Source organism: Xanthomonas pisi DSM 18956 (assembly GCF_001010415.1).
In the GTDB taxonomy this organism is placed as follows: Bacteria; Pseudomonadota; Gammaproteobacteria; order Xanthomonadales; family Xanthomonadaceae; genus Xanthomonas; species Xanthomonas pisi.
In genome coordinates, this window is record NZ_JPLE01000009.1 from 1 (window position 1) to 49,871 (window position 49,871).

Here is a 49,871-nt window from a genome sequence, read left to right on the forward strand (position 1 = left end):
CCACCACCACCACCACCCTGCTGCTGACGCGGGGCTTGCGCGCGCTGCGGGCGATCGCCGCCCATGCCGCCACCGCCACCGCCTTCACCACGGCCGCCCAGCATCTGCATCTCGTTGGCGACGATGTCGGTGCTGTACTTTTCCACGCCGTCCTGACCGGTGTACTTGTCGTAGCGCAGTTCGCCTTCGACATACACCTGCGAGCCCTTGCGCAGGTACTCACCGGCGATTTCGCCCAGCTTTCCGAAGAACACCACGCGATGCCACTCGGTGCGCTCCTGGTTATTGCCTTCGCGATCCTTGCGCATGCTGGTGGTGGCCAGGCTGACGCGGGTGATCGCCATGCCGGCCTGGGTGTACTTGGTGTCGGGATCGTTGCCGAGGTTGCCGACGAGGATGACTTTGTTGATGCCGCGGGCCATAGGTGCTTCCGAAATGATGCGCTGGCGCCGGGGGCGCGCAGCGATGAATGTCTGTGCGGCAATGTTACCGCACCTGCCCACCGACGGTCGTGGCAGGTTGCCGCGCCCGGCTGCCGGGCAAGCGCCCGGTCCAGGGTCGGAAATCCAGCCCGCACGGGCCTTTGCAGCCGCGCGACGGCGAATATGAAGGCAGCGGTTGCGCCCGGCGGGACGGATCCGGCCCGTACACCTATAATCGGCGCTCATCACGAACGCCTGCGCATGACCATCGCCGAAGACCTCCCCACCGTCCTGGGCCTGCCCCAGATCCAGTCCCTCGCCGCGCCCGACATGGCCGCGGTCGATGCACTGATCCGCCGCCGTCTGGCCTCGGACGTCGTGCTGATCAACCAGATCGCCGATCACATCATCTCCGCCGGCGGCAAACGCCTGCGTCCGATGCTGGTGATGCTGGCCGGCCACGCGGCCGGCGGCTCCGGCCCGGAGCATCACCAGTTGGCGGCGATCATCGAGTTCATCCACACCTCCACGCTGTTGCACGACGACGTGGTGGACGAGTCGGATCTGCGCCGCGGGCGCAGTACCGCCAATGCGCTGTGGGGCAATGCGCCCAGCGTGCTGGTGGGCGACTTCCTGTATTCGCGCAGCTTCCAGTTGATGGTCGAGCTGGACCGCATGGAAGTCATGCAGATCCTGGCCGACACCACCAACCGCATCGCCGAAGGCGAGGTGCTGCAGCTGCTGCACGTGCATAACCCCGATACCGACGAAGCCGCCTACCTGCGCGTGATCGAGCGCAAGACCGCCGTGCTGTTCGCCGCCGGCACCCGCCTGGGTGCATTGGCCTCGGGCGCGGATGCCGATGTGCAGCAACGGCTTTACGACTACGGTATGCAGCTGGGCTTTGCGTTTCAGATCGCCGACGATGTGCTCGATTACGCCGCAGATGCCACCGACCTGGGCAAGAACCTGGGCGACGATCTGGCCGAAGGCAAGGCCACGCTGCCGCTGATCCATGCGATGGCGCATTCGGATGCGGCCACGCAGCAGCGCCTGCGGCAGATCGTCGAACAAGGCGATGCAGCCGCGATGCCGGAAGTATTGGCCGCCATCCATGCCACCGGCGGACTGGACTACAGCCGCCAGCGCGCCGCCGAATACGCTGCCGCTGCCGAACAGGCGCTGGACACCCTGCCCGCCAGCCCGGCGGTTGCCGCGCTACGCGGCCTGGCGCGCTACGCGGTCGAACGCACGCACTGATCCGGAGCGCCGGGCGCTCCGGACGGGATTTGGGATTGGAGATTGGGGATTCGCAAAAGCAGCTTTGCTCACGCCTTTACGACTCCCGGCATTCGACCGCCGAACGATTGGTCAGTGCAAATTGCTGGACAAGGACTCAGTAGGTTGATTGCTTGACGGCCGGGACCGGGCTTTTGCCAATCCCGAATCCCGAATCCCCAATCCCGGCTATTGACCAAATCGCTCATCGAAAAAGTCGCCCAGCATGCGGTACGCACGCTTGGCCGCGCGCGGGTTGTACAGGCAACCGGGCGGGCTGTTGGCATCGGCTTCGGCAAAGCAATGCACCGCGCCGCTGAAATTGACGAACTGCCAGTCGGCACCTGCGGCATTCATCTCGGTTTCGAAGGCGGCGATGTCCGCCTTGCTCACGCTCGTGTCGTCGGCGCCGTTGAGCACCAGCAGCGGTGTTCTGGCCGAGCCGGCAGCGGCCGGGCTAGGCGTGGCGATACCGCCGTGCAGGCTGACCACGCCGGCCAGCTGCGCACCGGCACGTACCAGCTCCAGCACCGTGGTGCCGCCGAAGCAGAACCCCACCGCACCGATGCGTGATGCATCCAGCGGCGCCTTGCCGGCCTGCGCCTTGAGCACATCCACCGCTTTCAGCGCGCGGGCGCGCAGCGTCGGCGGATCCTTCTTCAGGGCGCCGGCAAACTGCCCGGCCTCGCTGTCGTTGGCCGGACGCTTGCCCTTGCCGTACACATCGGCCACCAGCACCACATAGTCGTCGCCGGCCAGTTGCTTGGCCTTGGTCACTGCCGAGTCGTTGACGCCGCGCCAGTTCGGCACCATCACCAGGCCGGGGCGCTTGGCGTCGCCGGCATCGTCGTAGACCAGCACGCCGCTATAGGTGTCCTTGCCGACCTTCCATTCCAGCGGCGTGGCCTGCATCGCGGCCATCGCCGGAAATGCCAACGATGCCAACACGCCGACCAGACCCACACCGCTCCACGACCGTTGCTTGTGCATGCGCTTGCTCCCGGGATTTGCGCGCAGTGTAGGCCGAGCCGGCGTGCAGATGCGGTCGCGATGCGCCTCAACCCAAGAACCGGCAGCCAGACTGTCGGCCGGCCTTGAGCTACCGTGCACCTCCCCTCCAACGTCTGCAGGGCACGCGCCTCGCAAAGGCAGGGCGACCATCTCTTCCTGCTCCCTCTCCAGGATTCGCAGCGAAAGAAGCCGGCTTGAATCCTGTCAGTTGCGCTGAGCTTCTCTGGCACTCTCCACCAATGCCGGCGGCACTGGCCATCGCAGCAGCGAAGGCACTTCTGTCTATCGCGCGCGTGCCCGGAAGTCACATCGGCACCAGCCGGACCGAACGCAGCCAACTGCGCCAAGATCACCTCGCACTCCCAGCGTGCCGGCAGCACGATGACCACCGCGTTGGCGCAGGCAACTCTTGTTACTGCACGCCCAGCCCGGGAATCGCACTGATCGCCGCCGGGTCGAATCCGGCCAACTGGGCGAAATGCCGGCCGCGTGCGACGTAATCGCTGTACGCACCGAAGCTGGGGGCGCCCGGCGACAGCAGCACCACCCCGCCCTGCGCGCCCAGCGCGTCGCGTGCCAGCTGCATGGCGTGCTCCAGATCGGTGGCGGCATGCAGGCCGAAACGGCCGGCATCGGCCAACGGTTTCAGCAGCGCATGGATGCGCGGCCCGTTGGCGCCCATGGTGACGATTTCCAGCGGCGCCTGCTGCGCCATGTGCTCGGCAAAGTCCTGCCAATCCAGCCCGCGATCGTGTCCACCGACCAGCAAGGCGACGCGGCGTTGCGCAAAGCAGGCCAGCGCGGCCAGCGAGGCATGCGGTGTAGTGCTGATCGAGTCGTTGACGTAGCTGATGCCGTCGACGCTGCCGAGCAACTGCAGGCGATTGGGCAATGGACGGAAGCTCAGCGCGGCCGGTGCCAGCGCTGCCGCATCCAGGCCCAGCGCTTCGATCGCGGCCAGCACCGCGCACAGATTGCGGCGATTATGCTCGCCAGGCAGCGGCACGTTGGCGGTATCGAAGATGGCCTGCTCGCCGCGATACACCACATCGCCGCGCAGGTGCCAGCCGTCGGCATGGTTGAACCAGCGCACGTCGCTGTCGGGCAGCTGCAGCCCGCGCAACAACGGATCGGCGGCATTGAGCAGGGCGATCCGCGGCCGGCCGGCGGTCACCAGCGACAGTTTGTCGCGCACGTAGCGCGCCTCGTCGCCGTGCCAGTCCAGATGTTCGGGAAACAGGTTCAGGACCAGCGCCAGTTGCGGGCGCGCGCCACTGCGCCCGACCTCTCCGGTCTGGTAGCTGGACAACTCGATCGCCCAGTACGCAGGCGGCGGTTGCGGTGCCAGCACTTCCAGCAAGGGTTGGCCGATATTGCCGACCAGGGCGGTGCGATGTCCGGCGCAGCGCAACAGGTGCGCCAGCAACGCGGTGGTGGTGCTCTTGCCCTTGGTCCCGGTCACGCAGATCGCGCCGGATACGCTTCCGTCGGCCTGCGCGTGTTCGGCAAACCACAGCGCCGTGCCGCCGATGAACTGGGTGCCGTGCGCGGCAGTGGCGGTCAGCGCTTCGGCGCGATACGGACTGATGCCCGGCGACTTCACCACGATCTCGAAGCGGCCCAGCGCCTGCGCACTGGCGTCGGTTTCCACCTGCAACGCCGCATCGGCCAATGCATCCAGCTCGCGCGCTTCTTCGGCGTTGCAAAAGACGGTCAGCGGTTGCGTGGGCAATGCGCTGCGCAGCGCGCGATAGGCAGCGCGTCCCTCGCGCCCCCACCCCCACAATGCAACCGCCCTGCCCTCAAGCTGCGAAATTCGCACGCACGCGCTCCCACAGCGCCGCCGGGATACGGTGCTCGCCGTCGATGGCCATCAACGGCTCGACCTGCAGGTCCTGCGCATCCAGCTGCGGCTGGATCTCGCGGATGAAACGCTTCACCAGCGCGTCTTCCTTCCACTCGGCGCGCGTTGCCAGCACCGCCATCGCCGCACGCGATTCGCGGCCTTCGCCCACGCATTCGAACGGCTTGTGGTCCTGGAACTCCAGCAGCGCATCGTAGCCACCGGCCTGGCTGGCATCGTCGAGCAGATTGCGCCCGAAGATCTTGACCAGGCGCGTCTTGGGCATGAACGGTGCCAATGCCAGGAACACGAAATGGCACTTGGGGCAAACGCCGCACCAGCGATGCACCGGACGCTCGCCCATGATGTGGAAGTTGCGGTTGCAGCTGGAAAAATGTGCGTCGTAGTGATCGGTCTTGGCGAACTGCCTTGCCACCGCCAGCTCCGACAGCGGCCGCAGCAGCGAGTAGTAACGCAGATCGGCAGCCACGTGGCGCTGCACATGCGCACCAAACGCCTGCTCGAATGCCCAGCCCTTGGACCACTGGTGATTGACCTCGCCGGTGCCGGGAATCTGGCTGCCGTAGCTGGCCGAGCGTTCGTTGGAGAACACCACCTGGTCCACGCCATTGAGCAAGGCGGACAACACCAGAATGGCCGAATTCACCGCGGTGACCGGGATATGCCCGTTCCACGCACCCTGGCGATTGAGCTCGAACAACTCCGGCGCCAGCACGCGGCCGATGTTGAGTACCGGCAGGCCGGTACGCTCGGCACAGGCGCGGATCAGTTGCGAGCCGCCGATCCAGCTGACGGTCTGCTCGATGCCGGCATGTCGCAGCGCTTCGATACTGACCAGCGAATCCTTGCCGCCACCGATGGCCACCAAGGCATGCTCGCGCAGGCCCAACGCAGGCGCCTGCGCAGCTGCCTGCGCAGCCACCGGAAAGTGGATCTTGCCGTGCAGGTTCAAGCCATTGCGGTAGGCGAATTCGCCCAGGCCGTGCAGATAAACGCTTTCCACCAGCGCGGCGGTTTCGGCATCGATGCTGTAGCTGTCGATGGCGATGGTCGGCGGCACGGCGGCCTTGTAGTAACTCACGCCCGCGATGAGGTGCAGCAACTGCAAGGCCTGTTGCACGGCGGCGGCACGCGCGCCGTCCAGCACGAATGGCGCGCCGGGCACGGCAACGGTTTCCACCAGTTCCGGCCCCTGGTCGAAGGCATACACCAGCGTCGCCACGCCGGTCTGCGCGTCGAGTGCGCAGCGCACGAAACGGAAGGTGGATATCTGGTGTTTGTCGAAAGCGCTCATGGACTACCTGCAAGACCCCGTTGCCGACGCAGATAGCGTCGGCACAGGGCATATTCAATCATGGAAAACGGCACCGCAGCCCACAGCAGCGGCAGGCAGCCGATGACGAACAACAGCAACATCACTTGCGAGCCAATCACCTGCGCATCGCCGGTGGCCGCCAATGCAACCAGCAGATACAGCAGCAACGCCGGCAGATAGCTGAGCGCACTCAACACCACCGTGCGTACTGCCATGCCACCGGCATGCCCGGCGGACGCGGGCGCACGCGTATCGCGGCGACGCTGCCAGAGCGCGGCGCTGCATGCGCCAGCGCCCGCCGCCACCAGCGCCGGCAGCGCCCATTTCAGGCTATCGGCCCACGGCATCCGCTGGCCGGCCATGTCGATGACAGTGGAAAACACCATCGACACGCCACCGGCCAGGGTGCTGAGCAGGACGAATTCAGCCAGCGGGCGCATCGATCACCTCTTCGCGCGGCAGCTCGCGTTGGTTGTAGGTGCTGGCCATCGAATAGCCGTACGCGCCGGCATCGGCCACCAGCACCACATCGCCGGGCGCGGTGGCAGCCGGCAGACGGCGACGCTTGCCGAACACGTCCGACGATTCGCAGATCGGGCCGACGATGTCGAATGTGCCGTCGGCGGCGGCATCGAGCCGGCTGAGGTTTTCGATATCGTGCCAGGCGTCGTACAGCGCCGGGCGGATCAAGCTGTTCATGCCCGCATCCAGCCCGACGCGCTGCACGCCATCCTTCTCGATCACCTGGGTGACGCCGGCCAGCAACACGCCGGCCTCGGCCACCAGATAGCGGCCCGGCTCGATCGCCAGCCGATAGCCCGGATGCACGGCCTTGACCTCGGCCAGCCCCTTGGCCCACACGTCCAGATCGAACGGCTCGTCCTCGGCGCTGTACGGAATCGGCAGGCCGCCGCCGATATCGATGGTTTCCACCGTGCCGATACGGCGCGCGAACCCGGCCAGTTCGTCGTACATCATGCGCCAGTGCTCGCCGGTCTCCACGCCACTGCCCAGGTGTGCATGCACGCCGGTGATGGTGACCTCCAGCGTGCGCGCCACCTCGACGAACTCATCCACACGCGTGGACGACAGGCCGAACTTGGAGGCCTTGCCGCCGGTATTGACCTTTTCGTGATGCCCGTCGCCATGCCCCAGGTCGATGCGCAACCACACGTTGCGGCCGCGAAATACCTCCGGCCAACGCCGCAACGCTTCGACGTTGTCAACGGTGACGGTCACACCGAGGGCGAATCCGGCTTCGTATTCGGCCTTCGGCGCGAAACTCGGGGTGAACAGCACGCGCCGCGGCGACAGCTCCGGCAAGGTATCGAACACGCGACGCAGTTCGCCGTGCGAAACGCATTCCAGCCCGAAACCGGCCTGTTCCAGCGCCATCAGGATCGCCGGATGCGCATTGGCCTTGATCGCGTAATACCGCTGATCCACTGCGGCAATCTGCGCCAATGCATGCGCACGCGCACGCACCGTCGGCAGGTGATACGCGTAGCGCGGCGTGCCGGCCTTGGAGAGCGAGAGCAGATGCGCGCGCTCGGCATGCCACCACGGCGTGGGCCGCGGACGCACCGAGCCGATGATCTGCCGCCAGCGCGGCCCGAACACCTCGCCTTCGCTCACCGGCATCGCACCGCTGTCGATCAGTTCCGCATGCAGGATCGGCAGCAGGCCATCGGCATCGGCTTCGTCGATGACGAAGGTCAAATTCAGGTCATTGGACGACTGCGAGATCATGTGCACGCGCTCCTGCCCGAACGTGGCCCACACGTCGGAGAGCTTGTGCAGCAGCGAGCGCATGCCGCGCCCCACCAGGGTGATCGCCGCACACGGCACGATGATCTTGACCTTGCAGATCTGCGACAGATCGGCCGACAGCGCCGCCAGCACATCGGTGTTGACCAGGTTCTCGGACGGGTCCAGCGACACGGTGACATTGGTTTCGGCCGAGCCGATCAGGTCCACCGACAGACCGTGCTTCTTGAACAAGGTAAACACGTCGGCCAGAAAGCCGACCTGCTGCCACATGCCGATGCCTTCCATCGACACCAGCACGATGCCGTTGCGGCGGCTGATCGCCTTGACGCCCAATACCGGCTCGGCATTGCCATCGATGCTGGTGCCCGGCAGATCCGGACGCTCGGTATCCAGAATCGCCATCGGCACGCCGGAATCGCGGCACGGCTTGATCGAACGCGGATGCAGCACCTTGGCGCCGGTGGTGGCGATTTCCTGCGCTTCGTAATAGTCCAGGCGGGTCAGCAGGCGCGCGTCCGGCACTTCCTTCGGGTTGGCGCTGAACATGCCGGGCACGTCGGTCCAGATCTCGACGCGGCTGGCACCCAGCAATGCGCCGAAATACGCCGCCGAGGTGTCGGAACCGCCGCGTCCCAGAATCGCGGTGCCGCCATCGGCATGGCGCGAAATAAAGCCCTGCGTGATCAACAAGCGCGTGGACTGGGCATCGAAGCGCGCGCGCCAGTCTGCGTCGGACTGCCACTGGCACGACACCGACAAGCGCTTGGACCATTCACTTTGATTCGGCTGCGGCGGTAGCGCCGACAGCCACTGACGTGCATCCAGCCAGCCCATATCCAGGCCGCTGGCATGCAGATACGCCGCACCGATGGTGGAGGACAGCAATTCGCCCTGCCCCAGCACCTCGGCCTGCCAATCGAGCGTACGCGTGGCAGCGCGCGCATCGGCAAGCAGGGCGTGCAGTGCGGCCAGCCGCTCGCCGAGGACCGCATCGGCATCGAGCTCGAGCTCGGCCAGAAATTCGCGATGGCGTTGTTCCAGCGCTGCCACGCGCTGTGCGCTATCGGCAGCGCCATCGGCGATGGCGGTCAGTTCGTTGGTCACGCCCGAGAGCGCGGACACCACCACCAGCACGCGGCCGCCGGTTTCGTTCGCCCGTTTGCTCGCCAGTTTTCCAATCGTGTCCCAGCGATGACGACGCGACACCGAGGTGCCGCCGAACTTGAGGACGATCCAACGATCGGTAGTGTGGGGAGCTGACATGGAGTAGGCGTTTATGATGGGGGGAAAGAAGCCGGGATGCCGGGCGGAACCTGCGATTCTACTGCCAATGGCGCGCATCTGACCCCGCGTGCGGTCGCACTCCGCAGCGCCGCTCTGCATCGCGGCAACGGTTTGCGCTGCAACCATCCGCACCCTTCCCACCACCGAGATCGCATCGCGCATGAGCAAGCACCGCTACCTGCAACTGGATGTCTTCGCCAGCCGCACCGGCTCCGGCAATCCGCTGGGCGTGGTGTTCGACGCGGGCGCATTGTCGGCTGAGCAGATGCAGCAGATCGCCGCATGGCTGAATCTGTCGGAGACGATTTTCTTTGTGCCCGTCAGCGTGCCGGATGCCGACTATCACATCCGCATCTTCACTCCACGCGCAGAGCTGCCGTTTGCCGGCCACCCCAGCGTCGGCGCGGCGTGGGTCGCGGCCACCCATGGAGTGACCGGCTACAAGGCCGATGGCCGACTGCACCAGCAATGCGCAGCCGGCGTCTTGCCGGTGGACGTGTTCGACCGCCACGGCGCGTTGCAGGTGCGGCTGCGCGCGCCACGTGCACGCGTCATCGCAACCGGCGACACCCACACGGCGGCATTGCAGGCAGCCTGCGCCGGATTGCGGGTGGCAGCGCAGCCGGCAGCGCTCTGGAACAACGGCCCGAACTGGTGGCTGCTGGAGCTGGCCGATGCCGTGGCGGTGCGTCAGGCCGCGCCGGATCTTGCCGCGATCACCCGCCTGACCCAGGCCAGCGCCGCCACCGGGCTGGCCATTTACGCAGCCGTGCAGGATGCCGACGCAGATCTGGTGGTGCGCGCGTTCTGCCCCGGCGACGGCATTCCCGAAGATCCGGTCACCGGCAGCGCCAATGCCTGCATCGCCGCGCGCCTGCATGGCGAACACCGCCTGCCGGGCGAAGCGGCGCGTTATGTCGCCAGCCAGGGCCGCGAGGTCGGCCGCGATGGTCGCATCCACGTGGAAGTGGACGATGCAGGCGAAGTCTGGATTGGCGGAACGACGCTGCAGGTGATCGACGGCCGCATCGATTGGTAAGCTACCGCGCCCTGTTCGCGGATCCGCCACCATGACCACCCGCCGTTTCCTGCAACTGGATGTGTTCTCCGCCCGCCCCGGCAGCGGCAATCCGCTGGCAGTGGTCCTGGATGCGCAGGGTCTGGACGATGCGGCGATGCAGGCGATCGCCCGCTGGACCAAGTTGCCGGAGACCACCTTCGTCTTTCCTGCGGCCGATGCGCACAGCAGCTACCGGCTGCGGATGTTTTCGCCGCAAAAAGAGGTCCCGTTCGCCGGACACCCCAGCGTGGGCACGGCGCATGCGGTGCTCGACGCCGGGCTGGCCGCGCCGGACGATGGCCTGCTGGTGCAGGACGGCATTGCCGGGCAGTTGCCGCTGCGCGTGGAGCAGATCGATGGCCACCGCAGCATTGCCATCCGCACGCCGCGCGCACGCGTTGCCGAACAGGTGGACGTCGACGACCCGCGGCTGCGCGATGCGCTGCATGGCTGGCCGCTCGGCACCCTGCCGCCTGCGCTGATGGATGGGGGGCGCACCTGGTGGGTGGTGGAACTGGCCAGTGAAGCGGCATTGCGCGGCCTGCAGCCGACCTGGGACGCGATCGCCGCACTGGCCGAAGCCACCGGCAGCATGGGCGTATTCGCCTACGCACGTGCTGCTCAGGCCGGCAGCCACGATCTGGCGGTGCGTGCCTTTGTCGGCAACGGCCGGCGTTTCGAAGATGCGGCATCCGGTGCGGCCAATGCCGTGCTCGCGGCCTGGCTGGACAGCCGCCACGCGCTGCCAGGCAAGGACCGGCGTTACGTGGTCAGCCAGGGCCGCGAGATCGGCTTCGATGCCCTGCTGGAACTGCGTATCGACAGCAACGGCGACGTGTGGTCCGGCGGCCAGGTACAGACGGTGATTCGCGGGACCTTGGACTGGGGCTGAGTGCTGCGGGCGTGGCTGTATCCGCCAGACCCGATGCGGGTGGTTCACGGGCAAACCCGGCAAGCATTCTTCTGCGCCGGGAATGCGGCCCGATCACCATCCATCGCTTCACGCGCCTGCGTTCGGCAGTCGCACCCCGAAACGTTTGCAGCCTGTCGAATGCGACGGCCCGTCAAGCACGCTCCGCAAACGCTTGCCTGCCGCAGGTCTCGCAATAAAAAACGCTGCGGTCTGCCGCAGCGTTTTTATGAACAGCCCGGATGCACTCAATCAGTCGGGGCGTACATCCACGCGCACACGGATCCGGTCGCCCGGGTTGTAGTCGCTGTGCGTGTGGTAGGTGCGGCCGGCATATTCGTACGTCACGTCGTAGCCATCCACACGCTCGCGCGTGGTGCGGTACGAGACAGGCTCGCAGACGCTGACGTTGCCCTGGTAGGTGCGGTGATTGGCTTCGTAGATCGAGCGACCTGCCGCCACACCGGCCATGGTGCCGACCGCGGTCCCGACCAGACGTCCGTTGCCGCCGCCGACCTGGCTGCCGAGCACCGCACCGGCGATACCGCCGATCACGCTGGCGACGCCGCGGTTGGAGGCATTGGGCGTGCCATAGCCGCCGCCATCGCGGTAATAGCCATCGTTGCTGGTGTAGTACCCATCGGAGGGGCGGTTGTAGCAGCGCTCGCTGCTGCGTTCGTTGTAGGAGTCGGACACGATGATCGGGTCCACGCGTACGACGCGTGCGTATTCGTAACGACCGTCCTCGTAGCCGCCGCGATAGGTGTCGCGGTAGCCGCTGTCGTAGCGCTGCGCCGTTGCATTGCCCGCCACGGCCAGACCCATTACCAGAGCACCAAGCACAAGAGTTTTCATTGCGGCAGCTTCACAGGGAGGACACGCTGCCGATGCTCGGCCTGTTGCGGTGAAACCGCCCTGAACCGAACCGGCCGTACAAAGGCCTATTCAGGTTGCCGCCAGCTGTGCGCGCCGGCATGGTCCGCCGACGCGCGCAGCTTCAGGGCGGATCAGTTGGAAAATTCGCTTTCCAGGCTGATCGGCACCGCGCTCAGTGCCTTGGACACCGGGCAATTCTTCTTGGCGGCATCGGCCAGCTCGCGGAACTTGGCTTCGTCGATCCCCGGCACCACGGCCTTGAGCTTGAGACGGATCTGCGACAGCTGCGGGCCGCCTTCCATCGACAGGTCCACATCCGCGCGAGTGTCCAGCGAGGTCGGCGGGAAACCGGCTTCGGTCAGCTGCGCCGACAGCGCCATGGTGAAGCACCCCGCGTGCGCGGCAGCGATGAGTTCTTCCGGATTGGTGCCCTTCTCGTCGCCGAAGCGGCTGCTGAAGGCGTAGCGGGTGTTCTCCATCAAGCCGCTTTGCGGCGTGCTGAGTTGACCCTTGCCGGTCTTGAGGTCGCCTTCCCAGTGAGCGGTGGCGTGACGCGAAATACCCATTGCGATCTCCTGCGATTGAAAGGGATCGTCACCATAGGCGAGCGGGTGTTAGGGCTTGGTGCTTGTTGCCGGGAATCGGGAATCGGGAATCGCAGGAGCGTGCGCTGCTGCATGCCGTTGGTCACGCGGCCAACTGCAGATTGGCCGCGACTCAAGACACCAGACGCGCAGCGGCACCGGCATGCATGGCAAGGAAGCCCCGCTTCGGTGCGGTGGAGTTCGATTCGAAGCACCGGCTGCGCGCAGCCGGTGGCTGCGTAACGATGCTGACAGGCGCGCTTGCTCGGACGCAGCAATGCGCCGTGATACATGACCTGCGTTTGGAAAAAAACGGGCGCCGCGACGGCTCTCGCTGCACCCGGTCAGGCGGATCTTTCGTAGGCACTGCGCTCGCACGGCGTGCGAGTGTCGCTCAGGCAATCAGCCCAGCAATGTTTCCAGCACGGCCATGCGCACGGCGACGCCGTTGGCGACCTGACGCAGCACGCACGATTGCGCGCCGTCGGCGACCTCGTCGGTGATTTCCACGCCGCGGTTGATCGGGCCCGGATGCAACACCGCGGCGTCGCGGCCGGCGCGTGCCAGACGCTCGCGGGTCAGGCCGTAGTCGCTGTGGTATTGCTCCAACGACGGCACCAGGCCTTCTTCCATGCGCTCGCGTTGCAGGCGCAACATCATCAAGGCGTCGGCACCTTCCAGCATGGCGTCGAAATCCTGGCCGACCACGCAGCCGTCCAGCATGCCGTCATCGGGCAACAGACTCGCCGGGCCGCACACGCGGATCTCGCCTGCGCCCAGCGTGCGCAGTGCGTGCAGGTCCGAGCGCGCAACGCGTGAGTGCTTCACGTCGCCGACAATCACCACCTTGAGCTTGGAAAAATCGGTGCCTTTGGCCTGGCGCAGGGTCAGCATGTCGAGCAGGCCCTGGGTCGGATGCGCGCTGCGCCCGTCGCCGGCGTTGATCAGTGCGGTGCCCTCGCCTGCGGCCTCGGCCAGTGCCTGCACCGCGCCGTCGTCCGGATGGCGCACCACGAAGCCGCGCACGCCCATCGCCTCGAGATTCTTCAAGGTGTCGCGCGCGGTCTCGCCCTTGCGGGTGGAGGAGGTGGACGCGTCGAAATTGAGCACGTCCGCGCCCAATCGCTGCGCGGCCAGATGAAATGAGCTGCGCGTGCGCGTGGACGGTTCGAAAAACAGCGTGCATACCGCAGTGCCGGCAAGCACGTTGCGCTTGCCGACCCGGCCGACTGCGGCATCGCGGATCTGGCCGGCACGGTCGAGCAGTTGCAACAGCGTGGTGCGCGGCAGTCCTTCCAGGGTAAGCAGGTGGCGCAGGCGTCCGTCCGAATCGAGTTGCATGGTGGTCATCGCAGGTCGGGAATCAAGGGAGAAGAGTGGCTTGGTCGGGCGCGGCCAACCAGCGTTCGACGATCACGGCCGCCGCCATGGCGTCCAGCGCGTCGGCATCGCGGCGGCGCTTGCGCCCATCGGCGCGTTCGCGCGCGAACCGCTGCGCGGCTTCGACCGAACTGGAGCGCTCGTCGATCAGCACGACCGGCAACGCATAGCGCGCGCGCAATTGGCGGGCGAAGGCATGCGCGCGCTTGCGTGCGGGTTGATCCTTGTCGTCCAGCGTGAGCGGGTCGCCGACCACCAGGCCGTCTGGCCGCCACTCCTTGTGCACGCGATCCAGCGCGACCCAGTCCGGGCCGTTGGCATGCACGTTGATGACGGCGACTGCACGCGCACCGGCACCCAATGCGGTACCGACCGCCACGCCGATCCGGCGCGACCCCACGTCGAAGCCCAGCACCGTGCCGTCGGGGCGGATTGCGCCCGCCTCAGGCATGCCCGGAATAATCCGTGAGCCGGAACAGGTCCACACCGATGCGCCCGGCGGCAGTCTGCCAGCGATCTTCGAGTGCGGTGGCAAACAGCACATTGGCATCCGATGGCGCGGTCAGCCAGCTGTTCTCGCCCAATTCGAACTCCAGCTGTCCAGCCCCCCAGCCTGCGCAGCCGAGCGCCACCAGCGCATTGCGCGGGCCTTCGCCAGCGGCCATGGCTTCGAGGATGTCGCGCGAGGTGGTCAGGAACACGCCCTGCCCCACTTCCAGGCTGGAATCCCATTCGCGCGCATCGTCATGGATGACAAAGCCGCGCTCCGGGTGCACCGGCCCGCCGCTGAGCACGATCTGCTCGCGCAGCTGCGCGTCGTCGGTGTCGATGCCCATCTGCGACAGTACTTCGCCCAGCGTGTACTCCGATGGCCGGTTGACCAGCACCCCCATCGCGCCGTTTTCGTCGTGCTGGCAGATCAGCGCGACGCTGCGCGAAAAGGTGGGATCGGACAGCGCCGGAAGCGCGATCAGCAGTTGGTTGGCCAGAGGCGTGGGCAAAACAGACATGGCCGCATTCTAGCCGTTCGTTCCGCCGCGCGCAGAGCCGCTGCCATACTTGCCGTCTATCGCGTGCCAAGGACCGACGATGCTGCCCACACCAGGAACCTTCCCCGCGCTCACCGACGCGCCACTGCCCCGCCAGACCCACGTCTTTATCGTGCTGGTCGCGCTACTGCAGGGCGGGCTGCTGTATCTGGCCGCAACGGGCCAACAGCACGGCGTGTGGCCCTTCGCCGACCTGGGCGCCCGAATCTGCTGGTACACCGTGGTGACGATCGTGCCCAGCCTCGTGCTGCTGAGCGTGCAGGACCTTCGCGATTGGCGCCTGTGGCAGCACGTGGCGGCAGGCACACTGGTGCTGGCGGCCCTGAGCAGTTGGGCGGCATGGAGCAGCACCGGGGCACCGGCCCTGCAGGTGGCCCGGGTCCTTGGACCGTTCGGCTTCACCATCACCGTCGGCTGGTTCGTCGCGCTGCCCTGGATGCAGCATCGCCAACTGCACGGCCATTGGCGGGCCGGTTACCGCGATCTGTTCGAACACGCCTGGCAGAACGGCCTGACCCTGGCGCTGGCACTGCTGTTCGTGGGCGTGTGCTGGATGGTGCTGGGGCTGTGGGCCAGCCTGTTCGCGCTGGTCAATATCAAGTTCTTTGCCGAACTGTTCCGCGAACAGGCCTTCGCCTATCTGGCGACCGGCGCCATCACCGGGCTGGGCATCCTGATCGGGCGCACCCAGCACCGCGCGGTGCAGGTGATGCGGCAGATCCTGTTCGCCCTCTGCACCGGCCTGCTTCCGCTGCTGGCGGCCATTGCGCTGCTGTTCCTGCTGGTGCTGCCGTTCACCGGGCTGCAGGCGCTCTGGCAGACCCGTTCGGCTGCGGCGATCCTGCTGAGTCTGGTGTTCGGGCTGGTGCTGTTCACCAATGCGGTGTACCAGGATGGCAGCGGGCTGCCGCCGTATCCGCGCTGGTTGCGCCGGATGATCGAGGCCGGCCTGCTCAGCCTGCCGCTGCATGCGGCGCTGGCCGCATACGCGGTGGGCCTGCGCATTGCGCAGCACGGCTGGACCAGCGAACGCATCTGCGCGGTGTTGCTGGCCGCGCTGGCGCTGGCATATGCCAGCGCCTACGCGTTCGCGGTGCTGCGGCCGCGCGCCGATCGCTGGCTGCCGCAGCTGGCCGGCGGCAACATGGCGCTGTCGTGGGTGGTGATCGGGCTGGCAGTGCTGGTCAATACACCGCTGCTCGACCCCTATCGCATCACCGTGCAGAGCCAGATGCAGCGCCTCGCCGACGCCACGCCCGACACCCTGCAACAGAATCTGGAATTTCTGCGTTTCGACAATGGCCGCCGCGGCTATCTGGCCGTGCAGTCGTTGCGCGTGACTCCCCCCTTTGCCGGCAGCCCCGAGCGCAAGCAGAAGCTGGAGCAACTCCTGGCTCGCACCAGCCGCTGGGGAGGCAGTGAAAAGGTAGAAGAGCAGACGGACAAACAGCTGACCGACCTGACCCAGATCCGCCAGCATGTGCGCGTGGCTGCCGGCCAGACAGAGCCGCCGGCGGACTGGTGGCACTACCTGGTGAGGTCCAAGGCGCTCTGGGGAGCCTGCACGCAGGGCAACAGCAATTGCGTTGTCGGCAGCAGCGACCTCGATGGCGACGGCGAGCTCGACGTGCTGCTGTGCAATCTCGGAGCCGACTATACGGTTGCCTGCGACCTGCAGACCCGCAACCGCCATGGCTGGTATCAAGCCGGTACGGCACAGCTCTATTCCCTCGACGGCGCGGCCATGAGCGAAGTGAGCCAGGCACTACGCAACGGCCAGCTGCAGACGCAGCCCACTCGCTGGCCGGACCTGGCGCTGCCGGGAGGCCGACGCATCCACATCACCCCCAACGAAGCAGGCATCCGGCCGGGACCTCGACCATGAGCGGCTACTGCAGCATCGCGCCCGGCCACCCGGTGCACGGGCATTACCACGACCACGAATATGGGTTCCCGCAGCGCGAAGAACGCGAACTGTTCGAACGCCTGGTACTGGAAATCAATCAGGCCGGCTTGAGCTGGGAAACCATCCTGCGCAAACGCGGCAATTTCCAGCAGGCCTACGACGGGTTCGACGTGGATGCTGTCGCAGCCTATGGGCAGGCCGAGGTTGCGCGCCTGATGAGCGACGCCGGCATCATCCGCAACCGCCTCAAGATCCTGGCCGCCATCCACAATGCGCAGGTCATCCAGACCTTGCGCCGTTCGCATGGCAGTTTTGCGCAATGGCTGGACGCGCAGCATCCGCTCGACAAGCCGGCCTGGGTCAAACTGTTCAAGAAGACCTTTCGCTTCACCGGCGGCGAAATCACCGGCGAATTCCTGATGAGCCTGGGCTACCTGCCCGGCGCACATCATGCGCAATGCCCGGTGTTCAAACGCATCGCCAAACTCAAACCGGCCTGGATGCAGGTGAAATAAGCGCGGCTGACAACACGTAGCGAGCAGTCGTCCGGTGGGAAGGGACGGCGCACTCAGAACCGTAGTGTACGAGGGGGTGCACACCGCATCTGGCACCGGCGGCGCCCGCCTGGCGGTGAGCACGGTCGTTGTGTTGCCCGCTAAATCGGCGGCTTTGGCTAGTGGTGTCTGATACACGCCTGGGCGATGTAGCGGGCAGGGTCACGTCGCTGGAGGATGTCGGCGCTGGGTCGACTGCCTGCGCCTGCATGGCGATGCGCGGCGTTACGCCAGTGGTTAGCGCGATGCCATGCAGGATCTTTCGCGGCACGCAGTGATGCCGGGCACGTGGCGGCGAACAGGAGGACGCAAGCCGCCTCGGTGCATGCGCACTCAAACGTGCAACGCGCGCTATGTCGCTACTTCGGCAACGACAGCAGGTGCATGCGCCGTTCGATACCGGGGGACGATGCAAACGCCTGAACTTGCCGACCGATTGCCCGGAGCGCATGCGGGCGCGACGGAGTGTTGCAGGCAAGGCCTCATCGCGCCCAGGCGCGCCCATACGCAGGCAGCGAGGACCTCGCCTGACCAGTCACACGCCCATGTAGCGGTGCGGGCGGTGGTTGAACATCAGCACCAGGCTCAGCATCAGCGCACCCAGCGCCGAGTACAGCACCTTGTCCGGCGTCAACACGAAGAAGGCCACCAACATCAGCATCGCATCGAAACTCATCTGCACCTTGCCTGCACTCCAGCCGCGTTCGCGCTGCAGATACACCGCCAGGATGCCGATTCCGCCCAGGCTGCCGCGGTGACGGATGAAGAACAGGATGCCCAGCCCGGCCAGCGCGCCGCCGACAATGGCCGCAAACGCGGTGCTCATGTGCGCATACTCGGCCCAGCGCGGAAGCAGATCGGTCAAGGCGCCGCAGGCACCGACCGCAGCGAAGGTCTTCAAGGTGAACTCCCACCCCATGCGGCGCACGCTCAACCAGTAGAACGGCAGGTTGACCAGCACGAACACCACGCCAAAATTCCAATGCAACGCGTAGTGCAGCAGGAAGGCGACGCCGGCCATGCCGCCGATCATCAGCCCACCCTTGGCGAAGATCGCCAGGCCGAGCGAGGCGACCAGCGTGGCCAGCACCATGCCCTGCACGTCCTCGGCCACCGAGTGGTGATACGCATGGTCGTCGGCCGTGGTTCCCGCCGAATCCGGTGGTGGCGTCAACGGCCCGGAGGTGACCACGGTGCCGTCGTCGGGCAACGGTTCTTGCTCCGGACGGAGATCGGAATCGGGAAGGCTCACGGGTCTGGGCACTGCAGTGGGGTGCGATATTAGACACTATCGGCCACCGCGGTTACATCTGAAACAGCAGTGCTGTGCCATGCAAGCGTGAGGAAGCGGCGGAAGAACTGGCACGTCGTCCGGCTCGGCCGGCCAGCACACCACTGCGCGCCACGACCAGACGCAATGCCGGGCGCCGGACCGGGAGGTCGTCACCGGGTAACTGGCAACAGGCGATCGGCCACTGTGGATCGGCTTAGCGACTCAGCTGTATCAGCGCAATCGCCAGCGCAGCAAGCGCGCTGAGCGTGAACAACAGTCCACCACTGACCAGCCACAGGATGCTCAGCAGGGTGAAACGCTCGCGGCGCCATTCCGGAATGCCCTGCGCACGCTTGAAGCGCCGCAGCCGCGTATTGACCACGGCGATCGGCAGCCAGCCCAATACCAGGAAGAAAGGGCGCGATTTTTCGGAGAACGTCAGCAGCAACAACGCGATGAAGACCACTGCGGACAGCCGGAAAAGCCAACGGGATCGTCCCTGCAGTCCAACGCACTGCCCCAGCAGCCTGAAGCAGCTCATCACCCACAGCGGCGCAAGCCCCGCCCGCCAGACCGGCCATATGCTCGGGCGCCCTGTGATCGCGCGTAACGCAATCCAGTTGCGGTAGAACCAGTAGCCGGCGTAGGCCCCGAAGCTGGCGACGAACATCGCAACCAGCTTCCAGTTGGAGGGCGCAAACAGCAGCGCCAGCGGCTCGTGCGCCCAGCGCTGCGCCAGCGGATCGTCGACAGCGTGCGTGGCGCTGGCAGCTTCCAGGACGTGTCCCTGCGCCATTCCGGACGACCTCACCGAACCTCGGCGATCTCCACGCCATCGAGCCCCTGCGACAGGGTCTTGGCGTCGCCGCCCTGCGAGAGCTTGATGCGCAGGCGCACCTCGTTCTGCGAGTCGGCGTAACGCAGCGCGTCTTCGTAGCTGATTTCGCCGGCCTGGTAGAGCTCGAACAGGCTTTGATCGAAGGTGCGCATGCCCAGGTTGGTGGACTCCTTCATGATCTCCTTGAGCTTGTGAATCTCGCCATCGCGGATGTAATCCTGCACCAGCGGCGTGCCCAGCATGATCTCCATCGCCACGCGGCGACCACGGCCATCCGGGGTCGGAATCAGCTGCTGCGCCACCACGCCCTTGAGGTTCAGCGACAGATCCATCAGCAGCTGATTACGGCGGTCTTCCGGGAAGAAGTTGATGATGCGGTCCATCGCCTGGTTGGCGTTGTTGGCGTGCAGCGTGCACAGCACCAGGTGGCCGGTTTCGGCGAAGGCGATCGCGTGGTCCATGCCCTCGCGGGTGCGCACCTCGCCGATCATGATCACGTCCGGCGCCTGGCGCAGGGTATTTTTCAGCGCATTTTCCCAGCTGTCGGTATCGATGCCGACTTCGCGCTGGGTGATGATGCAGCCCTCATGCTTGTGCACGAATTCGATCGGGTCTTCGATGGTGATGATGTGCCCGGTAGAATTCTGGTTGCGGTAACCGATCATCGCTGCCAGCGAGGTCGACTTGCCGGTACCGGTGGCGCCGACGAAGATGATGATGCCGCGCTTGGTCATCGCCAGCGTCTTGATCACCGGCGGCAGGCTCAACTCTTCGACGGTGGGAATGCGCGTCTCGATCCGGCGCAGCACCATGCCCACCTGATTACGCTGGTAGAAACAGCTGACACGGAAACGCCCGACCCCGGACACGCCGATGGCGAAGTTGCACTCGTGGGTCTTTTCGAACTCTTCGCGCTGCGATGGCGTCATCACGTTCAACACCAGATCGCGGCTCTGCTGCGCGGTCAATGGCGTCTGCGTGATCGGGCTGATCTTGCCGTGCACCTTGATCGCCGGCGGCATGCCGGAGGTGATGAACAGGTCCGACGCCTTCTGATGCGCCATCAGCTTGAGGAAGGAAGTGAAGTCGATGGTGCTCATGGCGTGCTCCTCGGGAGCAGAGATTCGGGATGGGACATTCGGGATTCGCAAGAGCGGAATCCGGTCCGGGAAATCGCCGTTGCGAATCCCCAATCCCGAATCCCGAATCCCGGCTACTCGAATATCCGCTTGTCCTTGGCGTATTCACGGGCCTGGTTGCGCGTGATCAGGCTACGCTTGACCAGATCCTGCAGATGCTGGTCCAGCGTCTGCATGCCGTATTGCTGGCCGGTCTGGATCGACGAATACATCTGCGCCACCTTGTCCTCACGGATGAGATTGCGGATCGCCGGGGTGCCGACCATGATTTCCCAGGCTGCGGTACGCCCGCCGCCCACTTTCTTGAGCAATGCCTGCGAAATCACCGCGCGCAGTGATTCGGAGAGCATCGAGCGCACCATCGGTTTTTCGCCGGCCGGGAACACGTCGATGATGCGGTCGATGGTCTTTGCCGCCGAGCTGGTGTGCAAGGTACCGAACACCAGGTGACCGGTTTCCGCAGCGGTGAGCGCCAGGCGGATGGTTTCCAGGTCGCGCAACTCGCCAACCAGGATGATGTCCGGGTCTTCGCGCAAGGCCGAGCGCAGCGCTTCGTTGAAGCCGTGCGTATCGCGGTGCACTTCGCGCTGGTTGATCAGGCACTTCTGCGAGGTGTGCACGAACTCGATCGGATCCTCGACGGTGAGGATGTGGCCGTATTCGTTCTTGTTGATGTAGTCGATCATGCCGGCCAATGTGGTCGACTTGCCCGAACCGGTCGGCCCGGTCACCAGGATCAGGCCCTGCGGCTGGTCGATCAGCTGGCGGAAGATCGGCGGGCAGCCCAGGTCTTCCAGCGTCAGCACTTCGGACGGAATGGTGCGGAACACCGCGCCGGCGCCACGGTTCTGGTTGAACGCATTGACGCGGAAGCGCGCCAGCGAGGGAATCTCGAACGAGAAGTCGACCTCGAGGAATTCTTCGTAATCGCGCCGCTGCTTGTCCGACATGATGTCGTACACCAGCGCATGCACCTGTTTATGGTCCAACGCCGGAATATTGATGCGACGGACATCGCCATCGACACGGATCATCGGCGGCAGCCCTGCAGACAGGTGCAGGTCCGATGCCTTGTTCTTGACAGAAAACGCCAATAGTTCAGCGATATCCATGCGCTGCTTTTCCCCTAGGCTGCGATTGGAAGGTACTCCCCGGTCGGCAGTATAGCGTTCTGGCTGCTGGCGGGAAGCGGCTTGCCACCGGTTCAGGCCGGCAGCGCCGCGTGGGGCTGAAGGCGTTGGTTTTGGGGCATGACAGTGGCCGGCGCCAGCCTGTCTCAGGCCCAGCCAGGCTGGGTGGATCACAGCAATCGACCGCACCGCCCGCCTCACCGCGGCACTGAGGCTGGTGCGTGCTGCCGCGGTCAGCGCGGTCACGGCGCGCTGGAAGCAGGCCACCGGGGGCGTCACACTAGCGCTCCTGTTTTCTTTCTGGATCGCCACGTGCCGGCTTCGTCGCTGCAGCAGATTCTCGATGCCATCCATGCCGCAGCGGCCGAGCATGCGCGTGCCGACGTCCGGCTGCTGGCGGTGTCCAAGACCAAGCCGGCCGATGCCGTCGCCGCATTGGCTGCGCAAGGACAGCGCGCCTTCGGCGAAAACTACGTGCAGGAAGCGCAGGCCAAGATCACCGCGCTGCGCGAGCTGGGGCTGGAATGGCACCTGATCGGCCACCTGCAATCCAACAAGGCCGATATCGCCAGCCAATGGTTCGACTGGGTGCAGACCGTGGACCGCGCCAAGTTGATCCCGCTGCTGGCGCGTCATCGCCCGGACGACTGCGCGCCATTGAACGTGCTGATCCAGGTCAATATCGACGATGAGGACAGCAAATACGGATGCGCCCCCGAGGCCATCGACCGCCTGGCCGACGCCATCGCACTGCAACCGCGGCTGCAATTGCGCGGCCTGATGGCGATCCCGGCACCGTTCCCGCAGCAGGCAAGACGCACTGCGGCGTTCGCGCGCATGCGGGACCTGTTCGCGCAGCTGCAGCAGCGCCATCGGCAGGTGGATACCTTGTCGATGGGCATGAGCGCGGACTTTGCCGAAGCGATCGCGGCCGGGGCCACCATGGTGCGCGTGGGCACGGCGCTGTTCGGTGCGCGCGCTCCCTCGCCCGCCGCCTCCGCCTGAGCTGCCTCGCGCATCGCCCTATCCATTCCTATTACTAGAGGTGCCGCAATGACCCTGCCCACACCGCCTGCGCCTTCGTCCGCCACTGCCGGGCTGGTCGCCTTCATCGGTGGCGGCAACATGGCGCGCAGCCTGATCGCCGGGCTGATCCGGCAAGGCGTACCGGCTGCCAGCCTGCGCGTCGCCGAGCCGGTCGCCGAGTTGCGCAGCGGGTTGTCGCGCGACTTTGGCGTGCACGTGGTCGAAAGCGCACGCGACGCTGCCGATGGTGCAGACACCTGGGTGCTGGCGGTGAAACCGCAGGTCATGCCAAGCGTCTGTATGCAGCTGGCCGGGCTCGCACAAGCGCAGCAGCCGCTGTTGGTATCGATCGCAGCCGGCATCACTGCAACCCAGTTGCAGCGTTGGTGCGGAGGCGACACGGCGGTGGTCCGCGCGATGCCCAACACCCCCGCGCTGCTCGGCGCCGGCGTCACCGGGCTGTATGCCACTGCACGCGTTTCCGATGCACAGCGCGCGCAGGCAACCCGGTTGCTGGACAGCGCCGGCGTGACGGTGTGGATCGACGACGAAGCGCAGATGGACGCGGTGACTGCCGTCTCCGGCAGCGGCCCGGCTTACGTCTTTTTACTGGCCGAAGCGATGGAAGCGGCGGCACTGGCGCAGGGCCTGCCGGCCGATACCGCACGCACCCTGGTCCTGCAAACCCTGCTTGGCGCCTCGCGCATGCTCACCGAATCGGGCGAAGCACCGCAGGTCCTGCGCCGTCGCGTGACCTCGCCCAACGGCACCACCCAGGCGGCGATCGAAACATTCCAGGCAGGCGGATTCGAAGCGCTGACAGCGCGCGCAATCGCCGCGGCGACCGAACGCGGCCGCAACTTGTCGGCGGCCAACGATTAGCCGGCAGCGGCTTGCGCGAACGCGTCGCTGGCTGCATGCGCAATCGCGACGCGTCACGCCAATCGACGGCCTGACCCGCAACAACAAGTCGCCACCCCTCGCAGGGCATCCAGCGACAGGCACCAGGCGGCGTCCCACGCAACGTCGCGCGCTTTGCAATCGATGCCAATACACGGCTTGCCAAGCGATCGCCCGCGGCTTTTTCGACATCTCGCAGCGAGACAGTCGCCGTCTGCAGCAGAGCGGATTGATCAATGCGCCCTCGGCTGGCGCGCACATTGCGGCCGCAGCCTTGCGCGACGACCTGCTGCTCTGCGTCAGATCCGACACATGCCTGCGCGCTATGCGTGTGACGCACCGCGTTTTACCCACGTATTTACGCCGCTGGTGAACGAACCCCCGTCGAAAGACGCTTTTTTTGTGTTGTTTCATCGTTTGCCTATTGGCGGCGCGCAGCAGTTGCCCTACATTTCGCGTTGCCGACTGGGTCGGCAGACCCAACACCACCAACGAATACGGAACGTATACCTCATGGCAAAAACCGCCGCTAAGAAGGCTGCCCCCAAGAAGGCAGTGAAAAAGGTCGCAGCCACCAAGACCGCGAAGCCGGCCAAGGCCGCTACCAAGACCGCCGCACCGAAGCCGATCAAGGAAGCCCTGAGCAAGACCGGCCTGGTCGCGCATATCGCCGAATCCACCCAGCTGGCTCCGAAGGACGTCCGCGCCGTTCTGGCGACGCTGGAATCCGTGGCACATTCGTCGCTGAGCAAGAAGGGCGCAGGCTCGTTCACCCTGCCGGGCATGCTGAAGCTGACCAGCGTCCATGTGCCGGCCAAGCCGAAGCGCAAGGGCATCAACCCCTTCACCAAGGAAGAGCAGACCTTCGCAGCCAAGCCGGCCAGCTTCAAGGTCAAGGCGCGCTTGCTGAAGAAGTTGAAGGACGCCGCGCTCTAATCGAGCACGCATCCGGTGTCATCGAGACGGCCTTCGGGCCGTCTTTTTTTTGCGCAGCCCGGAACGCCATGGTCGCGCTGCACCCACCACACACGACTCATCCCTCCTCCCCTACCCTGTGCGACGTCCCCCGCAACCACCATCGTCCGTGACCTCACCCGCCCCGACATCGAGCCCCGCACGCCGACTTCGCCGCATTCTTGTCTGGATCGCCATGTTGTTGGTGCTTGCCGTCGGTGCGCGCTGGGCGTGGCAGTTGCCGATGGCCGAACGCCTGCGCACCACCTGGGAGCTGTCGCGGATGCCGCCGCCGCAGACCCTGCGGATCCCGGTAAACAATGTCCGTGCCCGCCAGATCGCCGACACCTTCGGTGCACCACGCGGACGCGACCGTAGCCATGCCGGCGTGGATATTTTCGCGCCACGCGGTACGCCCGTGGTCGCTGCCACACGCGGCGTGGTCAGCGCCATTCGCGACGCCGGGCTGGGTGGAAAACAGGTGTGGGTACTCGGGCCGGCGATGGAGCGGCATTACTATGCGCACCTGGACGACTGGGCAGCGGGGCTGGCCGTTGGCGATATTGTCGAGCCAGGCACCGCGCTGGGCATGGTGGGGACGACAGGCAACGCGCGCGGCACGCCACCGCACCTGCATTACGGTGTCTATGGGCGCAACGGTGCGTACGATCCGCTGCCGCTGTTGCGTAAAACCGCGCCGCAAGCCGCCGACTGAGCACGTTGGAACACTGCGTCATGGCCTGCGCTATCGAGCGCGCGGCGGCCTGCGCCTATGGTGGACGCAGCCCAGGAGCGACGCGATCACCATGTCCCGAAAACGCTATCGCATTACGGTCACCCCCATCGAGAACGACGGGCGCCCGTGCGACGACCGCTGCACCATCGAGTTCGAACAGCGTTCGCGCGCGGACTGGATGCGCCTGCTCGAAGAGCTGCATCGGCGCCGCGACCTGAGCAGCGACGAATGCGCTGCACTCACCGTCGGCTCGCAGTTGCTGGAAGACCTGGCGGCCCGCCCACGCGCGCAGCCCAGCGATGCGCTGGATGCATTACGGCCCAAGCTGCAGTTGCTGCTCGACCGCCTGCAGCGCGTACACCCCGGTGCCTGAGCCACCGTGCGGCGCACACGGCGGCTACACTGCGCGCATCGGGGACAGAGAGACGCCATGCGCTGGATCGCAATTGCCATAGTGGTAGCCGCAATCGCGGGCTGTAGTTGTCATCGCAGTGCAGATCAAGACACGGCTGCGACAGCCAACTTGCCCACGACACCTGCGCCGGCAGTCTCCACCGCTGCGACTACCAACCAGGCGGCGGCGCAGCCTGCGGCCGAAGACCCCAACGCTGCGCAGGCGCGCGCGAGCCTTGCCGAAGCAAGCGCCACCGTGCAGCGTTACCTGGGCGCACTGCCCGGCGCCGCACGCGCCGAGGCCGATGCGTTGTGGACCGGCGGCCGGCCACCGCCGGTGCCTGACGATGCAGTACTGCGCGGTATCGGCGATATCCGCTCGATGCGCATCAACAACGACCCGCCGGTGCCGCTGGATCAGGAACAGCCGCCGCGGCGCATCGAGGTGCCGGTGCGCATCATCGTGCGCACCAGCGCTGGCACGCAGCAGCTGGTCGGCGCCTATCGCCTGCAGCCGCGCGTCGGCGGCGACAGCTGGGAGATCTACTCGGCCACCCTGCATCCGGTGCTGCGCTAACCCGTGGTTCACCGGCGCTGACTAAGGTTGTGTCACCTGTTGCCGGAGTCACCCGATGAAACTGCGTTCGCTTGCCGGATCCGTGCTTGCCCTCGCCTTGGCGCTCCCCGTGACCAGCGCGTGGGCGGCGCCGCAGATCCAGGGCCATCAGATCAGCGTGCAGGCCAGCGACCTGCAGCAGTATCTGGGCGGCCGCTTTCCGCAGACGCACGACACGCTGGGCGGCCTGATCGCAATGACGGTCAGCAATCCGGCGCTGTCGCTGCCGCCGGGCGACCGGCTCAAGATGGCGTTCGACCTGGCTGTGGCCACTGCCGGCGGCGCGCCGGCCCCGGTGGGCAATGTGACCCTGACCAGCGCGCTGCGTTACGACGTCGCCAAACAAGGCTTCTATCTCGACCAGCCCAGCATCGACGATTTCCGTCCTGCCAATTCCGGCGCAAAGCTCGATCACAGCACCCGCCAGTTACTCAACACCTGGCTGGCCGATTACGCACGCAAGGAACCCATCTATCGCATCGACCCGTCGATTGCCGCCGTGATGGGCGCCGTGCAGGTGGAGTCGGTGGGCATCCAGAACGGGCGCGTGGCGGTCAACTTCAATCAGAACATCGAACAGCTGGTGCCGGCGGCGTCGCTGTCGGGGAAGTAGATCCCGCACGCTCCCGGCAGCCTGCGCAGCCGCAGCCCTCGTCTTCTGCACACCTATCATGCAAAGGCCCGGCGCAACTGCGCCGGGCCTTTCATCGACGCGAGATGGAAAGTCGCGACCAGCGCGCCTTACGCCGCCAGTGCCTTGGCCACCGCTGCACTGAATGCCGGAATGTCGTCAGGCTTGCGGCTGGTGATCAGCTGACCATCGACCACCACTTCGGCATCCTGCCAGTGCGCCCCGGCATTGGTCAGATCGGTTTTGACCGACGACCATGAGGTGACCTTGCGGTCGCGCACCAGATCGCTTTCCAGCAGGAGCCACGGTCCGTGGCAGATCGCCGCGACCGGCTTGTGCGCCGTCGCAAACGCGCGAATGAAGGCGATCGCCTGCTTGTCCGTGCGCAGCGTATCTGGATTGAGCACGCCGCCGGGCAGCACCAACGCGTCGTAGCCGTCAGGAGTTGCCTGTTCAAGATGCTGGTCGACAGCGACCGAGTCGCCCCAGTCGGTGTGATTCCAGGCGCGGATCTTTGCGCCATCGCCGGGTGCGATCACATCGACCTTGGCACCCCACGATTCCAGCAGGCGCTTGGGTTCTGTCAGTTCGGATTGCTCGAAGCCATCGGTGGCCAGGACAGCGATGGTCTTGCCGGAGAGCGAATAAGCCATGTGGGGCTCCTCGATGAAAGAAGCCCGCACCCTAGGCAGCGCACTGTTGCGCAGCAGTGAACCGATGTGTGCGTCGCGTCAGCGCGCAACGCGCTCGCCCATGCTCAGCGCTTGGGCTGCAGCATCGTGCCGGTGCAGTTCTTCGACCCGCAGCGGCATTCCCAGATCTTCTTCAAGCGCGGCGTATGCCGCTCGGCCAGCGTGATGCCGTAGTTGTAGGTGAGTTCTTCGCCCGCCTTGATGGCGCGTTTGGCCTCGATGAAGATCTTGTCCTTGCTGCGGTCGTCGCCTTCCGCCTCTTCGATCACCGCTTCGCAATTGGGATTGCAGCTATGGTTGATCCAGCGCGCGACATTGCCTTCGTAGTTGGCATCCAGCACATAGTCGTCGCTGAGCGTGAACAGGAAGGTGTGGCCGCTTTCCACGTCGCCGGTGTCGTCGGCATCCACTTCGGCATGCGTGCGCAGGCGGCCCTTGTATTGAATGATGCGCTCGCCCTTGCGGAGCGGGGCGAGGGCGAACATGCCATTGCCGTGGATACGTGACTTGCGGGCGGCAACTTTGCGCGACATGTAAGGGTCCAGTGATGGGGCCGCTCATTGTGACCGCAGCGCGCCCATGCGCCAAGCACAAGCGCACCACCGCCCGCAACGGCCTGCGCTTGCCGGCGGCTGAACCGGGCGGTTGGCCCTGCCCGGCGAGAAAGAGTACAATTTCGGTCCGCTTTAAGGTTTCCTGCTCGCTCATGTTGCGCGTCACCAAACTCACCGATTACGCCACCGTCGTGCTGACCGTGCTTGCCGCACGCAGCGGTGAAGTGCTCAGCGCCAGCGAACTGGCCGAACAGGCGGGTCTGGAAGCGCCGACCGTGAGCAAGATCCTCAAACCGCTGTCGCAAGCCGGGCTGGTGGAAGGTCTGCGCGGTGTGCACGGCGGTTACCGGCTGGCGCGCGATGCCGGCCAGATCACCCTGGTAGAGATTGTCGAGGCAATGGAAGGCCCGCTGGCGATCACCGAATGCAGCCAGGACCACAGCCAGTGCGGCATCGCGCAGACATGCGGCGTGCGCTCCAACTGGCGCCTGATCAACGACGTGGTCGGCGACGCATTGCGTCGGGTCACGCTTGCGCAGATGTTGCAGCCCCTCTCTCTCCCTGGCGACAGCCGTCGGCGTTCCATCGCCGCACGCGTCGCGACCACCTGACCTGTAGGCAGCCCGATGGCCACCGAACTTGCTCCCCCGCAGAATGCGCAGATCCTCGAACGGTTGGGCCGACGCTACGACGCCGGCTTCATCACCGAGATCGAATCCGATTCGCTCCCGCCCGGTCTGGACGAAGACACCATCCGTGCGTTGTCGGCCAAGAAGGACGAGCCGCAATGGATGACCGACTGGCGTCTTGAGGCCTACCGTCATTGGCTGAAAATGCCGATGCCCGAATGGGCCAAGCTCAAGATCGCGCCGATCGATTTCCAGGCGCTGAGCTACTACTCCGCGCCCAAGGGCCCGAAGTACGCCTCGCTGGACGAGGTGCCCAAGGAACTGCTCGACACCTACGACAAGCTTGGCGTGCCGTTGCACGAGCGCGCACGGCTGGCCGGCGTGGCGGTGGATGCGGTGTTCGACTCGGTTTCGGTCGGCACCACCTTCCGCAAGGAGCTGGCCGAAAAGGGCGTGATCTTCTGCTCGATGTCCGAGGCCATCAAGGAACATCCGGAGATCGTCAGGCAGTACCTGGGCAGCGTGGTGCCGGTGGGCGACAACTACTTCGCCGCGCTCAACTCGGCGGTGTTCTCCGACGGCAGCTTCGTGTTCATCCCGGCGGGCGTGCGTTGCCCGATGGAACTGAGCACCTATTTCCGCATCAATGCCGGCCACACCGGGCAGTTCGAGCGCACCTTGATCGTGTGCGAGGACAAGGCCTACGTGTCGTATCTGGAAGGCTGCACCGCGCCGATGCGCGATGAGAACCAGCTGCACGCGGCAGTGGTGGAGCTGGTGACGCTGGAAGACGCCGAGATCAAGTACTCGACCGTGCAGAACTGGTACCCGGGTGACGAGGAAGGCCGCGGTGGCATCTACAACTTCGTCACCAAGCGCGCCGAATGCCGTGGCGACCGCAGCAAGGTGACCTGGACCCAGGTCGAAACCGGCTCGGCGATCACCTGGAAGTATCCGTCCTGCGTGCTGCTCGGCGACGACTCGGTGGGCGAGTTTCATTCGGTGGCACTGACCCATCATCGTCAGCAGGCCGATACCGGCACCAAGATGATCCATATCGGCAAGCGCACCAAGAGCAAGATCGTCAGCAAGGGCATCAGTGCCGGGCGTGGCCAGAACACCTATCGCGGCCTGGTCAAGGTGGATCGCAATGCAGACGGCGCGCGCAACTACACCCAGTGCGATTCGCTGTTGATCGGCAAGCAGTGCGGCGCGCACACCTTCCCCTATATCGAGGTGAAGAATCCCGGCGCCACCGTCGAGCACGAGGCCACCACCTCCAAGATCAGCGACGACCAGCTGTTCTACTGCCGTGCACGCGGCATCAGCCAGGAAGACGCGGTGTCGCTGATCGTGGACGGGTTCTGCAAGCAGGTGTTCCGCGAACTGCCGATGGAATTCGCCGTGGAAGCCAAGAAGCTACTGGAAGTCTCGCTGGAAGGCAGCGTCGGCTGACGCATCTCCCTTCTCCCTTCGGGAGAAGGTGGCGCAAAGCGCCGGATGAGGGTACGGGCGAAGCCTCGCGCCCCCAAATCCAGGAGACGCTTCGCGCCCACCCCCACCCCAACCCCTCTCCCGGCGGGAGAGGGGCTACATAAGAATTCTGACGGACCATCAGCATGCTCAACATTCAAAATCTCCACGCCAGCATCGCCGGCAAACACATCCTCAAGGGCCTGTCGCTGGATATCCAGCCCGGCCAGGTGCATGCCCTGATGGGGCCCAATGGCGCGGGCAAGTCCACGCTGGGCAATGTGCTGTCCGGACGCGATGGCTATGAAGTCAGCGAAGGCAGCGTACTGTTCGAAGGCAAGGATCTGCTCGACCTTCCGCCGGAAGAACGCGCCGCCGCCGGCCTATTCCTGGCATTCCAGTACCCGGTGGAAATCCCCGGCGTCAACAACACCTATTTCTTGCGCGCCGCACTCAATGCGCAGCGCAAGGCGCGTGGCGAGGACGAACTGGATTCGATGCAGTTCCTCAAGCTGGTGCGGCAGAAGCTGGCCGTACTGCATCTGAAGGACGAGCTGCTGCACCGTGGCGTCAATGAAGGGTTTTCCGGCGGCGAAAAGAAGCGCAACGAGATCTTCCAGCTGGCCGTGCTCGAACCCAAGCTCGCCATCCTGGACGAAACCGACTCCGGCCTGGATATCGATGCGCTCAAGAGCGTGGCCGACGGTGTCAACGCGTTGCGCTCGCCGGAGCGCTCGTTCCTGGTGATCACCCACTATCAGCGCCTGCTCGACTACATCAAGCCGGACGTGGTGCACGTGCTGTCCGAAGGACGCATCGTGCAGAGCGGCGGCCCGGAACTGGCGCTGGAGCTGGAAAAGCACGGCTACCACTTCCTGAAGGATCGTGTGGTGCCCGAGGTTGCTGCCTGATGAGCGCCCTGCTCGACTCCCTGGCCCGCGGTTTCTGCGGCAGCGATGCGCGCCGCGCCGAGCTCGATGCCGCACTGCAGGCCGGCCTGCCCGGACCGCGCGCCGAAGCGTGGAAATACACCTCGCTGCGCCAGCTGGAACGGCGCAGCTTCCAGCCTGCGCCGCTGGTACCGACGTTGATCGATGCTGCGCTGCTGGACGAGATCCCGTCGCCACGGCTGGTGTTCGTCAACGGCCGCCCATCCGATGCATTGAGCGACCTGTCGACGCTGCCGGATGGCGTGCAGCTGGACACCTTGTCCGCGTCGCTGGCTGCAGGCGATGACGCCCAGCAATTACTCGGCCGCCGTTTCGAAGGCAGCGACGAAATCTTTGCGCGCCTCAATGCCGCGCTTGCCGACGAAGGCGTGCTGGTGCGCGTGCAGGAAGGGGCACAGATCCAGCCGCCGCTGCATCTGGTCTTCATCGGCGTGGCCGGCGAGCACAACCTGTCTTGGCACCATCGCCACCTGATCGAACTGCGCGCCGGCGCAGCGCTGAACGTGGTCGAGCACCACCTGCATGTCGGCGATGCGGCGCACCTGCACAACAGCCTGATGCATGTCCACCTGGCCCAGGATGCGGTGCTGTCGCATGCACGGGTGCAGGCCGACAGTGCGCACGCAACGGCGCTGTTGCGTACCGATGCGGTGCTGGCGCGTAATGCGCGCTACCAGCGCGTGGATCTGGAGCTGGGTGCCAACCTGTCGCGCCATGAGCTCAACGTGCGCCTGGAAGGCAACAACGCCCAGCTCATTGCCAATGGCGTGCTGCTAGGCAACGGCCGCCGCCATGTCGATACACGCCTGGGTATCGCGCACATCGCACGCGACACCACCTGCGAGCTGGTCTGGCGCGGCGTGGGCGCCGATCGCAGCCGCGTGGTCTTCCATGGCGGCATCAATATCCGTCCCGGCGCGGACGGCACCGACGCGCGGCTGTCGAACAAGAATCTGCTGCTGTCGGCCAACGCCGAGATCGACACACAGCCGGTGCTGGTGATCGATGCCGAGGAAGTGCAGGCCGCGCATGGCGCCACCGTCGGCCAGCTCGACGACAATGCCTTGTTCTATCTGCGCTCGCGCGGCCTGCCGCAGGCCGAGGCGCAGCGCCTGTTGAGTGCGGCGTTCTGCCACGAACCGCTGCGGGTGTTACCGGCTGCGCTGAGCGCCGTGCTGGCCTTGCAGCTGGACCGCGCCCTGAATTCGGCGGGCGTGGCATGAATGCACCGGCCGTCACGCAGGGCAGCGCTCCGGACTGGGAGCGCGTTCGTTCGGATTTCCCGCTGCTGATGCGGCAGGTGCATGGCAAGCCGCTGATCTATTTCGACAACGCCAACACCGGGCAGAAGCCGTTGCAGGTGATCGCGGCGACCGACGAGTTCTATCGGCGCCAGAACGCCAACGTCAGCCGCGCGGTGCATGCGCTGGGCACCGAAGCCACCGATGCCTTCGAAGGCGCGCGCAGCAAGCTCGCCCGCTTTCTCAACGTGCGTGCCGACGAGCTGGTGCTGTGCAGCGGCACCACCTTTGCGATCAACCTGGTGGCCTACTCCTGGGCACTGCCGCGCCTGGGTGCCGGCGATGTGATCCTGATCTCGCGCATGGAGCACCACGCCAACATCGTGCCGTGGCAACTGGTGGCCCAGCGTACCGGTGCCAGCATCCGCGTGGCCGAGATCACGCCGGACGGCGCGCTGGATCTGGACGCCCTGCGCAAGGCGATGACGCCGGAGGTCAAGCTGCTGGCGATCACGCATGTGTCCAATGTGCTGGGCACGGTCAACCCGGTGCGCGAAATCTGCCGCGAGGCGCGCAAGCGCGGCATCGTCACCGTGGTGGACGGCTCGCAAGCCGCGCCGCATCGTCGTATCGACGTGGCCGGCATCGGCTGCGATTTCTACGCCATCACCGGACACAAGATGTGCGGCCCCACCGGCACCGGCGCGCTGTGGGCACGTCGCGAACATCTGCAGGACATGCCGCCGTTTCTGGGCGGTGGCGAAATGATCAAGGAAGTCAGCTTCGAAGGCACCGTGTACAACGATGCCCCGCACAAGTTCGAAGCAGGCACGCCCAACATCGCCGGCTTCATCGGCCTGGGCGCGGCGGTGGATTATCTTGACTCGCTCGGCCTCGAACACGTGGAAGCGCGCGAAGCCGAGCTGCTGGCGCACTTCACCGAAGAGCTGCAGCGGATCGACGGCCTGCGCATCTTCGGCACCACGCCCGACAAGGCCGCAGTGGTGTCGTTCCTGATCGAGGGCGCGCATTCGCACGACCTTGCCACCCTGCTCGACCTGGAAGGCGTGGCAGTGCGCTCGGGCCAGCACTGTGCGCATCCGCTGCTGCAGTACTACGGCGTGGCCGCCACCTGTCGCGCATCGCTGGCCTTTTACAACACGCACGACGAGATCGAGCGTTTTGTTGCCGCGTTGATGAAGGTGCGTCGCCTGCTGGGTTGACGGCGGGGATTGGGGATTCGGCATTGGGGATTCGGAAGACCCCTTCGCCACCCTGCCACGCCTGCGCCAGACCTCGGTGCGCTGGCGCACGTGCCCCAGTAAGACTCAGCGCAACGCCCCAATCCGGGTGTCCGATACGTCGCAAAAAACAGCGTTCTTGCGCTTTTACGAATCCCCAATCCCGACTCCCGCTAAACTGCCCCCATGCAGACCACCACCTTCCGCACCGCCACCGTCGATGACATCGACGCCCTCGTCCAGCTGGTGACCTCGGCCTATCGTGGCGACAGTAGCCGCGTAGGATGGACCACCGAGGCGGACATTCTCGATGGTGCCCGCATCGATCCGGCCGTGCTGCGTCAGGACATCCTGCGCGAGCGCAGCCTGGTGTTGCTGGTGGAACAGGACGGGCGCCTGCGGGCGTGCGCCCATATCGCCGATGACGATGGTGCGGGGTACTTCGGCATGTTCGCGGTGGACCCCTCGCTGCAGGGCAGCGGCCTGGGCAAGACGCTGCTGGCCGAGGCCGAGCGCATCGCCGCCGCCGAATGGCAGCTGCCGGTGATGCGCATGACCGTGATCGATGTGCGCAACGAACTCATCGCCTTCTACGAACGGCGCGGTTACCGACGCACCGGTATCGTCAAGCCGTTCCCGTATGGCGACGAACGCTTCGGCGTGCCGCTGCGGCAGGACCTGCGATTCGAAGTGCTGGAAAAGTCGCTGGCCGACGCTGTGCCATGAGTCAGACCTGGACCTTCGTCTGCGCAAGCGACGCGCTACTGCCCGGCGAACTGCAGACCGTCTGGGACGAGGTCACCGACGCGCCAATCGTGGTGTTCAACCTCGACGGCGAGCTGTACGCGCTGGAAGACCGCTGCAGCCACGAAGACTACGAGTTGTCGCCCGGCAGCTTCGACCCGGTCGCCGGCACCATCGAGTGCCAGTTGCACAGCGCGCGCTTCGATGTGCGCGATGGCCGGCCCTTGTGTGCGCCCGCCTACACCGCCGTGCCCAAGTTCCCGGTCAAGCGCGAGCACGACGGCATCTGGACCCGCGACGACCGCTGAGACGGCGGTTTCGGATCGCGACTGCTCACGCTGGAGGCCGCCATCTGCTGCATGGCCTGCGCTTGCGTTCGGCAAGCATTGCAAAGAAGAATGATTTGCATTTAAGATCGCAGCCCTTCAGGTCTTCTTAACATCTGACCTGCCCTGCGATCCCATGCGCCCTGCACTGTCCGACACCTTCGCTCTGCGTCCTGTTCGCCTGCGCTTTCCAGCGCGGCGCGGCAGCGTGTGCGGTGAACGCCAGCCGGACGCAACGGGCTAGCGACCGCACGCACACCCTTCCGCACCCGCCGAGCCGCCGCCAGGCCGGAGCATCGCTTCCCTTTTCGAGACGTCTCATGACTCCCAGGATTTCCCCGCTCACCTCGGCCGTGCTGTTGACCCTGTCCGCTCCCGCGTTCGCCCAGCCCGGCGATGCGCCGGCGCCTCCGGGTGCGGTGGATCTGGATGCCATCCGGGTGCAGCAGGAACGTGCGCAAAAACCGTCCTCGCCCAAGTACACCGAAGCGCTGCGCGATACGCCGCAGACCATCACGGTCGTCACCAAGCAGACCATGGACCAGCAGAACCTGCTGTCGCTGCGCGATGTGCTGAGCACCCTGCCCGGTATCACCTTCGGCGCGGGCGAAGGCGGCGGCGGGTATGGCGACAGCATCAACCTGCGCGGCTTCACCGCCAGCAGCGACATCACCACCGATGGCGTGCGCGACAGCGCGCAGTACAGCCGCAGCGACACCTTCAACCTCGAGGCCGTGGAGCTGATCAACGGCGCCAACTCGGCCATGTCCGGCGCCGGCTCGGTCGGTGGCAACATCAATCTGGTCACCAAGACCGCAGGTCAGGGCGACTTCACCAACGTGCTGATCGGCGGCGGCAGCGACCGCTACGGCCGTCTCACCGTCGACAGCAACTACGACTTCGAAAACGGGACCGCCGTACGCTTGAACGCCATGGGTCACACCCAGGACGTGCCAGGCCGCGACGAAGAATTCCGCCATCGCTGGGGCTTTGCGCCGTCGATCGCATTCGGCCTGGGCTCCGATACCCGCTTCACGCTGAGCTACCTGCACCAGCACGACAACAACCTGCCGCAGTACGGCGTGCCGTTCGCGCTCAGCCCGTTCAACGACGGTCCGCTGCCGGGCGTGGACCGCGAAACCTATTACGGCTATCGCAATGTGTCGCGTCAGGAGATCGACGTGGACATGCTGACCGGCGTGCTGGAAATGGACTTCGACGACAACCTCAAACTGCGCAGCCTGGCGCGTGCGCAGCGCGTGGACCAGCACACCACCGCGACCGCGCCGGAAGGCACCTGGTGCCTGCCCAACAACACCAACGCCTACACCGGCCGTGCCTGCGTCGGCCAGCCGCCGTCCACCTGGAACCCCAACAGCGGGCCGCGTGGCCTGGTGCGCGAGACCGAAAACTTCATCGCGCACAGCCAGACCGACCTGACCGCTACCCTGCATACGGGTGCGATCGAGCATCGCATCGTCGCCGGCGTCGCCTTCAGCAAGGAAGACTTCGAACTCGATAGCGGTTCGGTCTTCCGCAATGCCGATGGCTCCACCACCGGCATCACCTATCCGCTGCAGACCTTCGACAACCCGTACAACATCTGGACCGGCCCGCAGAATTATTTCCGCACCGGACGCAGCAAGGGCAGCCTGACCAATCAGGCGGTGTACCTGTTCGACACGCTGCAGTTCAACGACCAATGGATGCTCAACCTGGGCGGCCGTTACGAACACAACGAGGGCGACACCACCACCTACACCGTCAATGCCACCGGCGGGGTGACCGGCGTGACCCCGGGCTTCCCGGCAAGCAGCAAGGAGGATTTGTTCTCCTACCGCGCCGGCCTGGTGTTCAAGCCGGTCGACAACGCCAGCCTGTATCTGTCCTACGCCAACAGCAAGACCCCGTCCAAGGCCTCGGTCAACGGCTCGTGCACGCCGATCGCCACCGCCACGGCCGGTGCCAACTGCAATGTCGCGCCGGAAAGTGCGGTCAATATCGAACTGGGCGGCAAGTGGGACGTGCTGAACGAGCGTCTGGCACTGACGGCGGCGGTGTTCCGCAACGAGCGCGAGAACTACAAGGTCAACAGCGGCGACCCGCTGATTCCTGAGCAGGTGCTCGACGGCAAGGCGCGCGTGGACGGTATTGCACTGGGTGCGGCCGGCTACCTGACCGAGCGCTGGTCGGTCTTTGCCAACTACACCTTCCTGGACAGCGAAGTGCTGCAGAGCGTCTCCAACCGCACCGCCAGCCTCACCGGAGACCCGATTGCCGGCCGCGAACTGGTGCAGACTCCGCGCAATGCAGGCAATCTGTGGACCACTTACGCGCTCAACCAGTGGACCTTCGGCTACGGCGTCAATTACCAGGGCAGCTTCTATCCGAACAACACCTCCACCGCGGTCTATCGCAAGACCGACGCGTACTGGGTGCACCGTGCGATGGTTGGCCTGCGCGTCAACGACTGGCTCAGCCTGCAGTTGAACGTCAACAACCTGTTCGACAAGGAGTACTACACCAGCATCCGCAACAACCTCACCGTCAACGCCGCAGGCACCGTCACTGCCGGCAGTGGCTGGGCGTTGCCGGGCGATGGCCGCTCGGCGGTGTTGAACGCCACCTTCAGTTTCTGACCTTCCGGCACGCCGTCCGCAACCTGCGCACGGCATGGAGATCGCCGCATGCTGCTGCCCATTCCCGATGTCTTGACGCCCGTGCAGCTCAGCGCGCTGCGCGCGCGGCTGGACGCGGCCGACTGGGCGGACGGGCGCATCACTGCCGGCCATCAATCCGCGCAGGCCAAGGACAACGCACAGCTGCCCGAAGACAGCGCCATCGCACGCGAAGCCAGCGCGCTGGTACTGGACGCACTTTCGCGCAGCAGTACGTTCTTTTCCGCGGTGCTGCCGCGGCGGATCTATCCGCCGTTGTTCAATCGTTACAGCGGCGGGCAATCGTTCGGGTATCACGTCGACAACGCGGTGCGTTACGACCGCAGCCGCGGTGGTGCCGAGCCGGTACGCACCGATGTCTCGGGCACGCTGTTTCTCAGCGACCCGGACAGTTACGACGGCGGCGAGCTGGTGATCGAAGATACCTTCGGCACGCAGTCGGTGAAGCTGCCGGCCGGGCATCTGGTGATCTATCCCGGAACCAGCCTGCATAAAGTGATGCCGGTAACGCGCGGCACGCGCGTCGCCTCGTTCTTCTGGACCCAAAGCATCGTGCGCGACGATGCGCAGCGCCGCCTGTTGTTCGAACTGGACGTGTCGATCCGTCGTTTGACCCAGGACACGCCCGGGCATCCATCGCTGATCCAGCTCACCGGCGTGTATCACAACCTGCTGCGGCAGTGGGCCGATGTCTGAGCCCGTGATCGACCCGGCCCTGTTGATGGCGCTGTTGCAGACACAGCCCGATCAAGCGATCGCGCTGCTGCGCAAGGCGGCGGCCGGGCAAGATGTGAATGCACAACTGCTGCTCGCACAGCTGTATGCGGAAGGTCGCGGCATTCCCGCCGATCCGGCCATGGCAATGCTGTGGTACGAGGTGGCCGCCAATGCCGGACATCCGGAAGCGATGAATCAACTGGGCCGCTGCCACGAACTGGGCTTCGGCACCGCGTGCAACGAGGTGCTGGCAGCATTGTGGTATCGCCGCGCTGCCGAGCATTGCCTGGACTGGGGCATGTACAACCTCGCCCATTTGTACGGCTCCGGCCGTGGCGTGGCGCAGGACCACGCGCAGGCGTTGGCGCTGTATCGCACCGCCGCCGAGCGCGGTCACGCCAAATCGATGAATTTCGTGGCGCGCTATCTCGACCAGGGGCTGGCCTGCAATGCCGATCCACTCGCCGCGCGCCACTGGTATCGCCGCGCTGCCGAAGCAGGCGATTTTCGCGGCCAGGCCAGTTACGCCACCTTGCTGGCAGACGATGGCGACATCGATCAGGCCGAGCACTGGATGCGGTCTGCGATCGCAGGCGGACATGCCGGCTTCCTGCACCAGCTCACGCCGCTGCTGACGGGTGCAACGCAGCCACGTCTGCGTGTCTTGCTGAGCGATGTGGCCGCACGGCAATCGCACCAGCAGCCGTCGCTCGCAGCGAGTGTGGCCTGAGCGCGCCATGGCGACCTCCAACGACACTCTTGCCACCACCCAGCAACGCCGCGGTTTCTGGCTGCGCCTGCTGCATCAGTGGCACTGGATCAGTTCGGCGCTATGCCTGATCGGCATGCTGCTGTTTGCGGTCACCGGGCTCACCCTCAATCACGCCGCGCGTATCGAGGCGAGCCCGTCCACCGAACACCGCACGCTCACCCTGCCGCCAGCGCTGCTGAAGGCCTTGGGCACGCGCCAGGACGGCGACGCACCGCTGCCGCCGCGCGTGGCGCAATGGCTGGGGCGTGAGCTGGACATCAGCATCGGGACGCGTGCCGGCGAATGGTCGCCCGACGAGGTGTATCTCGCGTTGCCCCGCCCCGGTGGCGATGCCTGGCTGAGCCTGGACCGCAGCAGCGGCGCGATCGAATACGAGCGCACCACACGCGGCTGGATCGCCTATCTCAACGATCTGCACAAGGGCCGCAACGCCGGGCCGGCCTGGGGCTGGTTCATCGACGTATTCGCCATCGCCTGCCTGGTGTTCTGCATCACCGGCCTGTTCCTGCTGCACCTGCATGCGCGTCAGCGCAGCATGACCTGGCCGCTGGTCGGCCTGGGCCTGCTGATTCCGCTGCTGATTGCCTTGCTGTTGATCCACTGACCTTCTACCGGAGACGATCATGCGCGCCACCCTGACCATCACCCTGAGCGGCCTGCTCGCCATGCCGGCGTATGCGGCCACGCTCGACATCAATGTCGAAATCCCCAAACTCAACGTTGCCGAGTATCACCGCCCGTATGTGGCGATCTGGCTGGAAGGTGCGGACCAGAAGGTCGCCGCCAATCTGGCGGTCTGGTATCAATCCAAGGACACCGCCGAAGGCCACGGCACCAAGTGGCTGCCGGATCTACGCCAGTGGTGGCGCAAGAGCGGCCGCACGCTGGACGTGCCGGTCGACGGCGTGACCGGCCCCACCCGGCCTGCTGGCGCACATGCGCTGTCGTTCTCCGACACCAAGGGCGCATTGAAGTCGCTGCCGGCCGGCCAGTACACGCTGGTGGTGGAAGCCGCGCGCGAAGTTGGCGGCCGCGAGTTGGTCAAGGTGCCTTTCAGCTGGCCGGCGACGTCTGCGCAGACCGCCAAGGCCAGCGGCAGCAGCGAGCTCGGCGCCATCAGCCTGGTCGCCAAGCCCTGAGCGTCACCTGCTGTTCCAGCGTACGCGGCAGACCACGGCACGGGCGCGTAATACACCGCGTTACCAGACCCATATCGCTTCCCACGCATCCACGCAGCGCCATACCTGCGCGCTGATCAGACACGTGACCCACCGTCCTCATCGTCCTTCAAGGAGTTGTCATGAAACGTTCGCTCGTCCTGATCGCCATGCTCGCCGCACTGCCGGTCAGCGCACTCGCCCACAAGGCCTGGTTGCTGCCGTCGCAGACCGTCATCGCCGGCGAGGCGCCGTGGATCACCGTCGATGCGGCAGTGTCCAACGACCTGTTCTACTTCAACCACGTGCCGCTGCGCCTGGATAATCTGAGCATCACCGCGCCCGATGGCAGTGCGCTCAAACCGGAAAACCCGGCCACCGGCAAGTACCGCAGCGTGTTCGACCTGCAGCTCACCCAGCCTGGTACCTACAAGCTCAGCATCATCAATGCCGGGCTGTTCGCCAGCTGGAAGGAAGACGGCAAGCCCAAGCGCTGGCGCGGCAACGAGGCCAGCTTTGCCACCGAAGTGCCGAAGAACGCGCAGGAATTGCAGGTCTCGCAATCGCTCAATCGCGTGGAAACCTTCGTGACCCGTGGCGCGCCGACCACAACCGCATTCAAGCCCAGCGGCAAGGGCATCGAGCTGATTCCGGTGACCCACCCCAACGATCTGGTCGCAGGTGAAGCGGCGCAGTTCACCCTGCAGCTGGACGGCAAGCCGGCAGCCGGGCTGGAGATCGAGATCGTGCGTGGCGGCACGCGCTATCGCGATGCGCAGAACGAGATCAAGCTCAAGACCGACGCCAAAGGCAGCTTCAGCGTGACCTGGCCGGAACCGGGCATGTACTGGCTGGAAACCACCAGCGAAGATAGCAAGACCTCGCTGCCGCAGGCCAAGCAACGCCGTCTTGGCTATGTCGCCACACTGGAAGTGTTGCCGCAGTAATCGCCGCACGCCCGCCACTGCGTTGACCGGATGGTCGGTGCAGTGGCGCTGTGGTGGCGACACATGCCATTGGCGGGTGCACGGCGCGGAGCATCCACCCGTGCATCCCTGCTGCCTCAGGCACAGACCGCGTGATGCAAACGGCACCTTCGCGCGTCACCATGGCTGCCTCAGCAGCACCTGCTCGACCGGTCCACACATGCATCCAGTTTCTTCCGCAGACAACGCCGTTGCCTCCCTGGGCGGGCGCAGCATGGGCACGACCTGGAGCGTCAAGCTGGTAGCGCCGCGTGCGCGCGACCTGCATCCCCTGCATGCGCGTATCCAGGCGGCGCTCGACCGTGTGGTCGCGCAAATGAGCACCTGGGAAGCGGACTCGGATATCAGCCGCTACAACCGTGCTGCAGCAGGTGACTGGCAGACCTTGCCCGATGACTTCTTCAGCGTGCTGCGCACCGCGCTGCAGATTGCCCAGGCCAGCGACGGCGCGTTCGATCCCACGGTCGGCCCAATGGTCGAGCTGTGGGGCTTTGGCGCCTCCGGCGGCCGGCGACGCGTCCCCTCGCCCGAGCAGATCGCGCTGGTCCGCCTGCGCTGCGGTTGGCGACGCCTGCAACTGGATGGCCAGCGGTTGCTGCAACCCGGCGCTGTCGCACTGGATCTGTCCGGCATCGCAAAAGGCTTCGGAGTGGACTGCGTACACCGCGCATTGCGACAGGCCGACATCGACAGCGCCTTGATCGATGTCGGCGGCGAACTGTTCGGCTATGGGCGCAAACCCGATGGCAGCGCATGGCGTGTACTGGTTGAATCCGCGCCCGATGAGGACGCCGGCGCTGCCTTGCCGGCACGTGTGCTTGCCTTGGACGGGCTGGCAGTCGCCACATCCGGCGATCGTTGGCACCGCTTCGATGCCGACGGCATGCGCTACGCGCACACCTTCGACCCACGGACCGGAGCGCCGATTCCGCACGCGCCTGCCGCCGTCACCGTCCTGGCGCGCGACGCCATGCAGGCCGATGCCTGGGCCACCGCGATGACCGTGCTCGGCACCGCTGCCGGGCTCGCCCATGCCGCCAAGACCGACCTGGCAGTGCGCTTCCTGACGCGCCACGATGGCAGCCTGCGCGAAGCGATGAGCCCTGCGTTCGAGCAGCGTCTGGCGGCGTCATGAGTGTCGCAAGCCCACGCGTGTGGTTGGGTAACGGGATGGCGCTGCTCGTCCTGGCCGCGCTTGTTGGATGGCTCGCCCGCCTGCATGACGGTGCGTGGTGGGGCGCGCCCACACCGCAGCGTTGGCAATGGGCCGCCGTCGGGATGGCCGGGTATGCCGTGCTGTGCGCTGCGGTGGTCCTGCGCCGCCGGGCACGCGCCGACACGCCGCACGGCGACAGCAGCGGCGTGTTGATCGTGTGGGCAAGCCAGACCGGGTTCGCACGCGAACTGGCCGAACGCAGCGCTGCTGCCTTGCAATCGGCAGGCATCGGCGTCCATGCCTTGCCGCTGGAGGCAGTGGGTGCAGAGCAGCTCGCACGCGTGCCACGTCTGCTGTGCATCGTCAGCACCACGGGCGAAGGCGATGCCCCGGATCATGCGCAGGCTGCGGTGCGTCACTGGCTCGCCGACAACGGGCAGGATCTGGCCGCCGTGCAGTACGCGGTGCTGGCGCTCGGCGATCGCCGTTATACCCAGTTCTGCGCATTCGGCAGACATCTCGACGACAGCCTGCAGGCGCGCGGCGGCACCCGCCTGTTCGCGCGCATCGAGGTCGACAATGCCGACCCGCGCGCGTTGCAGCAATGGCAACAGCGCCTGTCGGCATTGGCGCCTGCACTTGCGAGCCAGCCCGACTGGAGCGTGCCGAGCTACGCCGCCTGGCAGCTGCGCGAGCGCGTCCACGTCAATCCAGGCAGTGCAGGCGCACCGATCCATCGACTGCGTCTCACGCCCATCGATGGCACGCTGCCGCCATGGGTTGCTGGCGACATCGCCGAGATCGCACCGGAAAACGCTGCGGAAAGTGTCCAGGCATGGTTGCAGCGCCATCGACGCGACGGCGCAGACATCGTCGACAGTCGTACGCTGCGCGACTGGCTTGGTCGCTCGCACCTGCCGACCGATGCACAGATGGCGGCCACGGCGTCATCGGAGACAACCGCCTTGGTGCATCGCCTGCGCGCGCTGCCGCATCGCGAATACTCGCTGGCATCGATCAGCGAAGAAGGCTACGTCGAACTGCTGATCCGCGAACACCGGCATGCCGACGGGCATCCTGGGATCGGCAGCGGCTGGCTGTGCGTGCATGCTCCCGTCGGCGCGACGATCGCCTTGCGCCTGCGCAGCAACCCGGGGTTTCATCCGCCAGCACCCGAGCACCCCATGCTGCTGATCGGCAATGGCACCGGCATCGCCGGCTTGCGCGCCCATCTACGCGCACGCATCGCAGCCGGGGCGCGCGACAACTGGCTGATCTTTGGCGAACGCAATGCCGCGCACGATGCGCTGTATGCCGAAGAACTGCAGCGGTGGCAACACGCTGGCTGGATCGCGCGTCTGGACCTTGTGTATTCGCGCGACCACACCCCAGCAGTGCGTTACGTACAACATGCATTGGCCGCTGCCAGCGATAGCCTGCGCCAGTGGATCGACCGCGGTGGCTGCATCTATCTCTGCGGCAGCCTGCGCGGCATGGCCCCCGAAGTGGACAGCACCCTCGATACCCTGCTGGGCAGCGAAGTCAGGCAAGAACTGCTACGCAGCGGCCGCTACCGTCGGGATGTGTATTGAACAACAGACGTGCAGGCTGCAGTTGGCGGCTTGGCAGCATGTAGTACTGCCATCACGTGGCGATCGGTGGGCAGGCATAGCATCCGAATCCGGCATACAGTGACGATCTCTTTGCCGGCAGCCATGCTATGCATCGGCACGCTTCGGCAAGCTGCTGTATTTCTGCGAATTCGCCAAGAGCAGCTAAAAAAGACTGGGCAGCCGTCAGGCGGCGGCCAGTGCTCGGAATCCTTGTGTGCCACTCATACACTCCGGTCCCTGCACGCCGTTCACGCCTACCTGACGAACGCTCGCCACATTTTGTCGGCCTCTTTAATGCCTCAACGCAGACAATGCACGCGACGCATGCCGATGCGAACTGCTCGCTACCCCGGTCCACTGGCTGCGCCTGCACCTGCACCTCGGCCGTTCAATGCATACAAGAACACCCTCAACTGTACGGTCCTGCTAATCAGGGGTTCCAGTGAGCGGACTCACCCGGATCGCCAGCAGCTCGCCGCCGCCATCGAGCACGTAACGGGTGCGCGTCGATGCACTCAGCCATGCGGTATCACCGGCAGCCAGTGGCGGCAGTGCACTGTCGCGACCAAAGCTGGCCTGGCCCGCCAGCAGGTGGATGGCCCAGGCGCTGCCCGGATCCGCGAAGAACAGCATCGTGCCGACCAAGGGGCGATGCAGGAGCTCGGTATGCAGCAGATCGCGGCGCCACATCAGATTGAAATCCTGCGTTGGCCCATCGAGCAAGCTCGCATCCACGGCCTCCTCGCCAGCGAATCGGACGCGTTGGTAAGGCGGCAGCAACTCGACCACGCGCGCGGCACCGGCAGTGCTTGCGTCGGCACCATCGCCATCGGTTGTGCCCATGATCAGGCCATCCGCATGAGCGGCGGCATCGCCCGGATCGAGCACGCCAGCACCAAACTGCAGCCGCATCCCGTTGCCGTGCAGCAGCACCAGCTCGCGATCAACCCCCGGGAATGCGGAAAACGCGGCGTCGCGTTCGATCTCGGCAATCGACAGCCGCAATGCCCAGGCCTCCGGCTCCCCGAGTCGCAGGATCTCGCGTGTCCAACCCAATTGATTGCGCCACCGCTCGCGGCGGTACTCGGTGGCCGGGATCACCCGGCTGCTCAGGTCTGTCAGCTGCATCGGCGCATTGTGCCCGAAGCCCGGCACTCAAGCCCTGCCAAGGCCACGTGGCAGAGCGACACACCCAGAAACGAAAAACGCCCGGCTGCACATCCAAGTGCAACACCGGGCGATTCCACGTCCTTGTCGGCTTCCAGCCATCCCCCGGACATCCTGTCCAGTTAGGTTGCGGCCACGCATCCTCGCGTCGAACCGTATCTCGGATCCCTTCCCCTTAACGCCGTCCCACCGGTTTCACCGCCGCCCCCTTGGCAGCTTTCTTGGCGGGAGCCATCGTGGCTCCTACTTCGATCAGGTCACGATTCCGTTCGACCGTCTTGAGTCCGATGCCCTTGACCAGTGCCAGTTCCTCGGCACTTTTGAAGGGACCGTTTGCCTGACGGTGCTCGACGATTGCCTCGGCTTTTGATCGCCCGACATTCGTCAGCACCTTGTCCAATTCCTCAGCAGACGCGGTGTTGATATCGACCTTGTCAAGCGCGTACGCATTCGAGGACAACAACAACGCCAGTAGCAGGGACTTCAGGACTACGGTAAATGACTTCATTGCAACGCTCCTTGTGGCTTGGGTGATGGTCCTAGCCAGCATTCCTGCCGGCGGAGCCAGTGTCCCGCGCCACATGCAGCAATCCTATCGCCAACGAACTTTTCACACAGCCGGTGAACTGCGCGCCGCCTTGTAGGGAAATCCCTACCCCTAGCCCCGGGCGTAGAATGTGTCATTACGTCACGCATTCGGAGCCTTCATGGACAGCGCCAAGATCGACCAATTCATCAGCGACACCTGGGACCGCGAGATCGTCCCGCAGCTGGTCGATTACATCCGTATCCCCAACAAATCGCCGATGTTCGACGCCGATTGGGTGGCACACGGCTATATGGAGCAGGCCGTGACGCTGATGGAAACCTGGGCGCGCGCCCAGGCCATCGATGGCATGCAGGTGGAGGTGGTGCGCCTGGACGGCCGTACACCGCTGATCTTCATCGAGATCCCTGCCACGGGTCCGAAGTCCGGCGACGACACCGTGTTGCTGTACGGCCATCTGGACAAGCAGCCGGAAATGACGGGTTGGGATGCCGACCTGGGCCCCTGGGAGCCGGTGCTGCGCGACGACAAGTTGTATGGCCGCGGCGGCGCCGACGACGGTTACGCGATCTTCGGTTCGCTGGCTGCGATTCTGGCGCTGCGCACCCAGGGTCTGCCGCACGCGCGTTGCGTGGTGCTGATCGAAGCCTGCGAGGAGTCCGGCAGCTACGATCTTCCCGCGTATGTGGATCATCTGGCCGAGCGCATCGGCAAGCCGTCGCTGGTGGTGTGCCTGGACTCGGGCTGCGGCAATTACGAGCAGCTGTGGTGCACCACCTCGCTGCGCGGTCTGACCGGTGGCAACCTCAGCGTGAAGGTGCTGGAGGAAGGCGTGCATTCGGGCGATGCCTCCGGCGTGGTGCCATCCAGCTTCCGGCTGCTGCGGCAATTGCTCTCCCGCATCGAAGACGAAGCCACGGGCCGCATTCTGCTGGAGGGTCTGCACGTGGAGGTGCCGGCGGAGCGATTGACCCAGGCCAAGGCCGCAGCGGCAACGCTGGATACCGCCATCTTCGACAAGTTCCCGATGGTCGATGGCCTGGTGCCGATGCATGAGGACCTCACCGAGCTGGTCTTGAACCGGACCTGGCGCCCGGCACTGTCGATCACCGGCGTGGACGGCATGCCGCCGCTGGCCTCGGCCGGCAATGTGTTGCGTCCGCAAACGGCGGTGAAGCTGTCGCTGCGCCTGCCGCCGACCGCCGACGGCAAGGCCTGCGGCGAGCTGCTCAAGCAGGCCCTGTTGCGCGACCCTCCGAATGGCGCGCAGGTCACGCTGGAACTGGAAAAAGCCTCGTCCGGCTGGAATGCCCCGGCCATGGCGCCATGGCTGGAAAAGGCCATCGACGATGCCAGCCAGGCGTTCTTCGACAAGCCGGCGATGTACATGGGCGAAGGCGGCTCGATTCCGTTCATGGGCATGCTGGGCGAGAAGTTCCCGGGCGCGCAGTTCATGATCACCGGCGTGCTGGGGCCGCATTCCAATGCACATGGCCCGAACGAGTTCCTGCACATCCCGATGGGCAAGCGCGTCACTGCCTGCGTGTCGAAGGTGATCGCCGAGCATCACGCGGCCTGCCTGCGCGGCGAAACCAGCGGTTCGCCGGTGGCGGCCGATAGCGGCACCCGTCATGGTGGACATGGCTGCTGTTGAGGCCGTGAGACCACTGCGGGCCGAGGACGTGCGCTGACGTCACGCCTGGCCTTGCAGTCGCTCAACCCAGGCAGCATCGGCAAGGGGGCAGCGGCCCCTCACCCAGCTCCCGGCCCGCCAGGACCGGAGCTGGGGACTCGAGCAGTCGGTTGAACAGCGATGCCTGCGCCGGCACCATGTGGCGACGCTGCTGCGGCATTGCGCAAGCACTTGCTGAAGGCATCCCATCAGCGCCGCCCGCACCGCGCTTGCGGCGCAGGTCGCCGTCATCCGAAATGCTAGTCTGCCGATCCCTTCCGCCTTCGGTGCTGCGATGAACACCTTGTTTGGTAGCGACAGCTGGCTCTACATTCTGCTGGTGGGATTTGTGGTCGGGCTACTGGCGCGTTTCATCACGCCGGGCACGCAGCGCCTGGGTTGCCTGCTGACCATCGTGTTGGGCATCGCTGGAGCGGTGGTGGCGAGCTGGTTTGGCCGCTACATGGGCTGGTACCACGCAGGCGAGCCTGCCGGCTTCCTCGGCGCATTGCTCGGCGCCATCGCCATCCTTGCACTGCTGCGGTTGTTCAGCGGCAGCAAACGCTGACCGTCGCAAGACGCGCTTTGCCCTCTACTTTCTGACGCAACCACGACACATGACGGTATCGCCTTCTGACCCTGCGCGCGACGCGCTGCGCCTGCAATGGGCGCGACGCGCACTGGATGATCCATCTGCCACGTTGCAACGCGCGTCGGTCGACGCCGGCTTCCGCAGTTACTGGCGTACGCACGGACGCGGCACCGATCGCATCGTGATGGATGCGCCACCGGAGCTTGAGAACGTGGCCCCCTGGTTGCGCATGCACGGCCTGCTGGGAGGGCACGGCGTCCGCGTGCCGCACGTGCTGGCACAGGACCTGCAGATCGGTTTGCTGCTGTTGGAGGACCTGGGCGTACCGACGCTGGCACAGGTTCTGACCGACGCCAATGCCGACGCCCTGCTGGATGGCGCAATAGCGCAATTGCTGTTGCTGCAACAGATCCCGCCGCCCGCCGACAGCGGCGTGTTCGGCGAGGCGTTGCTGCAACGCGATGCCGGCCTGTTCGAAGAATGGTTCCTGGGTCGCCATCTTGGCGTGCAGCTGGACTGCGGGCAGGCCGAGCAGTTGCAACTGGTGCAACGACGCTTGATGGACAACGCACTGGCGCAGCCCCGCGTGTTCACCCATCGCGACTTCATGCCGCGCAATCTGATGCCGGTGCCGGCTGGCCCGGCGGTCCTGGATTTTCAGGATTGCGTGATCGGGCCGATCGCCTACGACCCGATCAGTCTGTTCAAGGACACCTCGGTCAGCTGGCCGATCGCACGCGTCGACGGCTGGCTGGCGCGCTATCACGCACGTGCGCAGACGGCCGGATTGCCGGTGCCGCCGCTGCAGCAATTCCTGCGCGACGCGGACTGGATGGGCGTGCAGCGACATCTGAAAAACCTGGGCATTTTTTCGCGCCTGAGCCATCGCGATGGCAAGCATTGGTATCTGGACAATGTGCCGCGCTTCATCGCCTATCTGGACGAGGTACTGCCGCGCTACGCCGAGCTGGCTCCGCTGATCGCACTGCTGGACGAGGTGGTCAAACCCGCATTGGCAACACGCGCAGCGAAGGCCGACGCATGAAGGCGCTGATTTTTGCAGCAGGCTTTGGCGAGCGCATGCGCCCGCTGACCGAACACACGCCAAAGCCCTTGCTGTCGGTCGGCGGCACGCCGCTGATCGTCTGGCATCTGCGCAAGCTGGCGGCGTTGGGTGTGGACGAGGTGGTGATCAACACCTCATGGCTTGCCGAGCAGTTTCCGCAAACGCTGGGAGACGGCAGCGCGTTCGGTCTGCGTCTGACGTATTCCCATGAAGGCGCAACGCCGCTGGAAACCGGCGGCGGCATGTTGCATGCCTTGCCGCTGTTGGGCGATGCCCCATTCCTGTTGGTCAATGGCGATATCTGGACCGATTTCGACTTTTCCCGCCTGTCGCATGCACCGGAAGGACTGGCGCAGTTGGTGCTGGTGGATCGCCCCGCGTATGCAGAGCGCGCAGACTTTGCGCTGGACGCCGATGGCAAGGTGCATGCGGATTTGCCCGCAACGCTTACCTATTCCGGCATCGGCATGTATCGACCGGCGCTGCTGCACGACTGGCAATCGGTGATTGGCCACGTGCCAGAGCAGACCGGCGCGGCGCCGCGGTTTGCGTTGGCGCCGATCCTGCGCGCGCAGATGGCGGCAGGGCTGATCGATGGCATCCACCATGCCGGGCGCTGGACCGATGTCGGCACGCCGCAGCGTCTGGCGGAGCTGGACGCACAGTTACTGCGCGACGGCGGCTGATCGCAACCTCGCTATTGCGATGCGCTTGAGCAAGCGCGTCGACAAACAACTGTCGGGCGCAGGCGCGCTGGGTACAAGGTGTTTGCCGCATGCGCCTTTGCCGACGGGTGAAGTGATGCCGGGACCGGCAATGACATCGCTCGGACCGAAGGAGCTGATCAGACCGCGCGTTGTCGGCTGGCCGCACCGCGACCACGCACACTCCGACCCTCTCGACGCGTCCTTACCCGCCAACCGTTGACGAACTTACGTGGCATGGATGCCGCACAAGAGCCTGCATGCAGGTACTTGCAGCGTGTCCTGCGAGGGTGGG

50 protein-coding genes and 2 other RNA genes are annotated in these 49,871 nt (G+C 65.6%); 32 read left to right on the top strand and 20 right to left on the bottom strand.

Annotated features, from left to right (window positions below):
* Nucleotides 1-422 (bottom strand): single-stranded DNA-binding protein (gene ssb / locus Y887_RS01695; RefSeq protein ID WP_046962708.1); only part of this gene is annotated, 422 nt, incomplete at its 3' end.
* Between the two features lie 261 nt (nt 423-683).
* Between ssb and Y887_RS01700 the strand changes: the two genes are divergently transcribed.
* Nucleotides 684-1,682 (top strand): polyprenyl synthetase family protein, encoded by a 999-nt coding sequence (locus Y887_RS01700; RefSeq protein ID WP_046962709.1) that lies wholly within the window; start codon nt 684-686, stop codon nt 1,680-1,682.
* A 207-nt stretch (nt 1,683-1,889) separates the two neighbouring features.
* Here Y887_RS01700 and Y887_RS01705 read toward each other — a convergent pair whose 3' ends face one another.
* From Y887_RS01705 to Y887_RS01725, 5 genes are all read right to left on the bottom strand, one after another.
* On the bottom strand, nt 1,890-2,690 hold the full coding sequence (locus Y887_RS01705) for a dienelactone hydrolase family protein (protein WP_046962710.1): 801 nt from the start codon (nt 2,688-2,690) through the stop codon (nt 1,890-1,892).
* 433 nt (nt 2,691-3,123) lie between these two features.
* Nucleotides 3,124-4,533, bottom strand: coding sequence for a UDP-N-acetylmuramoyl-L-alanine--D-glutamate ligase (gene murD, locus Y887_RS01710; protein WP_046962711.1), 1,410 nt, complete (start codon nt 4,531-4,533; stop codon nt 3,124-3,126).
* Nucleotides 4,514-5,869, bottom strand: a complete 1,356-nt coding sequence (murL, locus tag Y887_RS01715) for a UDP-N-acetyl-alpha-D-muramoyl-L-alanyl-L-glutamate epimerase (RefSeq protein ID WP_046962712.1) — start codon at nt 5,867-5,869, stop codon at nt 4,514-4,516. Before murL ends, murD begins: the two co-directional genes overlap by 20 nt.
* Nucleotides 5,866-6,330, bottom strand: coding sequence for a hypothetical protein (locus Y887_RS01720; protein WP_046962713.1), 465 nt, complete (start codon nt 6,328-6,330; stop codon nt 5,866-5,868). Before Y887_RS01720 ends, murL begins: the two co-directional genes overlap by 4 nt.
* Nucleotides 6,314-8,923, bottom strand: coding sequence for a bifunctional aspartate kinase/diaminopimelate decarboxylase (locus Y887_RS01725; protein WP_046962714.1), 2,610 nt, complete (start codon nt 8,921-8,923; stop codon nt 6,314-6,316). Before Y887_RS01725 ends, Y887_RS01720 begins: the two co-directional genes overlap by 17 nt.
* 181 nt (nt 8,924-9,104) lie before the next feature.
* Between Y887_RS01725 and Y887_RS01730 the strand changes: the two genes are divergently transcribed.
* Together Y887_RS01730 and Y887_RS01735 are read left to right on the top strand one after the other, a co-directional pair.
* Nucleotides 9,105-9,983, top strand: coding sequence for a PhzF family phenazine biosynthesis protein (locus tag Y887_RS01730; protein WP_046962715.1), 879 nt, complete (start codon nt 9,105-9,107; stop codon nt 9,981-9,983).
* A gap of 31 nt (nt 9,984-10,014) precedes the next feature.
* Nucleotides 10,015-10,896 (top strand): PhzF family phenazine biosynthesis protein, encoded by an 882-nt coding sequence (locus tag Y887_RS01735; RefSeq protein WP_046962716.1) that lies wholly within the window; start codon nt 10,015-10,017, stop codon nt 10,894-10,896.
* A gap of 270 nt (nt 10,897-11,166) precedes the next feature.
* On the opposite strand, the gene Y887_RS01740 is transcribed toward Y887_RS01735, so the two are convergent.
* The 5 genes from Y887_RS01740 to Y887_RS01760 all read right to left on the bottom strand — a co-directional run bounded on the left by Y887_RS01740 (nt 11,167) and on the right by Y887_RS01760 (nt 14,764).
* Nucleotides 11,167-11,769, bottom strand: coding sequence for a glycine zipper 2TM domain-containing protein (locus Y887_RS01740; RefSeq protein WP_084725894.1), 603 nt, complete (start codon nt 11,767-11,769; stop codon nt 11,167-11,169).
* A gap of 152 nt (nt 11,770-11,921) precedes the next feature.
* The gene (locus Y887_RS01745; protein WP_046962718.1) at nt 11,922-12,356 is read right to left on the bottom strand and encodes an OsmC family protein; all 435 of its coding nucleotides are present in this window, start codon (nt 12,354-12,356) and stop codon (nt 11,922-11,924) included.
* 420 nt (nt 12,357-12,776) lie between these two features.
* Entirely contained in the window at nt 12,777-13,724 is a 948-nt protein-coding gene (locus Y887_RS01750; protein ID WP_046962719.1) for an aspartate carbamoyltransferase catalytic subunit, read from the bottom strand.
* Nucleotides 13,725-13,737: 13 nt separating this feature from the next.
* Complete coding sequence (ruvX, locus tag Y887_RS01755; protein WP_046962720.1) at nt 13,738-14,205, bottom strand: Holliday junction resolvase RuvX; 468 nt, start codon at nt 14,203-14,205, stop codon at nt 13,738-13,740.
* On the bottom strand, nt 14,198-14,764 hold the full coding sequence (locus Y887_RS01760) for a YqgE/AlgH family protein (protein ID WP_046962721.1): 567 nt from the start codon (nt 14,762-14,764) through the stop codon (nt 14,198-14,200). The genes ruvX and Y887_RS01760 overlap by 8 nt, the downstream gene beginning before the upstream one ends.
* Nucleotides 14,765-14,843: 79 nt before the next feature.
* On the opposite strand from Y887_RS01760, the gene Y887_RS01765 reads away from it, so the two are divergent.
* Entirely contained in the window at nt 14,844-16,688 is a 1,845-nt protein-coding gene (locus Y887_RS01765) for a DUF4153 domain-containing protein (protein WP_046962722.1), read from the top strand.
* The gene (locus tag Y887_RS01770) at nt 16,685-17,224 is read left to right on the top strand and encodes a DNA-3-methyladenine glycosylase I (protein ID WP_046962723.1); all 540 of its coding nucleotides are present in this window, start codon (nt 16,685-16,687) and stop codon (nt 17,222-17,224) included. The genes Y887_RS01765 and Y887_RS01770 overlap by 4 nt, the downstream gene beginning before the upstream one ends.
* Before the next feature lie 4 nt (nt 17,225-17,228).
* Here Y887_RS01770 and Y887_RS18445 read toward each other — a convergent pair.
* The 5 genes from Y887_RS18445 to Y887_RS01790 form a co-directional block, all read right to left on the bottom strand.
* Nucleotides 17,229-17,306: non-coding RNA, sX9 sRNA (locus Y887_RS18445), on the bottom strand.
* A gap of 492 nt (nt 17,307-17,798) precedes the next feature.
* The gene (locus tag Y887_RS01775; RefSeq protein ID WP_046962724.1) at nt 17,799-18,473 is read right to left on the bottom strand and encodes a YitT family protein; all 675 of its coding nucleotides are present in this window, start codon (nt 18,471-18,473) and stop codon (nt 17,799-17,801) included.
* A 277-nt stretch (nt 18,474-18,750) separates the two neighbouring features.
* Complete coding sequence (locus Y887_RS01780; protein ID WP_052764919.1) at nt 18,751-19,332, bottom strand: hypothetical protein; 582 nt, start codon at nt 19,330-19,332, stop codon at nt 18,751-18,753.
* A gap of 11 nt (nt 19,333-19,343) precedes the next feature.
* The gene (locus tag Y887_RS01785) at nt 19,344-20,474 is read right to left on the bottom strand and encodes a PilT/PilU family type 4a pilus ATPase (RefSeq protein ID WP_005990431.1); all 1,131 of its coding nucleotides are present in this window, start codon (nt 20,472-20,474) and stop codon (nt 19,344-19,346) included.
* A gap of 113 nt (nt 20,475-20,587) precedes the next feature.
* Complete coding sequence (locus Y887_RS01790; RefSeq protein WP_003489919.1) at nt 20,588-21,625, bottom strand: type IV pilus twitching motility protein PilT; 1,038 nt, start codon at nt 21,623-21,625, stop codon at nt 20,588-20,590.
* 330 nt (nt 21,626-21,955) lie between these two features.
* Here Y887_RS01790 and Y887_RS01795 point away from each other — a divergent pair, with 330 nt between their 5' ends.
* The 7 genes from Y887_RS01795 to Y887_RS01825 all read left to right on the top strand — a co-directional run bounded on the left by Y887_RS01795 (nt 21,956) and on the right by Y887_RS01825 (nt 26,881).
* Nucleotides 21,956-22,648 carry a YggS family pyridoxal phosphate-dependent enzyme gene (locus Y887_RS01795; protein ID WP_046962725.1) on the top strand — a complete coding sequence of 231 codons (693 nt, stop codon included), beginning with the start codon at nt 21,956-21,958 and terminating at the stop codon, nt 22,646-22,648.
* Between the two features lie 48 nt (nt 22,649-22,696).
* Entirely contained in the window at nt 22,697-23,551 is an 855-nt protein-coding gene (gene proC, locus Y887_RS01800; RefSeq protein ID WP_046962726.1) for a pyrroline-5-carboxylate reductase, read from the top strand.
* Between the two features lie 531 nt (nt 23,552-24,082).
* Complete coding sequence (locus Y887_RS01805) at nt 24,083-24,505, top strand: HU family DNA-binding protein (protein WP_046962727.1); 423 nt, start codon at nt 24,083-24,085, stop codon at nt 24,503-24,505.
* 118 nt (nt 24,506-24,623) lie between these two features.
* Complete coding sequence (locus Y887_RS01810; protein WP_046962728.1) at nt 24,624-25,238, top strand: M23 family metallopeptidase; 615 nt, start codon at nt 24,624-24,626, stop codon at nt 25,236-25,238.
* A 91-nt stretch (nt 25,239-25,329) separates the two neighbouring features.
* A complete protein-coding gene (locus Y887_RS01815; protein WP_046962729.1) occupies nt 25,330-25,632 on the top strand; it encodes a DUF3861 family protein in 303 nt (100 codons plus the stop codon).
* Between the two features lie 57 nt (nt 25,633-25,689).
* The gene (locus Y887_RS21455; protein WP_046962730.1) at nt 25,690-26,229 is read left to right on the top strand and encodes a hypothetical protein; all 540 of its coding nucleotides are present in this window, start codon (nt 25,690-25,692) and stop codon (nt 26,227-26,229) included.
* Nucleotides 26,230-26,284: 55 nt separating this feature from the next.
* Nucleotides 26,285-26,881, top strand: coding sequence for a DUF1439 domain-containing protein (locus tag Y887_RS01825; RefSeq protein WP_046962731.1), 597 nt, complete (start codon nt 26,285-26,287; stop codon nt 26,879-26,881).
* Between the two features lie 128 nt (nt 26,882-27,009).
* On the opposite strand, the gene Y887_RS01830 is transcribed toward Y887_RS01825, so the two are convergent.
* Both Y887_RS01830 and Y887_RS01835 read right to left on the bottom strand, forming a co-directional pair.
* Entirely contained in the window at nt 27,010-27,552 is a 543-nt protein-coding gene (locus tag Y887_RS01830; protein ID WP_046962732.1) for a type 1 glutamine amidotransferase domain-containing protein, read from the bottom strand.
* Between the two features lie 104 nt (nt 27,553-27,656).
* Complete coding sequence (locus Y887_RS01835) at nt 27,657-28,124, bottom strand: SET domain-containing protein (RefSeq protein WP_046962733.1); 468 nt, start codon at nt 28,122-28,124, stop codon at nt 27,657-27,659.
* Nucleotides 28,125-28,297: 173 nt separating this feature from the next.
* On the opposite strand from Y887_RS01835, the gene Y887_RS01840 reads away from it, so the two are divergent.
* From Y887_RS01840 to Y887_RS18455, 16 genes are all read left to right on the top strand, one after another.
* On the top strand, nt 28,298-28,756 hold the full coding sequence (locus Y887_RS01840; protein ID WP_005990420.1) for an SUF system Fe-S cluster assembly regulator: 459 nt from the start codon (nt 28,298-28,300) through the stop codon (nt 28,754-28,756).
* Between the two features lie 15 nt (nt 28,757-28,771).
* Complete coding sequence (gene sufB, locus Y887_RS01845) at nt 28,772-30,229, top strand: Fe-S cluster assembly protein SufB (RefSeq protein WP_046962734.1); 1,458 nt, start codon at nt 28,772-28,774, stop codon at nt 30,227-30,229.
* 164 nt (nt 30,230-30,393) lie between these two features.
* The gene (sufC, locus tag Y887_RS01850) at nt 30,394-31,158 is read left to right on the top strand and encodes a Fe-S cluster assembly ATPase SufC (RefSeq protein ID WP_046962735.1); all 765 of its coding nucleotides are present in this window, start codon (nt 30,394-30,396) and stop codon (nt 31,156-31,158) included.
* A complete protein-coding gene (gene sufD / locus Y887_RS01855; RefSeq protein ID WP_046962736.1) occupies nt 31,158-32,420 on the top strand; it encodes a Fe-S cluster assembly protein SufD in 1,263 nt (420 codons plus the stop codon). The genes sufC and sufD overlap by 1 nt, the downstream gene beginning before the upstream one ends.
* On the top strand, nt 32,417-33,661 hold the full coding sequence (locus Y887_RS01860) for a cysteine desulfurase (RefSeq protein WP_046962737.1): 1,245 nt from the start codon (nt 32,417-32,419) through the stop codon (nt 33,659-33,661). Before sufD ends, Y887_RS01860 begins: the two co-directional genes overlap by 4 nt.
* 204 nt (nt 33,662-33,865) lie before the next feature.
* Nucleotides 33,866-34,405, top strand: coding sequence for a GNAT family N-acetyltransferase (locus tag Y887_RS01865; RefSeq protein WP_046962738.1), 540 nt, complete (start codon nt 33,866-33,868; stop codon nt 34,403-34,405).
* The gene (locus Y887_RS01870) at nt 34,402-34,731 is read left to right on the top strand and encodes a non-heme iron oxygenase ferredoxin subunit (protein WP_046962739.1); all 330 of its coding nucleotides are present in this window, start codon (nt 34,402-34,404) and stop codon (nt 34,729-34,731) included. The genes Y887_RS01865 and Y887_RS01870 overlap by 4 nt, the downstream gene beginning before the upstream one ends.
* Before the next feature lie 338 nt (nt 34,732-35,069).
* On the top strand, nt 35,070-37,388 hold the full coding sequence (locus tag Y887_RS01875; protein ID WP_046962740.1) for a TonB-dependent receptor: 2,319 nt from the start codon (nt 35,070-35,072) through the stop codon (nt 37,386-37,388).
* A 48-nt stretch (nt 37,389-37,436) separates the two neighbouring features.
* Entirely contained in the window at nt 37,437-38,123 is a 687-nt protein-coding gene (locus Y887_RS01880) for a Fe2+-dependent dioxygenase (protein ID WP_046962741.1), read from the top strand.
* Entirely contained in the window at nt 38,116-38,874 is a 759-nt protein-coding gene (locus Y887_RS01885; RefSeq protein ID WP_046962742.1) for a tetratricopeptide repeat protein, read from the top strand. Before Y887_RS01880 ends, Y887_RS01885 begins: the two co-directional genes overlap by 8 nt.
* A 7-nt stretch (nt 38,875-38,881) precedes the next feature.
* Entirely contained in the window at nt 38,882-39,520 is a 639-nt protein-coding gene (locus Y887_RS01890; RefSeq protein ID WP_046962743.1) for a PepSY-associated TM helix domain-containing protein, read from the top strand.
* Between the two features lie 19 nt (nt 39,521-39,539).
* A complete protein-coding gene (locus tag Y887_RS01895) occupies nt 39,540-40,055 on the top strand; it encodes a DUF2271 domain-containing protein (protein ID WP_046962744.1) in 516 nt (171 codons plus the stop codon).
* Nucleotides 40,056-40,216: 161 nt separating this feature from the next.
* Nucleotides 40,217-41,020: a DUF4198 domain-containing protein gene (locus Y887_RS01900; RefSeq protein WP_046962745.1), complete on the top strand. Its 804-nt coding sequence runs from the start codon at nt 40,217-40,219 to the stop codon at nt 41,018-41,020.
* Between the two features lie 199 nt (nt 41,021-41,219).
* A complete protein-coding gene (locus Y887_RS01905; RefSeq protein ID WP_046962746.1) occupies nt 41,220-42,194 on the top strand; it encodes an FAD:protein FMN transferase in 975 nt (324 codons plus the stop codon).
* Nucleotides 42,191-43,807 (top strand): sulfite reductase subunit alpha, encoded by a 1,617-nt coding sequence (locus Y887_RS01910; protein WP_046962747.1) that lies wholly within the window; start codon nt 42,191-42,193, stop codon nt 43,805-43,807. Before Y887_RS01905 ends, Y887_RS01910 begins: the two co-directional genes overlap by 4 nt.
* 233 nt (nt 43,808-44,040) lie before the next feature.
* A non-coding RNA gene (locus Y887_RS18455) (sX9 sRNA) lies at nt 44,041-44,116 on the top strand.
* A gap of 138 nt (nt 44,117-44,254) precedes the next feature.
* On the opposite strand, the gene Y887_RS01915 is transcribed toward Y887_RS18455, so the two are convergent.
* Both Y887_RS01915 and Y887_RS01920 read right to left on the bottom strand, forming a co-directional pair.
* The gene (locus Y887_RS01915; protein WP_046962748.1) at nt 44,255-44,956 is read right to left on the bottom strand and encodes a HutD/Ves family protein; all 702 of its coding nucleotides are present in this window, start codon (nt 44,954-44,956) and stop codon (nt 44,255-44,257) included.
* A gap of 214 nt (nt 44,957-45,170) precedes the next feature.
* The gene (locus Y887_RS01920) at nt 45,171-45,545 is read right to left on the bottom strand and encodes a ComEA family DNA-binding protein (protein WP_006452365.1); all 375 of its coding nucleotides are present in this window, start codon (nt 45,543-45,545) and stop codon (nt 45,171-45,173) included.
* Nucleotides 45,546-45,702: 157 nt separating this feature from the next.
* Here Y887_RS01920 and Y887_RS01925 point away from each other — a divergent pair, with 157 nt between their 5' ends.
* The 4 genes from Y887_RS01925 to murU all read left to right on the top strand — a co-directional run bounded on the left by Y887_RS01925 (nt 45,703) and on the right by murU (nt 49,558).
* Nucleotides 45,703-47,196: a M20 family metallopeptidase gene (locus tag Y887_RS01925; protein WP_046962749.1), complete on the top strand. Its 1,494-nt coding sequence runs from the start codon at nt 45,703-45,705 to the stop codon at nt 47,194-47,196.
* A gap of 313 nt (nt 47,197-47,509) precedes the next feature.
* On the top strand, nt 47,510-47,782 hold the full coding sequence (locus Y887_RS01930; RefSeq protein WP_005993264.1) for a GlsB/YeaQ/YmgE family stress response membrane protein: 273 nt from the start codon (nt 47,510-47,512) through the stop codon (nt 47,780-47,782).
* Nucleotides 47,783-47,831: 49 nt separating this feature from the next.
* The gene (locus Y887_RS01935; RefSeq protein ID WP_046962750.1) at nt 47,832-48,851 is read left to right on the top strand and encodes an aminoglycoside phosphotransferase family protein; all 1,020 of its coding nucleotides are present in this window, start codon (nt 47,832-47,834) and stop codon (nt 48,849-48,851) included.
* Complete coding sequence (gene murU / locus Y887_RS01940; protein WP_046962751.1) at nt 48,848-49,558, top strand: N-acetylmuramate alpha-1-phosphate uridylyltransferase MurU; 711 nt, start codon at nt 48,848-48,850, stop codon at nt 49,556-49,558. The genes Y887_RS01935 and murU overlap by 4 nt, the downstream gene beginning before the upstream one ends.
* Nucleotides 49,559-49,871 lie beyond the last annotated feature (313 nt).

Coding starts and splice junctions, on each gene's coding strand:
- Y887_RS01700 (WP_046962709.1), top strand. CDS start 684: ATGACCATCGCCGAAGACCTCCCCACCGTCCTGGGCCTGCCCCAGATC.
- Y887_RS01705 (WP_046962710.1), bottom strand. CDS start 2,690: ATGCACAAGCAACGGTCGTGGAGCGGTGTGGGTCTGGTCGGCGTGTTG.
- murL (WP_046962712.1), bottom strand. CDS start 5,869: ATGAGCGCTTTCGACAAACACCAGATATCCACCTTCCGTTTCGTGCGC.
- Y887_RS01720 (WP_046962713.1), bottom strand. CDS start 6,330: ATGCGCCCGCTGGCTGAATTCGTCCTGCTCAGCACCCTGGCCGGTGGC.
- Y887_RS01725 (WP_046962714.1), bottom strand. CDS start 8,923: ATGTCAGCTCCCCACACTACCGATCGTTGGATCGTCCTCAAGTTCGGC.
- Y887_RS01730 (WP_046962715.1), top strand. CDS start 9,105: ATGAGCAAGCACCGCTACCTGCAACTGGATGTCTTCGCCAGCCGCACC.
- Y887_RS01735 (WP_046962716.1), top strand. CDS start 10,015: ATGACCACCCGCCGTTTCCTGCAACTGGATGTGTTCTCCGCCCGCCCC.
- Y887_RS01740 (WP_084725894.1), bottom strand. CDS start 11,769: ATGAAAACTCTTGTGCTTGGTGCTCTGGTAATGGGTCTGGCCGTGGCG.
- Y887_RS01745 (WP_046962718.1), bottom strand. CDS start 12,356: ATGGGTATTTCGCGTCACGCCACCGCTCACTGGGAAGGCGACCTCAAG.
- Y887_RS01750 (WP_046962719.1), bottom strand. CDS start 13,724: ATGACCACCATGCAACTCGATTCGGACGGACGCCTGCGCCACCTGCTT.
- ruvX (WP_046962720.1), bottom strand. CDS start 14,205: ATGCCTGAGGCGGGCGCAATCCGCCCCGACGGCACGGTGCTGGGCTTC.
- Y887_RS01760 (WP_046962721.1), bottom strand. CDS start 14,764: ATGTCTGTTTTGCCCACGCCTCTGGCCAACCAACTGCTGATCGCGCTT.
- Y887_RS01765 (WP_046962722.1), top strand. CDS start 14,844: ATGCTGCCCACACCAGGAACCTTCCCCGCGCTCACCGACGCGCCACTG.
- Y887_RS01770 (WP_046962723.1), top strand. CDS start 16,685: ATGAGCGGCTACTGCAGCATCGCGCCCGGCCACCCGGTGCACGGGCAT.
- Y887_RS01780 (WP_052764919.1), bottom strand. CDS start 19,332: ATGGCGCAGGGACACGTCCTGGAAGCTGCCAGCGCCACGCACGCTGTC.
- Y887_RS01785 (WP_005990431.1), bottom strand. CDS start 20,474: ATGAGCACCATCGACTTCACTTCCTTCCTCAAGCTGATGGCGCATCAG.
- Y887_RS01790 (WP_003489919.1), bottom strand. CDS start 21,625: ATGGATATCGCTGAACTATTGGCGTTTTCTGTCAAGAACAAGGCATCG.
- proC (WP_046962726.1), top strand. CDS start 22,697: ATGACCCTGCCCACACCGCCTGCGCCTTCGTCCGCCACTGCCGGGCTG.
- Y887_RS01805 (WP_046962727.1), top strand. CDS start 24,083: ATGGCAAAAACCGCCGCTAAGAAGGCTGCCCCCAAGAAGGCAGTGAAA.
- Y887_RS01815 (WP_046962729.1), top strand. CDS start 25,330: ATGTCCCGAAAACGCTATCGCATTACGGTCACCCCCATCGAGAACGAC.
- Y887_RS21455 (WP_046962730.1), top strand. CDS start 25,690: ATGCGCTGGATCGCAATTGCCATAGTGGTAGCCGCAATCGCGGGCTGT.
- Y887_RS01825 (WP_046962731.1), top strand. CDS start 26,285: ATGAAACTGCGTTCGCTTGCCGGATCCGTGCTTGCCCTCGCCTTGGCG.
- Y887_RS01830 (WP_046962732.1), bottom strand. CDS start 27,552: ATGGCTTATTCGCTCTCCGGCAAGACCATCGCTGTCCTGGCCACCGAT.
- Y887_RS01835 (WP_046962733.1), bottom strand. CDS start 28,124: ATGTCGCGCAAAGTTGCCGCCCGCAAGTCACGTATCCACGGCAATGGC.
- Y887_RS01840 (WP_005990420.1), top strand. CDS start 28,298: ATGTTGCGCGTCACCAAACTCACCGATTACGCCACCGTCGTGCTGACC.
- sufB (WP_046962734.1), top strand. CDS start 28,772: ATGGCCACCGAACTTGCTCCCCCGCAGAATGCGCAGATCCTCGAACGG.
- sufC (WP_046962735.1), top strand. CDS start 30,394: ATGCTCAACATTCAAAATCTCCACGCCAGCATCGCCGGCAAACACATC.
- sufD (WP_046962736.1), top strand. CDS start 31,158: ATGAGCGCCCTGCTCGACTCCCTGGCCCGCGGTTTCTGCGGCAGCGAT.
- Y887_RS01860 (WP_046962737.1), top strand. CDS start 32,417: ATGAATGCACCGGCCGTCACGCAGGGCAGCGCTCCGGACTGGGAGCGC.
- Y887_RS01865 (WP_046962738.1), top strand. CDS start 33,866: ATGCAGACCACCACCTTCCGCACCGCCACCGTCGATGACATCGACGCC.
- Y887_RS01870 (WP_046962739.1), top strand. CDS start 34,402: ATGAGTCAGACCTGGACCTTCGTCTGCGCAAGCGACGCGCTACTGCCC.
- Y887_RS01875 (WP_046962740.1), top strand. CDS start 35,070: ATGACTCCCAGGATTTCCCCGCTCACCTCGGCCGTGCTGTTGACCCTG.
- Y887_RS01880 (WP_046962741.1), top strand. CDS start 37,437: ATGCTGCTGCCCATTCCCGATGTCTTGACGCCCGTGCAGCTCAGCGCG.
- Y887_RS01885 (WP_046962742.1), top strand. CDS start 38,116: ATGTCTGAGCCCGTGATCGACCCGGCCCTGTTGATGGCGCTGTTGCAG.
- Y887_RS01890 (WP_046962743.1), top strand. CDS start 38,882: ATGGCGACCTCCAACGACACTCTTGCCACCACCCAGCAACGCCGCGGT.
- Y887_RS01895 (WP_046962744.1), top strand. CDS start 39,540: ATGCGCGCCACCCTGACCATCACCCTGAGCGGCCTGCTCGCCATGCCG.
- Y887_RS01900 (WP_046962745.1), top strand. CDS start 40,217: ATGAAACGTTCGCTCGTCCTGATCGCCATGCTCGCCGCACTGCCGGTC.
- Y887_RS01905 (WP_046962746.1), top strand. CDS start 41,220: ATGCATCCAGTTTCTTCCGCAGACAACGCCGTTGCCTCCCTGGGCGGG.
- Y887_RS01910 (WP_046962747.1), top strand. CDS start 42,191: ATGAGTGTCGCAAGCCCACGCGTGTGGTTGGGTAACGGGATGGCGCTG.
- Y887_RS01915 (WP_046962748.1), bottom strand. CDS start 44,956: ATGCAGCTGACAGACCTGAGCAGCCGGGTGATCCCGGCCACCGAGTAC.
- Y887_RS01920 (WP_006452365.1), bottom strand. CDS start 45,545: ATGCTGGCTAGGACCATCACCCAAGCCACAAGGAGCGTTGCAATGAAG.
- Y887_RS01925 (WP_046962749.1), top strand. CDS start 45,703: ATGGACAGCGCCAAGATCGACCAATTCATCAGCGACACCTGGGACCGC.
- Y887_RS01930 (WP_005993264.1), top strand. CDS start 47,510: ATGAACACCTTGTTTGGTAGCGACAGCTGGCTCTACATTCTGCTGGTG.
- Y887_RS01935 (WP_046962750.1), top strand. CDS start 47,832: ATGACGGTATCGCCTTCTGACCCTGCGCGCGACGCGCTGCGCCTGCAA.
- murU (WP_046962751.1), top strand. CDS start 48,848: ATGAAGGCGCTGATTTTTGCAGCAGGCTTTGGCGAGCGCATGCGCCCG.